This is a genomic window from Actinokineospora spheciospongiae, assembly GCF_000564855.1.
In the GTDB taxonomy this organism is placed as follows: Bacteria; Actinomycetota; Actinomycetes; order Mycobacteriales; family Pseudonocardiaceae; genus Actinokineospora; species Actinokineospora spheciospongiae.
Genome location: NZ_AYXG01000084.1, coordinates 1 through 47678, shown reverse-complemented (window position 1 = coordinate 47678; position 47678 = coordinate 1). Strand labels below are relative to the sequence as shown.

General features: G+C 73.0%; 32 protein-coding genes. 23 read left to right on the top strand and 9 right to left on the bottom strand.

Annotated features, from left to right (window positions below):
* Positions 1-376: 376 nt before the first annotated feature.
* Positions 377-3310: a M28 family peptidase gene (locus tag UO65_RS12100; protein ID WP_035281824.1), complete on the top strand. Its 2934-nt coding sequence runs from the start codon at positions 377-379 to the stop codon at positions 3308-3310.
* 157 nt (positions 3311-3467) lie between these two features.
* Positions 3468-4076 carry a TetR/AcrR family transcriptional regulator gene (locus UO65_RS12095; protein WP_035281822.1) on the top strand — a complete coding sequence of 203 codons (609 nt, stop codon included), beginning with the start codon at positions 3468-3470 and terminating at the stop codon, positions 4074-4076.
* Between the two features lie 149 nt (positions 4077-4225).
* Here the strand turns inward: UO65_RS12095 and UO65_RS12090 are convergent, their stop codons facing one another.
* The gene (locus tag UO65_RS12090) at positions 4226-4507 is read right to left on the bottom strand and encodes an early set domain-containing protein (protein WP_052021076.1); all 282 of its coding nucleotides are present in this window, start codon (positions 4505-4507) and stop codon (positions 4226-4228) included.
* 518 nt (positions 4508-5025) lie between these two features.
* Here UO65_RS12090 and UO65_RS12085 point away from each other — a divergent pair.
* From UO65_RS12085 to UO65_RS12050, 8 genes are all read left to right on the top strand, one after another.
* Positions 5026-6645 carry a CocE/NonD family hydrolase gene (locus UO65_RS12085; protein WP_035281819.1) on the top strand — a complete coding sequence of 540 codons (1620 nt, stop codon included), beginning with the start codon at positions 5026-5028 and terminating at the stop codon, positions 6643-6645.
* A gap of 112 nt (positions 6646-6757) precedes the next feature.
* On the top strand, positions 6758-7654 hold the full coding sequence (locus UO65_RS12080) for a R2-like ligand-binding oxidase (protein ID WP_052021079.1): 897 nt from the start codon (positions 6758-6760) through the stop codon (positions 7652-7654).
* Positions 7655-8005: 351 nt separating this feature from the next.
* Complete coding sequence (locus UO65_RS12075) at positions 8006-9799, top strand: fatty acyl-AMP ligase (protein WP_035281815.1); 1794 nt, start codon at positions 8006-8008, stop codon at positions 9797-9799.
* A complete protein-coding gene (locus UO65_RS12070; protein ID WP_035281813.1) occupies positions 9796-16347 on the top strand; it encodes a type I polyketide synthase in 6552 nt (2183 codons plus the stop codon). Before UO65_RS12075 ends, UO65_RS12070 begins: the two co-directional genes overlap by 4 nt.
* A gap of 60 nt (positions 16348-16407) precedes the next feature.
* Positions 16408-18009: an acyl-CoA carboxylase subunit beta gene (locus UO65_RS12065; RefSeq protein ID WP_052021074.1), complete on the top strand. Its 1602-nt coding sequence runs from the start codon at positions 16408-16410 to the stop codon at positions 18007-18009.
* Positions 18010-18063: 54 nt separating this feature from the next.
* Positions 18064-19140 carry an alpha/beta hydrolase gene (locus UO65_RS12060; protein ID WP_233427544.1) on the top strand — a complete coding sequence of 359 codons (1077 nt, stop codon included), beginning with the start codon at positions 18064-18066 and terminating at the stop codon, positions 19138-19140.
* 319 nt (positions 19141-19459) lie between these two features.
* Complete coding sequence (locus tag UO65_RS12055; RefSeq protein WP_035281811.1) at positions 19460-20464, top strand: TerC family protein; 1005 nt, start codon at positions 19460-19462, stop codon at positions 20462-20464.
* A 257-nt stretch (positions 20465-20721) separates the two neighbouring features.
* A complete protein-coding gene (locus tag UO65_RS12050) occupies positions 20722-21204 on the top strand; it encodes a hypothetical protein (RefSeq protein WP_035281809.1) in 483 nt (160 codons plus the stop codon).
* Between the two features lie 9 nt (positions 21205-21213).
* On the opposite strand, the gene UO65_RS12045 is transcribed toward UO65_RS12050, so the two are convergent.
* Genes UO65_RS12045 through UO65_RS12035 form a run of 3 tightly spaced genes read right to left on the bottom strand, consistent with a single transcriptional unit; the run spans position 21214 to position 23659 of the window.
* On the bottom strand, positions 21214-21990 hold the full coding sequence (locus UO65_RS12045) for an amino acid ABC transporter ATP-binding protein (RefSeq protein ID WP_052021073.1): 777 nt from the start codon (positions 21988-21990) through the stop codon (positions 21214-21216).
* Positions 21987-22817 carry an amino acid ABC transporter permease gene (locus UO65_RS12040; RefSeq protein ID WP_035281807.1) on the bottom strand — a complete coding sequence of 277 codons (831 nt, stop codon included), beginning with the start codon at positions 22815-22817 and terminating at the stop codon, positions 21987-21989. The genes UO65_RS12045 and UO65_RS12040 overlap by 4 nt, the downstream gene beginning before the upstream one ends.
* On the bottom strand, positions 22814-23659 hold the full coding sequence (locus UO65_RS12035; RefSeq protein WP_035281837.1) for an ABC transporter substrate-binding protein: 846 nt from the start codon (positions 23657-23659) through the stop codon (positions 22814-22816). The genes UO65_RS12040 and UO65_RS12035 overlap by 4 nt, the downstream gene beginning before the upstream one ends.
* Before the next feature lie 234 nt (positions 23660-23893).
* Here UO65_RS12035 and UO65_RS12030 point away from each other — a divergent pair, with 234 nt between their 5' ends.
* Both UO65_RS12030 and UO65_RS12025 read left to right on the top strand, forming a co-directional pair.
* Positions 23894-25237, top strand: coding sequence for an acyltransferase (locus UO65_RS12030; RefSeq protein WP_152552070.1), 1344 nt, complete (start codon positions 23894-23896; stop codon positions 25235-25237).
* Positions 25238-25297: 60 nt separating this feature from the next.
* Entirely contained in the window at positions 25298-26524 is a 1227-nt protein-coding gene (locus UO65_RS12025; RefSeq protein WP_084175487.1) for an MFS transporter, read from the top strand.
* 156 nt (positions 26525-26680) lie between these two features.
* Here UO65_RS12025 and UO65_RS12020 read toward each other — a convergent pair whose 3' ends face one another.
* The gene (locus UO65_RS12020; RefSeq protein WP_035281801.1) at positions 26681-26965 is read right to left on the bottom strand and encodes a hypothetical protein; all 285 of its coding nucleotides are present in this window, start codon (positions 26963-26965) and stop codon (positions 26681-26683) included.
* A 214-nt stretch (positions 26966-27179) separates the two neighbouring features.
* Between UO65_RS12020 and UO65_RS12015 the strand changes: the two genes are divergently transcribed.
* The 4 genes from UO65_RS12015 to UO65_RS12000 all read left to right on the top strand — a co-directional run bounded on the left by UO65_RS12015 (position 27180) and on the right by UO65_RS12000 (position 32349).
* Positions 27180-28445, top strand: a complete 1266-nt coding sequence (locus tag UO65_RS12015) for a cytochrome P450 (protein WP_035281835.1) — start codon at positions 27180-27182, stop codon at positions 28443-28445.
* A gap of 74 nt (positions 28446-28519) precedes the next feature.
* On the top strand, positions 28520-29788 hold the full coding sequence (locus UO65_RS12010) for a DUF1800 domain-containing protein (RefSeq protein WP_035281833.1): 1269 nt from the start codon (positions 28520-28522) through the stop codon (positions 29786-29788).
* A gap of 9 nt (positions 29789-29797) precedes the next feature.
* The gene (locus UO65_RS12005) at positions 29798-31045 is read left to right on the top strand and encodes a DUF1501 domain-containing protein (protein WP_035281799.1); all 1248 of its coding nucleotides are present in this window, start codon (positions 29798-29800) and stop codon (positions 31043-31045) included.
* 35 nt (positions 31046-31080) lie between these two features.
* Positions 31081-32349: a sensor histidine kinase gene (locus UO65_RS12000; protein WP_035281797.1), complete on the top strand. Its 1269-nt coding sequence runs from the start codon at positions 31081-31083 to the stop codon at positions 32347-32349.
* Positions 32350-32351: 2 nt separating this feature from the next.
* On the opposite strand, the gene UO65_RS11995 is transcribed toward UO65_RS12000, so the two are convergent.
* The 3 genes from UO65_RS11995 to ligD form a co-directional block, all read right to left on the bottom strand.
* Positions 32352-33017: a response regulator transcription factor gene (locus UO65_RS11995; protein ID WP_035281795.1), complete on the bottom strand. Its 666-nt coding sequence runs from the start codon at positions 33015-33017 to the stop codon at positions 32352-32354.
* Between the two features lie 101 nt (positions 33018-33118).
* Positions 33119-33646, bottom strand: a complete 528-nt coding sequence (locus tag UO65_RS11990) for an EF-hand domain-containing protein (protein WP_035281793.1) — start codon at positions 33644-33646, stop codon at positions 33119-33121.
* An 89-nt stretch (positions 33647-33735) separates the two neighbouring features.
* Positions 33736-34680: a non-homologous end-joining DNA ligase gene (gene ligD, locus UO65_RS11985; protein ID WP_035281791.1), complete on the bottom strand. Its 945-nt coding sequence runs from the start codon at positions 34678-34680 to the stop codon at positions 33736-33738.
* A 185-nt stretch (positions 34681-34865) separates the two neighbouring features.
* Between ligD and UO65_RS11980 the strand changes: the two genes are divergently transcribed.
* The 6 genes from UO65_RS11980 to UO65_RS11955 all read left to right on the top strand — a co-directional run bounded on the left by UO65_RS11980 (position 34866) and on the right by UO65_RS11955 (position 45680).
* Positions 34866-35981 (top strand): PucR family transcriptional regulator, encoded by a 1116-nt coding sequence (locus tag UO65_RS11980; protein WP_052021070.1) that lies wholly within the window; start codon positions 34866-34868, stop codon positions 35979-35981.
* Positions 35982-36014: 33 nt separating this feature from the next.
* A complete protein-coding gene (locus tag UO65_RS11975) occupies positions 36015-38285 on the top strand; it encodes an ATP-binding protein (RefSeq protein ID WP_035281789.1) in 2271 nt (756 codons plus the stop codon).
* Between the two features lie 317 nt (positions 38286-38602).
* Complete coding sequence (locus UO65_RS37370) at positions 38603-39880, top strand: DUF6801 domain-containing protein (RefSeq protein ID WP_052021069.1); 1278 nt, start codon at positions 38603-38605, stop codon at positions 39878-39880.
* A 168-nt stretch (positions 39881-40048) separates the two neighbouring features.
* Complete coding sequence (locus UO65_RS38605; protein ID WP_035281787.1) at positions 40049-42355, top strand: ATP-binding protein; 2307 nt, start codon at positions 40049-40051, stop codon at positions 42353-42355.
* Positions 42356-42634: 279 nt separating this feature from the next.
* Positions 42635-44362 carry a DUF1800 domain-containing protein gene (locus UO65_RS11960; RefSeq protein ID WP_052021068.1) on the top strand — a complete coding sequence of 576 codons (1728 nt, stop codon included), beginning with the start codon at positions 42635-42637 and terminating at the stop codon, positions 44360-44362.
* A 7-nt stretch (positions 44363-44369) separates the two neighbouring features.
* On the top strand, positions 44370-45680 hold the full coding sequence (locus tag UO65_RS11955) for a DUF1501 domain-containing protein (protein ID WP_035281785.1): 1311 nt from the start codon (positions 44370-44372) through the stop codon (positions 45678-45680).
* A gap of 227 nt (positions 45681-45907) precedes the next feature.
* Here UO65_RS11955 and UO65_RS11950 read toward each other — a convergent pair whose 3' ends face one another.
* A complete protein-coding gene (locus tag UO65_RS11950; protein WP_035281783.1) occupies positions 45908-46282 on the bottom strand; it encodes a PH domain-containing protein in 375 nt (124 codons plus the stop codon).
* A 34-nt stretch (positions 46283-46316) separates the two neighbouring features.
* Between UO65_RS11950 and UO65_RS33245 the strand changes: the two genes are divergently transcribed.
* Positions 46317-47588, top strand: coding sequence for a pentapeptide repeat-containing protein (locus tag UO65_RS33245; RefSeq protein WP_161784454.1), 1272 nt, complete (start codon positions 46317-46319; stop codon positions 47586-47588).
* Positions 47589-47678: the final 90 nt, after the last annotated feature.

Sequence of the window (47678 nt, the reverse complement as noted above, 5' to 3'; positions counted from 1 at the left end):
CACATGATCGCCACCCCCGGCCAAACACATCCACCCACCCGGGCGTTTGCTTGGTCGGGCCGCCGGTTTCGGGGGTGGCCGGCTGGCCAATCGCATCCGCCTGCCCGCGCATCCGCCTGCCCGGCGTTTGTGTGGCCGAGTCGCCGGGCCGTCGGTGTGTCGGTGTGTCGGGTGGTCGGCGGCTACGTTGGCGGGTCTCGGTGTCGGATTTGCCGTGTTGACCGGTTTGCGTTGTGCCGTCAGGGGGTTTGACGGTTCTTTGACGGATTCCGCCGCCGTGTTGACCCGTGCTGTGCCGGGTGCGGATGCTCGTGGGGCCCGGTTGGGGCGTGTCCCCGCTCGACCCGGGCGTGCAACCCTGCCACGAGGAGCATCGATGACACGCAGAACGGTGACGGCCGGGCTCGCCCTGGTCGTCCTCGCTGGTTCGGCGGTGGGAACCCCCGCCTCCGCCGCCCCGGTCGTCCCGGACGTCCCGGACGCGCAGACCCGCGCCCTGGGCGCGGCCGACCGGGTCGCGGCGACCGCGCTCGGCGCGGGTCCGGACGAGGTCTACCGGCGGGGCCTGGTCACCCCGTGGGTGGACGGCCTCCACTCCGTCGCCTACGAGCGCACCTACCGCGGCCTGCCGGTCGTCGGCGGTGACGCGACCGTGTTGACCGACGGCAACGGGTCGGTGCGCGCCAGTGCCAAGGCCAGCGGTGTGACGGTGCGGATCGGCACCGCGCCTGCGGTCACCGGTGAGGCCGCCGAGGCCACCGCCAGGCGTGAACTGGCCAGGGTCGACGCGGTCGAGTCCCGCTCGCTGGTGGTGAAGCTGACCGGCGACACCCCGAAGCTGGCCTGGCAGACCGTGCTCGGCGGCGCCACCGCCGAGGGCGAGAGCCACCTGACGGTCTGGGTCGACGCGGTCACCGGCACCGTGCTGGACCGGCACGACGACGTCGAGCACGGCACCGGCACCAGCCAGTGGAACGGCCCCAGCCCGCTGGCCATCACCACCAGCCAGTCCGGTGGCCGGTACCTGCTCAAGGACACCACCCGCCCGGGCCTGCAGTGCGCGGACTACAGCACCGGCCAGGTGTTCAGCAAGACCACCGACACCTGGGGCACCGGCAACGCCACCAGCAAGGAGACCGGCTGCGTCGACGTCATGTGGGCGGCGCAGAAGGAGTTCGACATGCTCAAGAACTGGTTGGGCCGCAACGGCCACACCGGTTCCGGCGGCAGTTGGCCCGCGCGCGTGGGCTACAACACCACCAACGCGTACTGGAACGGCTCCAGCGTCACCATCGGGCGCAACAGCGCGGGCCAGTGGATCGGCGCCATGGACGTCGTCGGCCACGAGTACGGCCACGGCCTCGACCAGTTCACCCCCGGCGGCGCCAACGGCGAGGCCGGGCTCGGAGAGGGCACAGGGGACATCTTCGGCGCGCTGACCGAGGCATACGCCAACGAGCCCGCCCCGTACGACACCCCGGGCGACTACCTCGTCGGCGAGAAGGTCAACCTCACCGGCAACGGGCCGATCCGCAACATGTACAACCCGTCGCTGGTCAACAACCACCCCAACTGCTACTCCGCGTCGATCCCGAGCACCGAGGTGCACGCCGCGGCCGGGCCGCTGAACCACTGGTTCTACCTGCTGGCCGAGGGCTCCAACCCGGGCGGCGGCAAGCCGGTCAGCCCGACCTGCGACAGCAGCTCGGTGACCGGGATCGGCATCCAGGCGGCGGGCAAGGTCTTCTACGGGGGAATGCTGCTCAAGACCAGCGGCATGACCTACAAGAGGTACCGCACCGCCACCCTCACCGCGGCGAAGAACCTCGACGCCACCTGCAACCTCTACAACCGGACCAAGGCCGCGTGGAACGCCGTCAGCGTCCCCGCGCAGACCGCCGACCCGACGTGCACCGCGTTCGCCAGGGGCTCCACTGTGGACTCGATCGGCGCGGTGGACTCGATCGGTGCGGTGGACGTCCTCGGTGGCGCCTCCGCGCAGGCCGCGCCGAACGTGGACGTGGCCAAGGTGCAGGCGCACCTGACCCAGTTCAACGCGCTGGCCACGCAGAACGGCGGCAACCGGCGCGCGGGCTCGGCGGGCTACACCGCCTCCGTCGCCTACCTCAAGGGCAAGCTCCAGGCGGCGGGCTTCACCGTCGCCGAGCAGACCTGCACCAGTTGCAACTACCGTTCCAACAACCTGATCGCCGACTGGCCCGGTGGCGACACCAGCCAGACGGTCATGTTCGGCGCGCACCTCGACAGCGTCTCGGCCGGACCGGGCATCAACGACAACGCCTCCGGGTCCGCGGTGCTGCTGGAGAACGCCCTGCAACTGGCCGCGGCGAACCCGGCGATGGCCAAGCACGTGCGGTTCGCCTGGTGGACCGACGAGGAGTCCGGCCTGCTCGGCTCGCGCTTCTACGTCAACTCGCTCACCTCGGCGCAGCGGACGGCCATTAAGGCGTACTACAACTTCGACATGGTCGGGTCGCGGAACGCGGGCTACTTCATCAACAACATCTCCACCGCCGTCTCCGCCCCGATGAAGGCGTACTGGGACTCCCTGGGCCTGGCGCCCGAGGAGAACGTGGAGGGCGCGGGCCGCTCGGACGACTACTCGTTCAAGAACGCGGGCATCCCCTCCTCCGGCTACGCCACCGGCGCCTCGGCGCGCAAGACCAGCGCCCAGGCCGCCAAGTGGGGCGGCACCGCGGGCGCCGCGTACGACGCCTGCTACCACAGCTCGTGCGACACCACGGCGAACATCAACGCCACCGCCCTGGACCGCACCGCCGACGGCGTGGCGCACACGATCTGGGCGCAGGCGGTCTCCAGCGGCGGCGGCACCACCTGCACCCCGGCGGAGCTGGTCGTCAACGGCGGCTTCGAGTCCGGCACCACGCCGTGGACCCTCAGCACCGGGGTCCGCGACAGCTCCACCTCCCAGGCGCCGCGCACCGGCACCTGGAAGGCGTGGCTGAACGGGAGCGGCAGCGCCAACACCGAGAGCGCCGCGCAGACGGTGACCATCCCCGCCGGGTGCACCGGCGCGGTGCTGACCTACTGGGCGCACGTGGACACCGCCGAGACCGGCACCCGCGTGTACGACCGGCTCACCGTCACCGTGGGCGGCACGTCGGTGGCCACCCTGTCGAACGTGGACGCGGCGGCCGGTTTCACCCAGCGGACCGTCCCCGTCGGCCAGTTCGCCGGGCAGACGGTGGCGCTGAAGTTCACCGGTGTCGAGGACGCGTCCTTGCAGACGAGCTTCGTCCTCGACGATATCTCCCTGCGGTCGGCGTAGCGACCCCACGCGTGCCCCTCCGACCACCGGTCGGAGGGGCACGCGCGTTCCTGGCCACTGTGGTCCACGACACATGGGTCGATCACGTCTTCGATGCCTCGACGCACTCGGTGCCGAGTGGTACCGCGTACCGATTCGTACTCGATACACTCCCGCCATGGACGACCGGCCACCACTGCGCGAGCGCAAGAGGCAGCGGGCCCGGCAGGAGATCGTCGCCGCGGCCTACGCCCTGTTCGCCGAACGCGGCTACGCGGGCGTCACCGTCACCGACATCACCGACCGGGCCGAGGTCGGCCGCACCACGTTCTTCCGGTACTTCGGCGACAAGCAGGAGGTCGTGTTCGCCGGGGAGCAGGAGCTGCTCGACGAGGTGCGCGCCCGCTACGAGCCGGTGCCGGTGCAGCGCGCCCCCGACCTGCGCACCGCCCTGGAGCTGATGCGCGGGCTGGTGCTGTCCATCTGCGCCGAGTCGGTGGTCGACGGCGAGAACTACCGGCTGCGCGAGCAGCTCATCGGCGACAACCCCGAGCTGGCCGACCGCGGTGGGCGCAAGCTGGACCGGCTGGTCGAGCTGGCCCGCGACATCCTGCGCGGGATGCGGGCCGACCAGCGGACCGCGGTGCTGGCTCCGTGGCTGGCCAGGGCCTGCTTCCAGGCGGGCCGGGAGCAGGCCGGGAGCGACCCGGACGCGCTCACCCCGGCGGTGGCGGCCGCCTTCGACGCCCTGCTGGGCGAGATCGGCGGCGGGGTGGGGCACCCGTGACGGTGGTCCCGCCCGGTGCGCCCGACCTGGTCGGGCGGGTGCGCGCCTGCTCGGCGGTGGCGGCCGGGCCCGGTGGGGCCGGGGGCGCGGGCCGCGCCTGCAGCGCCCACACGCCCCGCGACGGCCGTGCGCGCCCGGGTCGCGGGGCGTCAGACGGTGATGACGGCGTTGCCGTCCTCGTCCCGGTCGGCCACGTCCGGGTCGTCACTCCACGTGCCGTCCGCGGCCAGGTAGCGGAACGAGACGGTGGAGCCCGCGGGCACCACGACGGTGGTCGAGCGCAGGCCGCCGGTGCGGTTGCGCAGCCGGTGCGAGCCCGGGGTCCAGTCGTTGAAGCAGCCCACGACGCTGACCGGGCCGGGCGGGTCGTCGCGGTCGAGGGTGAAGGTCACCCGGTACTTGTTGAACGGCAGTGCCTTGGTGCTGATCACTCGTAACCTTTCCGTACGGTCGACGGCAGCCAGGATGCCGGGGATCGGGCCGCCCCGCTCGCTCTGGCCCGGGCGCGTCGCGGTTGCTTACACAGTCGTAACGCCTTTCGTAACGCTGTGATCTTTTATCCGATCTTCTCGGTGAAAATGAGACTGTGCGGTACCCGAACGGACCGCTTGGTACCCCAACCCTGCGCCGCTGGTCTCGGCCGGTGTGTCCGAGGTGACTCCGCGTGGCGACAACCGGTCGGAAGTGAAGACCACTCGGGTTTTTTTCACGTTTTGGGCTGCTTCGATCGTGAGCAGGGTTCGGGAGTTTTTTGTGTGTCAACCGCAAGATCTGTATCGGTCTCTCCTCAGTCTTGACCCAAAATTTTACCGATGCTACCTTTCCATTGTCGGTGTTTTATAAAGGAATGCGGTTTGTTCCTGTGCCTTCTCTGAATGCTTTTGGCCGAATCGTCAATGCCATTCACGGCGGCGTGGGAATTCTTCGTCACATCGGAATGGGTGTTCGGATGTCGCGCAAACGTGCCGCGGTGCTCGCGGCGGTCGCCATGCTCGCCGCACTGGTGGCCTGGGTGCCCGGTGCCTTCGGGGCGCAGGCGAGCGGGTTCGACACCCGCTTCGTGGACCTGCCCGCGCGGGACGGTGTCCTGCTGCGGACGATGGTGATGGAACCGAAGTCGCCCGGTCCGCACCCGCTGGCGATCGTCATCAGCGCCTGGGGCGGTGGGGTCACGCAGAACACCGTCCCCGCGGTGAACCTGGCGAACAAGGGCTACACCGTGCTCGCCTACGGCACCCGCGGTTTCGGCGAGTCCGGCGGCGAAGTGCAGGTCGCGGGCAGGCAGGACCTCACCGACGTCTCCGACGTCATCGACTGGGGCCTGGCCAACACCGAGTCCGACCCGAACCGGATCGGGGTCGCGGGCGTGTCCTACGGCGCGGGCATCGGCGTCCTCGCCTCCGGCACCGACCCGCGGATCAAGGCCGTGGCCTCGATGAGCGGCTGGAGCGACCTGGTGCGGTCGCTGTCGACCGAGAACACCCGGCACAGCCTCACCGCCCTGGTCCTGCACCTGTCCGGCAAGCAGAACGGCAGGCTCAGCTTCGAGTCCGACCAGATGCTCGCGGGCATCTACGACCCGAACCTCACCGACGCGCAGGACGACGCGATCAAGGCGTGGTCGCAGCAGCGGTCGCCGATCAACCGGGTCGCCGAGATCAACCGCAACCAGCCCGCGACGCTGATGATCCAGACCTGGAGCGAGACCGTCTTCGAGCCCGGTCAGATGGCCGACCTGTACACCCAGCTCACCGGTCCCAAGCGCCTGGAGATCCTGCCCGGCGACCACGCCGCCACCGAGTCCGGCGGCCTGCTCGGCCTGCCCAGCGGGGTGTGGAACTCGGTCTACCGCTGGTTCGACGCCCACGTGGCGGGCACCGACACCGCGATCGCCGCCGAGGCCCCGATCCAGGTCGTGCCGCGGCCGGGCACCAACAAGGCCGAGCCCGCGGGCGACTGGGCCGCGGTGCAGGGCCAGCGGCAGCAGAAGCTCTACCTCGGCGCGAAGCCCGCCGGGATGTTCGGCGGCGACGCCCAGCTACTGCCCTCGGCGCCCCCGGCGGCGTGGAAGACCGAGGTCAACGCCAACAAGGACACCCTGGCCAACGGGGGCATCCCGCTGGCGACCTACAGCCTGGAGGCGCTCAGCGGCAACCCGCCCACGGCGATGCTGCAGGTGCTCGACCGCTCCAGCGGCGGCATGTGGAACGGCCCCAAGGCGGCTTCGGCGCAGAAGATCCGCGGCTACATCACCGCCCACCTGGTCGTGAGCCCCCCGAAGGCGCAGGGCACCGTCGTGGCCTACGTCTACGACGTCGACCGGTTCGGCACCGGCAAGCTGATCAACTACACCCCCTACACCTGGCGCGGCGCGACCCCCGGCGCACCGCTGCCGCTCGACCTGCGGTTCACCCCCACGGCGTACAACCTCGCCGCCGGGCACCGGCTCGCGCTGGTGGTCGACTCCAAGGACGCGCTGTTCATCGACAAGAACACCGACGGCGGCAAGCTGGGCTTCCTGTCCTCGCCCGCGGACCCGTCCTGGATCGATGTCCCGTTCGCCGGGTGACCCCGCTCGACCCTCCCCGAGAACACCTGAAGGAGTTAGTCCCGTGACCGACGTCAGCGAGCAGGCCGCCACCGAGCGCCGGACGCAGTTCCACTCACTGAGCAAGGCCGGAATGGACTGGGACTCCCTGCCGCTGCGGTTGTTCGCCAAGGGCAACCGCCGCTTCTGGGACCCCGCCGCCATCGACTTCTCGCAGGACGCCGAGGACTGGGCCAACCTCAACGACGAGCAGCGCTTCATCGCCACCATGCTCTGCGCCCAGTTCGTCGGCGGCGAGGAGGCCGTCACCCAGGACATCCAGCCGTTCATCCAGGCCATGGGCGCCGAGGGCCGCTTCGGCGACGAGATGTACCTGACCCAATTCCTGTTCGAGGAGGCCAAGCACACCCAGGCCTTCCGGCTGTGGCTGGACGCGGTGGGGGTCAAGGAGGACCTGCACTCCCACGTCGAGGAGAACCCCGGCTACCGGGCGATCTTCTACGACGCCCTGCCCAACGCCCTGCACCGGCTCTCCTCCGACCCGAGCCCGGCCAACCAGGTGCGCGCCTCGGTGGTCTACAACCACGTGGTCGAGGGCGTGCTGGCGCTCACCGGCTACCACGTGTGGAACGCGGCCTGCCGCAGCAACGGCATCCTGCCCGGGTTGCAGCAGCTCATCCGCTCGATCGGCAACGACGAGCGCCGCCACATGGCCTGGGGCACCTTCACCTGCCGCAGGCACGTGGCCGCCGACGACGCGAACTGGCAGATCGTGCAGGACGAGATGCAGCGGCTGCTGCCGCACGCGATCACCCAGATCGAGTGGACGACCAAGCAGTTCGACGGCGACCCGTTCGACATGAAGCTCGACGGGGTCATGGAGTACGCGGGCAACCACGCGCTGCGCAGGCTCGGGGCGATCGAGGGCGCGCGCGGCATGTCCGTGGCCGCGATCGACCTGGACTACAGCCCCGAGCAGCTCGAAGAGCAGTTCCACACCGAGGACACCGCCGCGGCGGCCCAGGGGTGATCGGCGGCACCCCGCGGGCGCGCCCGCGGGGTGCGGCGGGGCGCGTGGGTCGTACGAGTGGTCGGGAGGGTGGATGACTTGTCACCGCGTTGACAACGAGGGCGCGAGTTTTCACCTCCGAACGCTAAGAAACATTGTTTTATGCAATTGGGCGTTTGTGGCGTAAACCCGAATGGTTGACACCCCGTGGCACCGGAAAATATGGTGGCGGTGGGTGGTCGAATTCTATTCTCAGATCGACCGGATCTGTCGGACCTCAATTGTCGATTCACATTTGGCCGCAATCTGAATTCCGGTCGAATGTTCAGCGGCGGGCGTTCGAACCCCTGACAACCCCGAGGACGGGACACGATGACTTCTGGTGGTGTGCGGACCGACAGCCCCGTGGCGGGGCCGGTGGTCGGCAACGACTCCCTGGCGACCCTGCTGGCCTGGTGGGCGCAGGAGCACGGCGACGAGGTCGCCATCACCTACCTGGACTACCGCTTCAGCGTCGACGGTGTCGCCACCTCGCTGACCTGGTCGGAGTTCGACACCAAGGTCAGCGCGGTCGCCGCTGAGGTGCAGGCGCACACGGCCGAGGGCGACCGGGTGGTCATCCTGGCCCGGCAGTCCACCGAGTACGTCGTGGCGCTGCTCGCGGCCATGCGCGCGGGCCGGATCGCGGTTCCGCTGTTCCAGCCGGACCTGCCGGGGCACGCCGACCGGCTGGCCGCGGTGCTCGCCGACTGCTCCCCGACCCTGGCGCTCACCCTGGACGACCAGCGCGAACTGCTCGACTCCTACTTCGCCGAGAAGGGCATCGGGGTCGCCCACGTCACCTCCATCGACACCGTGCCCGACTCCAGGGCCGCCGACTACGCGCCGTTCGTGCCCGAGCCCGACGCCGTGTCGTACCTGCAGTACACCTCCGGGTCCACCCGCATCCCGGCGGGCGTGATGATCACCAACCGGAACGTGGTGACCAACGCCCGGCAGAACACCGAGTGCTACATGACCGACGAGGACGACTACGGCACCCTGGTGAGCTGGCTGCCGCTGTTCCACGACATGGGCCTGGTGCTCGCGGTGGCCGTGCCGATGTGGTCGGGCCGCCCGGTCGTGATGATGGACCCGATCGCCTTCCTGGAGCGCCCGATCCGCTGGGTCGCGGCGATGGCCAACGCGGAGGGCGCCACCACCGCCGCGCCGAACTTCGCCTACGCCTACGCCGCGTCGCGGGTCAGCGACCGGGAGAAGGCGTTCCTGGACCTGTCCGACGTGGTGTCGCTGGTGGACGGTTCCGAGCCGATCAGCATGAAGTCGATCAACCGCTTCGCCGACGCGTTCGCCGAGTGCGGCCTGCCGCGCACCGCCCACCGCCCGTCGATGGGCATGGCCGAGGCGGTCGTGCTGATCTCGTCGGGCACCCCGGGCGAGCTGCCCAAGGCGGTCACCTTCGACCGCGAGGCGCTGACCCGCGGCCTGGCCGTGGTCGCCACCGCGCAGACCCCGAGCACCACCGAGCTGGTCTCCTGCGGCCGGGCGTTCGACCAGCAACTGCGGATCGTCGACCCGGAGTCGGGCAAGCTGCTCGACGAGGGCGTGGTCGGCGAGCTGTGGCTCAGCGGCGTCAACATCGCCCAGGGCTACTGGAACCGCCCGGAGCAGACCGCCGAGTCCTTCGGCCAGACCCTGGAGGACGACGGCTTCGACGGCTCCGGCGTCGACGGCCGCGGCTGGTTCCGCACCGGCGACCTCGGCGTGCTGCACGAGGGCGACCTCTACATCACCGGCCGGATGAAGGACCTGATCATCGTCGACGGCCGCAACCACTACCCGCAGGACATCGAGGCGACCGTGGAGCAGGCGCACCCGGCGGTGCGCAAGCACTCGCTGGTGGCGTTCTCGGTGTTCGACGGCCAGTCCGAGCAGGTCATGGTGATGGTGGAGCGCTCCAAGGTCGTCGAGGCCGCCGACCTCGACCGCGACGAGGTCACCAGCGCGGTCAAGGCCGCGGTGTCGCACCACCACGGCCTGTCCCTGCACGACGTGCTCATCGTCGAGCCCGGTGGCGTCCCGCGCACCTCCAGCGGCAAGGTCAGCCGCGCGGTGTGCCGCAAGCGCTGGGCCGAGGGCACCCTCAAGGACGGACGCCCCGCATGACCTCCCAGGAGAACCTGCTCGCCTGGCTGGTGGGTCGGGTCGCCGAACTGCGCAACCTCCCGGTCGGGGAAGTGGACCCGGACCGGCCGCTGACCGAACTGGGGATGTCCTCCCGCGACGCGGTGACGCTCTCGGGTGACCTGGGCAAGCTGCTCGGCAGACCACTCCCGCCGACGCTGGCCTGGGAGAGCCCGACGATCTCCGCGCTGGTGGCCGCGCTCACCGGCGAGGACACCGGCCGCGACCAGCCCCTGGTCGCGGCCGCGGTCGCGCCCGGCGAGCCCGTCGCGGTCGTCGGCCTCGGTGTGCGGCTGGCCGGGGGCGTCGACTCGCCGGAGGCGTTCTGGTCGCTGCTGTCCGCGGGCCAGGACGCCATCTCCGAGGTGCCCGCGGGCCGGTGGGAGGACTTCGCGCCCGCCGCCGACCTCGACGGCCTGCCCCGCCTCGGCGGCTTCCTCGACGACGTCGCCGGGTTCGACGCGGCGTTCTTCGGCATCACCCCGCGCGAGGCCGAGGCGATGGACCCGCAGCAGCGGCTGCTGCTGGAAGTTTCCTGGGCGGCGCTGGAGGACGCGGGCATCGCGCCCGCCTCGCTGCGCGGCAGCCGCACCGGTGTCTTCGTGGGACTGTCCGCGACCGAGTACGGCCACCTGACCATGGTCGACCTGCCCACCATCGACGCGTGGTCGGGCACCGGCGCGGCGGCGAGCATCGCCGCCAACCGGCTGTCGTACCAGTTGGACCTGCGCGGCCCGAGCATGACCGTCGACACCGCGTGCTCGTCGTCGCTGGTCGCCGTGCACCACGGCGTGCAGAGCCTGCAGCGCGGTGAGACCGACCACGCCCTGGTCGGCGGGGTCAACCTGCTGCTCTCGCCCGCGGTGTTCGCCAACTTCACCAGCGCGGGCGTGCTGGCCGCCGACGGCAGGTGCAAGGCGTTCGACGCCGCCGCCGACGGCATCGTGCGCGGCGAGGGCTGCGGCGTGGTCGTGCTCAAGCGGCTGACCGACGCCCGCCGCGACGGCGACCGGGTGCTCGCGGTCATCCGCGCCAGCGCGGTCAACTCCGACGGCCGCTCCAACGGCATGATGGCGCCCAACCCCGACGCGCAGGCCGCGCTGCTGCGCGACGCCTACTCGGTGGCCGAACTGGACCCGTCCGGTGTGGACTACGTCGAGGCGCACGGCACCGGCACCTTCCTCGGCGACCCGATCGAGGCGGGCGCGCTCGGCGCGGTGCTCGGCAGGGACCGCGCCGCCGACCGCCCGCTGCTGCTGGGCTCGGTGAAGTCCAACCTGGGGCACCTGGAGGGCGCCGCGGGCATCGCGGGTCTGATCAAGGTCGTGCTGGCGATGAAGCACGGGCGGCTCCCGGCCAGCCTGCACTACACCGCGCCCAACCCGAACATCGACTTCGACGGCAACGGCCTGCGGGTCATCCCGGAGCCCACCCCGTGGCCGCGCTACTCCGGCCTGGCCCGCGCGGGCGTGTCCGCGTTCGGCTTCGGCGGCACCAACGCCCACGTGGTGCTGGAGGAGTGGCCCGCCAAGCGCAAGCGCGTGCCGCGCGGCGACGACCGGGACACGCACGTGCTGGCGCTGTCGGCCCGCTCGGCGACCGCGCTGGCCCAGCGCGCGACCGACCTGGCCGACTGGCTCGCCGCCGAGGAGAACGCGGGGGTCGCGCTCGGCGCGGTCGCCTCGACCCTGGCCCGCCGCCGCGAGCACCTGGCCGTGCGCGGCGCCGTCGTCGGCACCGGCCGCGAGTCCCTCGTGGACGCCCTGCGCGCGCTCGGCGCCGGGGAGCCCCGCCCGGACGTGCGCACCGGCACAGCCCGGCGCGATGACAGCGACGTGGTGTTCGTCTTCTCCGGCTACGGCTCGCAGTGGGACGGGATGGGCCGCACGCTGCTGGCCACCGAACCCGCCTTCCGCGCCGCCGTGGAGGAGTTGGACCCGGCCTTCGTCGAGGTCACCGGATTCTCGCTGCGCGCGGTGCTGGCCGGGGAGCAGCAGCTTCCCGACCTCGCCGCCACCCAGCCCACCCTGTTCGGCATCCAGGTCGCCCTCGCCGCGCTGTGGCGCGCGCACGGCGTCGAACCCGCCGCCGTGGTCGGGCACTCCATGGGCGAGGTCGCCGCCGCGGTCGTCGCGGGCGCGCTCACCGTCGCCGACGGCCTGCGGGTGATGACCACCCGCGCCCGGCTGCTCTCGGGCATCGACGCCTCCGGGGTCGGCGCCATGGCCGTGGTCGAGCTGTCCCCGGCGGAGCTGGCCGAGCTGGAGGCCCAGTGGCCCAGCATCACCGTGGCCGTCTACGCCTCGCCCACCCAGTGCACCGTCAGCGGCGACGCCGACCAGGTGGGCGCGCTGGTGGCGCACGTGGAGGGCATGGGCCGCCTGGCGCGGCGCCTCAAGGTCGGCGGCGCCGGGCACTCGCCCGCGGTGGACGTGGTGCTCGACGAGTTCCGCGCCGGGCTGGCGGACCTGGAGCCGAGCCGGGCCACCGTGCCCTGCTACACCAGCGTGCTGGACGACCCGAGGGAAGCGCCCGCGTTCGACGTCGAGTACTGGGTGAAGAACCTGCGCCGCCCGGTCCGCTTCGCGCACGCGCTGTCCGCGGCGATCGAGGACCGGCACACCCGGTTCGTCGAGGTCTCCCCGCACCCGATCGCCCTCGCGGCACTGGAGCAGACCGCGGGTGGCGCCCGCAACGTCACCGTGCTGGGGCTGCCCAGCGCGCACCGCAAGGACGACGAGCGCACCACGTTCCTCACCAGCCTCGCCGCCCTGCACACCACCGGGCACCCGACCGCGCTGGCCGCCCGGCACGCCGCGGCCCCGCCGGTCTCGCTGCCCGGCCCGCGCTGGGAGCACCACGCCTTCTGGCCGCGCAAGCGCGCCTCGGCGACCGCCCCGGCCGGGCGGCACCCGCTGCTGGGTGTCCACATCGAACTGCCCGAGGGCGACCGGCACGTCTGGCGCGCGGACGTCGGCACCGACGCCCACCCGTGGCTGAGCGACCACGCCGCGCACGGCGTGGCGATCTTCCCCGGCACCGGCTACCTGGAACTGGCGCTCGCCGCCGCCCGGGAAGCCTTCGGCGGCAAGGTCCTCGTCGAGGTCCGCGACGTCGAACTCACCCAGGTCCTGCCGCTGGCCGCGCACACCGAGATCACCACCTCGCTGACGCTCACCGGCAAGCACGCCGGCGTCGTCACCGTCTCGGCCAAGTCGGCGGCGGGCACCTGGACCCGGCACGCCTCGGCCACCGTGCGCCGCGGCGACGCCGCCGTGACCCCGCTGGGGGAGACCACCGACGGCCGGGCCGTCGACCTCTACCCGGCGCTGGCCGAGATGGGCCAGGCCTACGGCCCCGCCTTCCGCGGCCTGCGGTCGGTGGTGGCGGGCTCCGGCACCGCCTCCGCCGCCATCGCCCTGCCCGAGGAAGCCGGGCGCGCGACCGGTCACGTGCTGCACCCGGCGCTGTCGGACGCGAGCCTGCACGCGCTCGCCGCCGCCGCGTTCGACCGGATCAGCGCGGGCGGCGGCACCTACCTGCCGCTGTCGCTCGGCGCGGTCCGGGTCCTCGGCGACCCGGGCACCGCCGTGCGCGTCGACGCCCGGCTGGACTCCCTCGACGAGGGGCTCGACGGCCTGGTCGGCGCCGTGCAGTTGGTCGACGCGGACGGGGCGGTCGTCGTCGACGTCGCCGGTGTCTACGTGCGCCGGATGCAGCGCTCGTCGGTGCCGCTCCCGTTGTCCGCCAAGGCCTTCGAGGCTTCTTGGGAGCGGGGGGACCTCGACGACACCGCCGCCGACGGGCAGACCTGGGTGGTCGTGGCCGAGGGTGAGCCGGGCGACTGGCTGACCGGGCTGCGCGACCGGCTCCCCGGCGGGGAGGTGCTGTGCCTGCCGCGCGTGGACCAGCTCACCCTGGCCGGGCGCACCCCGGCGGGCGTGGTGTTCGTGGCCGAACCCGGCACCGGGCTCTCCCCCGAGGCGGCGCAGGCGCACGTGCTCGCCGTGTCGAGCCTGGTGGCGCAGCTCACCGACCAGGTCGACCCCGGGTGGCAGCCTCCGCGCCTGTGGATCGTCACCCGCGGCGCCGCCGCGGTCGGCGCCGACGAGGCCGGTTCGCCCGACCTCGCCGCCCTGCGCGGCCTGGCCAGGGTCCTCGCCTTCGAGAACCCCGAACTGCGCGCCACGGCCCTGGACCTGGATGTCGAGGGGGACTGGGTCGCCGAACTGGCCGCCGAGCTGACCGCCGACGACGCCGCCGACGAGGTCGCCTGGCGCGGCGGCGCGCGGCACATCGCCAAGCTCGCCAAGGCCGAGATCGATGAGCAGGTCGACGAGCGCGGCGAGGGGCACACCGTCCGCGACGGCGGCTACGTCGTCACCGGTGGTCTCGGCGGACTGGGCCTGCTCGCGGGCAAGTGGCTCGCGGAGAACGGCGCCACCCGCGTCGTGCTCTCCGGCCGCCGCGGCCTGACCGAGGAGACCGAACCGCTGGTCGCCGAGCTGCGCGGCCTCGGTGCCGAGGTCGAGGTCGTCGCGGGCGACGTCGCCGAGGCCGGGGTGGCCGACCGGCTGGTCGCCGCCGCCACCGCCGGTGGTGTCCCGCTGCGCGGTGTCCTGCACGCCGCCGGTGTCCTCGCCGACGGCGCCACCGCCACCCTGGACGGTGCCGACGTCGCCAAGGTCTGGCACGCCAAGGCCACCGGCGCGCTCGCGCTGCACGAGGCGACCCTGGGCCACGACCTGGACTGGTGGCTCATGTACTCCTCGGCCGCCGCGCTGTTCGGCTCGCCCGGCCAGGGCGCCTACGCCACCGCCAACGCCTGGCTCGACGCGCTGGTGACCTGGCGCCGGTCCCGGGGCCTGACCGCCACCACCGTCAACTGGGGCGCGTGGGCCGAGGTCGGCGGCGCCGTGGGCCGGGACAACCCGGTGCTCGACCCGCTCGGCCCGCAGGAGGGCATGGAGGCGCTGGAGGCGGTGCTGGCCAGCGGCCGGGCCGCGACCGGCATCGCCCGGCTCGACCTGGGCACCACCATGTCGCTGTTCCCGCAACTGGCCACCCGCCCGTTCTTCGAGCTGGTCCGGCCCGCCGAGCAGGCGGCCGAGACCGGCGGCCCCGCCTGGGCGGGCATGTCCGAGCTGCGCGCGCTGGAACCCGCCGCGGCCCGGCAGGCGCTGGAGGACCACCTGGTGGCCATCATCGCCGAGCTGATGGGCTTCGCCGCCGAGCGGATCGACCGGTACGTGCCGCTGACCCAGCTCGGCCTCGACTCGCTGCTGGCCATGCGGGCCCGGGGCGCGGTCGAGCGCGACTTCGGGCTGCCGCTGCCGGTGCCGCTGCTGCTGCGCGGCGCCAGCCTCGCCGAGATCGCCGACCACCTGGCCGAGGCGTCCGGCCTCGGCGAGGCCGACCCGGCCGACCGGGCCGCCCGCAAGCCGGGCAGCGCCCCGGCGAAGGTCGGCCCGCGCGACCCGTCCGAGCGGTGGGTTGCCCGGATCTGGCAGGACGTGCTGGAGAGCGGGGAACCGGGGGTCGACGACAACTTCTTCGCCCTCGGCGACGCCGCCCAGGCCGACGCGGTCTACGCCGCCATCGAACGCGAACTGGACTCGGTGCCCGACTACGGCACGCTGTTCAGCGAGCCCACCGTGGCGGCCATGGCCGACCTGCTGCGCGACCAGGTGGAGGGCAACGGCGGCAAGCCGCTGCGCGTCCTGCGGGCCTGCGAGACCGGCACCCCGGTCTTCCTGTTCCACCCCGCGGGCGGCCCGACGAGCGTCTACCGCTCGCTGGTGCAGCTCATGGGCGAGGGCGTGCCGGTCTACGGGTTCGAGCGGCTCGACGACGTGGACACGCTGGAGGAGAAGGCGCGGCGCTACCTGGAGCTGCTGCGCGAGGTCCAGCCCAGCGGGCCGTACCGGCTCGGCGGCTGGTCCTTCGGCGGGATGCTGTCCTACGAGATCGCCCAGTTGCTCACCGCCGCGGGCGAGCACGTCGAGCTGGTCGCCATGATCGACACGATCCTGCCGCTGGAATCGGCCGAGCCGATCTCGCAGCAGGACCTGATCCTCGACCGGTTCAGCCGCTTCGCCGAGCACATCGAGGAGACCTACGGCGTCAAGCTCGACCTCGGCGCGGACAAGCTCGGCGGCCTCGACGACGAGCAGCAGATCCGCTACATCATCGACACCCTGGCGGCCAACGTCTCCGGCATGGGCGCCGCGGTGCTGCACCACCAGTACACGTCCTACGTGGACGCCCGGGTCGCGGAGAACTACCAGCCGCGCCCCTACGGCGGCCGGGTCGTGCTGTTCCGCGCCAAGGAGCCGCACCCGCTCACCACGCAGCTCGACCCGCGCTACAAGCGCACCGACGACACCCTGGGCTGGGACGAGTTCGCCCCCGCCCTCGAGGTGGTCAAGGTCCCCGGCGACCACCTCAGCATGATCGACCCGCCGAACGTCGCCGTCATCGCGCGGGAGCTGCGCGCCGCACTCGACCACCCGCGCTCACCAGCTCACTAGGAACAACGGAACACCCCACCCGAGTGCCCCTGATGACCTGAGTGAGGAAGGAAGGCTGTGATGTTCGGAGAAGACAAGTTCGACGGACGTTCCTTCGCCCCGACGACCGCCGACCGCATCGCCGACCTGACCGGCAGGCAGGACGAGGTGGTCCGCCTGGCCGAGAAGCGGGCGGCCGACCGGCAGCACGCCAAGGGCAAGCTCACCGCGCGCGAGCGGATCGACCTGCTGGTCGACCCCGGCTCGTTCACCGAGCTGGACATGTTCACCCGGCACCGCACCACCGACTTCGGCATGGACGCCCAGCGCCCCTACGGCGACGGCGTGGTCACCGGTGAGGCCACCATCGACGGCCGCCAGGTGTGCCTGTTCTCCCAGGACTTCACCGTCTTCGGCGGCAGCATGGGCGAGGTGTTCGGCGGCAAGGTCCTCAAGGTGATGGACCTGGCGATGACCCTGGGCTGCCCCATCATCGGCATCAACGACTCCGGCGGCGCGCGCATCCAGGAGGGCGTGGTCTCCCTGGCGTACTACGCCGAGCTGGGCAGGCGCAACGCGCACGCCTCCGGGGTCATCCCGCAGATCTCGATGATCCTCGGCCCGTGCGCGGGCGGGGCGGTGTACTCCCCGGCGATGACCGACTTCACCGTCATGGTCGACGACACCTCGCACATGTTCGTCACCGGCCCCGAGGTGGTCAACGCCGTCACCGGGCAGCGGGTCACCCAGGACCAGCTCGGCGGCGCGGGGGTCAACAGCGAGGTCTCCGGGAACGCCCACTACCGCGCGGTCGACGAGCCCGACGCCATCGAGTGGGTGCAGACGCTGCTGGGCTACCTGCCCGCGAACAACGTCGAGCCCGCCCCGGTCTACGACTTCGACGGCGACCCCGAGGTCACCGCCTCCGACCGGGTGCTCGACCGGATCGTCCCGGACTCGCCAAACCAGGGCTACGACATGTACGAGGTCATCAGCCGGGTCCTCGACGACGGCGAGTTCACCGAGATCCACGCGGGCTTCGCCAGGAACATGATCTGCGCGTTCGGCCGCGTCGAGGGCCGCACGGTCGGCGTGGTGGCGAACCAGCCGCTGCACCAGGCGGGCGTCATCGACATCGACGCCTCGGAGAAGGCAGCTCGCTTTGTTCGCTTCTGCGACGCGTTCGACATCCCCCTCGTGACCTTTGTCGATGTTCCTGGTTACATGCCCGGTATGGACCAGGAGCGCGGCGGGATCATCCGGCGCGGCGCCAAGCTGATCTACAGCTACTCCGAGGCGACCGTGCCGATGGTGACGGTCGTGGTCCGCAAGGCCTACGGCGGGGGGTACGCGGTGATGGGGTCCAAGCACCTCGGCGCCGACGTCAACATCGCCTGGCCCACCGCCGAGATCGCGGTGATGGGCGCGCAGGGCGCGGTGCAGATCCTGCACCGCCGCGAGCTCAACGCCGCACCCGAGCCCGAGCGGGAAGCGCTGCGCCGCAAGCTGACCGACGAGTACCAGCAGTGGCAGACCACCCCGTACGTCGCCGCCGAGCGCGGCTACGTCGACATGGTGATCCCGCCGTCGCGGACCCGCGTCCAGGTCGCCCGCGCGCTGCGCTCGCTCCGCACCAAGAAGCAGACCCTTCCCGCGAAGAAGCACGGGAACATCCCCCTGTAGGGGAATGTGACAAGAACGGAGTGCCAGCCCATGCCACGGACACAAAGAGGTGACGTGTCGCGCCCACGCCGCTTACGCCGCAGCGTGATCGCGGGCGCGGCGGTCGTCCTGACCACTGTGGTGTCGGCGACCCTGGTGCAGAGCCCGGCGAACGCCGCGTGGCCGTGGTGGCCCACCAAGCCCACCCCGACCACCACGACCGCGGCCCCCGCGGCCACCCTCCCCTCCGGCGCCCCCCAGGTCACCGCCGACGACGGCGCCAAGGTCGTCAAGGAGACCCGGATCGACGAGCGCACCCTGGACCTGGAGATCCAGAGCCCGGCGCTGCTCAAGAACGGCATGGTCCGCGTCTACCTCCCCACCGACTGGTCGGCGACGGCCACCCGCACCTGGCCGCAGCTGTGGCTGCTGCACGGCTGCTGCGAAGACCTCGACTACAAGTCGTGGGACTCCATGACCGACGCCAAGGCGTTCACCGCCGACAAGGGCGTCATCACGGTCATGCCCACCGACGGCCCGGCGGGCATGTACTCCGAGTGGTGGAACCTCGGCCTGCGCAAGACGGCGAACTGGGAGGCCTTCCACATGAAGGAGGTCCTCCAGATCATCGAGCGCGGCTACAAGGGCGGCACCAAGCGCGCCGTCGCGGGCGTGTCGATCGGCGGCTACGGCGCCCTGGCCTACGGCTTCCGCTTCCCCGGCACCTTCGCCTCCGTCGCCTCCTACAGCGGCATCCCGAACACCATGTTCGTCGGCACCGCGGGCGTGATCAAGGGCATCCTGGTCCGCGAGGGCTTCTGGAACCCGGCCGACCTGTGGGGTGACGAGATGGTCACCTTCTGGATCTGGCAGGCGCACAACCCGTACAACAACATCGAGAAGTTCCGCGGCACCAACCTCTACATCAGCTCTGGCAACGGCGAGGTGGGCCCGCTGGACCCGCCCGGCAAGGGCGGCGACCCGCTGGACGCGTCCACGCTGCTGACCTCGCGCAGCTTCACCGACCGGCTCAAGCAGCTCGGTATCCCGGCCACTGTGGACTACTACGGCAAGGGCACCCACAGCTGGCCCTACTGGGAGCGCGCACTGCACAACTCCTGGCCGGTCCTGGCCAAGGGCCTCGGCATCTGAGCCCACCCGCTCCACGCGAAGGCCGCTCCCCCTCGGGGAGCGGCCTTCGTCGTTCCCGGCCCACCCGGTGGGTGGGCCGGGACCCGGGAGACTCGCCGGGGAAGTCCGGTGTGGACTCGCGGTCACCACCCCCTCACGGCCCGTGCTCTCCCGCCGCGCCACCACGCCGTTGCCCCCTCACCCGAGTCGATCAAGGGTTTGCCCACCGCCTGCTGCTCAGGGCACCCGAACGGGCCCTGTCAACCCCCGGGCGCGGCGCATTTGTCCGAATTCAACTACCCTCGGCAGCGTCGGTGCAGGTCGGACGCGGAGGTTGTCGGTGCTGGAGGTCAGTGGGCTCGCCTGGGCGGGAACCATCGCGGTGATCGTCGCGTTGTTGGCCCTGGACCTGGCGGTCGCCGCGTGGCGACCGCACCGGGTGGGCTTCAAGGAGGCCGTCGCCTGGTCGGTGTTCTACATCCTGGTGGCCGTCGCCTTCGGGGTGGTCTTCACCGTGGTCGCCGGGGGAGAGTTCGGCACCGAGTACTTCGCGGGCTACATCGTCGAGAAGAGCCTCAGCGTCGACAACCTGTTCGTGTTCGTGATCATCATGTCCACGTTCGCGGTCCCCGAGGAGCACCAGCACAAGGTGCTGACCTTCGGCATCGTCCTCGCGCTGGTCATGCGCGCCATCTTCATCCTGCTCGGCGCGGCCCTGCTCAACCTGTTCTCGTTCATGTTCCTGATCTTCGGCCTCCTGCTCATGTTCACCGCGGTCCAACTCTTCCGCCACCGCGACGAGGAACCCGACATCGAGGACAACGCGGTCGTCAAGATCGCCCGCAAGGCCTTCCCCGTCTCCGACGAGTACGACGGCGGCAAGCTGTTCACCAGGGTCACCGGCAAGCGCGTCGCCACGCCGCTGTTCCTGGTGCTGGTCGCCATCGGCGGCATCGACCTGCTCTTCGCCCTCGACTCCATCCCGGCGGTCTTCGGGGTGACCGAGGAGGCCTACATCGTCTTCACCGCGAACGCCTTCGCCCTGCTCGGCCTGCGCGCCCTCTACTTCCTGGTCAAGGGCCTGCTCGACCGCCTGGTGTACCTCTCGACCGGGCTGGCGATCATCCTGGCGTTCATCGGCGTGAAGCTGGTGCTGCACTGGGCGCACGTGGACATCAACCCGAGCGTCCCGGAGATCTCCACCCCGGTCAGCCTCATGGTGATCATCGGCATCCTGGTCGTGGTGACGGTGGCCAGCCTGGTCAAGACCCGCAACGACCCGGCGGCCAAGGCCAAGCCGGGCTCCCTGCGCGCCTCGAAGCCCCGCGAGGGGGAGCAGGGCTGACTCCGGCACCCGGCTCGTCGCCGCCTGCCGGGCGGCTGCGGCGCGGTCACCGCCGGACAGCACGACGCCGACCGCGCCGCCTGCTTGATCGACAAGGTGCTGTCCTCGGCCGTCCCTTGGATGTCCGGACGCGTCGGTTCCGAACTCGTCGACTTCCACCGCGAATCAGCGGTCCTGGTGAGCAACCCCGCCGTGCGCGGAATCCGCGACGCGATCACCGATCTCGTTCCCATCCACCGCTCTTCCCGAGGAACCTCGTGCGCATAGGAATCACCGGTCACAGCAACCTGACCACCGCCACCACCACCCTCATCGCCGACGCCCTCCGCGACACCCTCCGCGCATACCGGGGTTCGAACCTGGTCGGTGTCACCTGCCTCGCCCGTGGTGCCGACCAGATCTTCGCCCGTGTCGTCCTCGGACTCGGCGGGGTGGTCGAGGTCGTGCTGCCCGCGGCCGACTACCGCGAGCGCAAGGTCAAACCCGACAACGCCGTCGACTTCGACGCCCTCGTCGACGCGGCGCACCTGGTGCACACGATGCCCTTCGACACCTCGGATCGTTCCGCCTACCTGGCGGCGAGCGAACACGTGCTCAGCACCGTCGAGGCGATCGTGGCCGTCTGGGACGGCGCGCCGTCGACGGGGAGCGGCGGCACAGGTGACGTGGTCGAGGCCGCCCACCGACGTGGCACACCCGTCACCGTCGTCTGGCCCGCGGGCGCGGAACGCAGCCACTGACGGCGGCGGTCAGACGCGCCCACCCCGGTCGGGCCGCGGGTCCTGGAGGCGGCCCGCGTCGATCACGCGGCGCAGGAATTCGCGGGTGCGCGGCTGCTCCGGGTTGCCCAGGACCTGGGCGGCGGGGCCGGACTCGACGACCCGCCCGCCGTCGAGGAAGCAGATGCGGTCGGCGACCTGGCGGGCGAAGCCCATCTCGTGGGTGGCCATCAGGATGGTGCGGCCCGCCGCGGCGATCTCCCGGACCAGGGCCAGGACCTCGCCGACCAGTTCCGGGTCGAGGGCGCTGGTGATCTCGTCCAGCAGCAGCAGTTTCGGGTCGTAGGCCAGTGCGCGTGCCAGGGCCACCCGTTGCTGCTGGCCGCCGGAGAGCCGGTCGGGGTAGGCCGTGGCGCGGTCGGCCAGGCCGACCCGGGTCAGGAGGTCCATGGCGGTGGCGGTGGCCTCGGCGGGGGGCACGCCGTGCACCACGCGGGGGGCCAGGGTGATGTTGTCCAGGACCGTCATGTGCGGGAACAGGTTGTACGCCTGGAAGACCACGCCCATGTCGCGGCGGGCGAGGTCGGGGTCGACCCTGGGGTCGGAGACGTCGCGGCCGAGCAGGAAGACCTGCCCGTCGTCGATGTCCTCCAGGAGGTTCACGCAGCGCAGCAGGGTGGACTTGCCGGAGCCGGAGGCGCCGATGAGGGCGACCACCTCGCCCTCGGCGACCTCCAGGTCCACCCCGTCGAGCACCCGTTTGCCGCCGTACTCCTTGACCAGTCCGGTGACGCTCAGCACGTTCACAGCGCCCCCTGCCTGCGCGCCGCCCGGCGCGCGACCCGGTCGGCCAGTCTGCCCGAGGGGACGGCCAGCAGGACGAACAGCAGCCCGGCCACCACGTACGGGGTGAAGTCGTAGGCCAGTGACGACTCGATCTGCGCCGCGCGCACCGCGTCGACCGCGCCCAGCACCGAGATCAGACCGCAGTCCTTCTGCAGCGCCACGAAGTCGTTGAGCAGGGCGGGCAGAACCCGCCGCACCGCCTGCGGGAGGACCACCAGGCGCAGGGTGCGGCGGTGGTCCAGGCCCAGCGACCGCGCCGCCGCCACCTGCGACGGGTGCACCGACTCGATGCCCGCGCGGAACACCTCGGCCACGTAGGCGGAGTACACCAGCACCAAGGCGATCCCGCCGAGCACCACCGGGTCGGTGGGGACGCCGGACAGCCGCAGCCCCGGCAGGCCGAAGCCGACGAGGTACAGGCAGATCAGCAGCGGCAGACCGCGGAACAGGTCCACGTAGGCCGTCGACAGCGCCCGCAGCGGGAACCACACCGGGCCGCGCAGCGTCCGCGCCGCCGCGACGAGCAGGGCCAGCACCAGGACCGCGACCTCGCAGACCACCAGCACCCGGACGTTGAGCCACAGGCCCCCGGCGACCGCGGGCAGGGAGCGCAGCGCGACCCGCCAGTCGAAGAACGAGTCGCGCACCCGCGGCCAGCCCGGTGCGCCGGTCACCCCGAACCAGACGGCGGCGGCGAACACCACCGTGGAGGCCAGCGCGACCAGGGTGGAGCGCCTGGCCCGGGAGCGCCGGTAGGCCAGGCGCTCCCGCTGGAGGTCGCTGGTCACTTCAACTCGGGGGCGTTGCCCGCCGCGGCCAGCCACTCCTGTTCCAGCCGCGCCAGCGTCCCGTCGGCGCGCAGGGCGTCGACGGCGCCGGAGACGCACGCGGTCAGCGGGCTGCCCTTGTCCAGCACGGCGCCGAACCGCTCCGGTTCGCCGCCGCCGCGCGGGAGCTGGCCGACGATCGCGCCGTCGGTCAGCTCGGCGGAGGTCACGTAGAACGCCGTCGGCAGGTCGAGCACGAGGGCGTCGACCTGCCCGTTGCCCAGGGCGGCCTTGGCGTCGTCGTTGGTGTTGTAGACGGCCACTTCCCGCTCCGGGTCGAGCGCGGTCGCCGCGGTGTAGGAGGTGGTGCCGACCTGGGCGCCCAGCTTGACCTCGCGCAGGTCCGCGAGCGACTTCGCCCCCGCGGCGGGGGAGGTCTTGAGCGCCACCACGGCTTGGGCCACGTCGTAGTACGGCGTGGAGAAGTCGACGGCCTGCTTGCGCTCGTCGGTGATGGAGAACTCGGTGAGGTTGGCGTCGAAGGCCTTGGGGCCGGGCTGGATCGCCGCGGTGAAGGTGACCCTGGTCCAGGTCACCTCCTCGCGGGTGTAGCCGAGCCTGCCCGCCACGGCGTAGGCCACCGCGGACTCGAAGCCCTTGCCGGAGGTGGGGTCGTTGTCGACGTACCAGGGTTGGTACACCGGTTCGTCGGTGGCGAAGGTGAACTTCCCCGCCGTGCGGGTCTTGAGCGAGGACTTGGCGCAGTCACCGCCGGAGCGGGCGGTGCCCTCGTCGGTGGGGGCGCAGGCGGCGACCCCGCCCGCCAGGGTGACGGCGGCGAGGAGCAGAGCGGTCGTACGCATGTGGGCCATCATGGCGCACCCGGGGCCGGGTGCCCGCACTCCGGGACGGCGCGTCGGTCGGGCACCCCCGGGTGGGCGCCGAGCCGGTCGGGAGTTTTCGGCGCCGGGGGTCTGGTTCGGGCGGGCCGGGCGGTCTAGGTTCGGCGTACTTCGCGCAGGAGGAGGGCCCGTGGACGTCGGGAACCGTTGTGGCACAGGTGCATCCGTTCGGCTGGCGGCCGTTCGGAGCAGCCGGTGAGCGCCTGGCCGCAGTTGCGCGAGACCCGGGTGGTGCGCTCGGGCAGTCCACTGGGGACAGTGGTGTCGTGCAGCCTCACCGACATGATGCTGTCCGGCCTGCCGGTGTCGGTGGTGTTCTTCTACCGGGTCGCCCCCGACCTCGGGCGCCTCGCGGACGGGCTGGCGGGGGCGCTGCGCCACGTGCCCACCTTCGGCGGGAGGCTGCGCTCGACCGGCGACTCGCTGGAGATCGCCTGCGACGACGCGGGCGTGCCGCTGGCCGTCTACGACCTCGACGACACCCTGCCCGAGGCCATCGCCAGGGCCACGCTGCCCGCCGCGGGCCAGGTCGACCACGTCGACGCGCCCCGGGCCCGCGCGGGCGCCGACCCGCTGCTGACCGTCCGGGTGAGCCTGCTCTCCGACGGCGGCATGGCGCTGGGCTGCTCCTGGCACCACGCCGTCGGCGACATGGCGGCGTTCATGGTCTTCATGCGCGCCTGGTCGGCCTTCACCGAGGGCGGCGAACCCCCGGTGACCGACCTGGTCACCGACCGCGAGACCTACCTCGACACCGTGCTGCCGGAGGGCGGCGCGGACCGCCCCGGCTTCAAGTTGCCCGAGGGCGAGCACGCCGCGGAACTCGATCGGCACCTGGCCGCCGCCACCCGGGCCAACCGCACCACCCAGATCCACTTCCCCCGGCCCGAGGTCGACGCCCTGCGCGCCGCGGTGACCGCCGACGCGGGTCGCGGGCTGTCCACCAACGACGTCGTCTGCGCGCACGTCGCCTGCACCGTCCGCGCCCTGGACGGGGACACCGCCGTGCGCTGGTTCGCCATGCCGGTCAACGTCCGGCGCACCCTCGGCCTGCCCGACGACGTCGTCGGCAACTTCGTCGGCGAGGTCTTCCTCCCCGCCCCGGCCGACCGCACCGCGCACGCGGTGGCCATCCGCACCGAGGTCGACGCCTTCGCCTCCCGGCACCTGAACCTGCGGGCCAACCGCGAGTTCGTCCGCCGGGTCGGCCCGGCCAGGGTGCTGGAGTGCGTGCCGATCGGGTTCGACCCGGGCAACCGCACCCTGTCGATCACCAACTGGAGCCGCTTCGGCGTCTACGGCGTCGTCTTCGACGGCACCGCGCCCGCGTTCTTCAGCCCCACCACCAACCTGGCCCTGCCCTGGGTCGGCTGGCTGGTGGAGGGCTTCGACGACTCCGGCCTGCTGTGCACCCTGACCCTCCCGGCGAAGCTGGCGGCCAGGCTCCGCACCCCCGCCGGGCAGGCCCTCCTGCACGCCCACCGCCCGGCGGGCACCGAGGTCCCCGAGTTGGCCACCCGAATCCGCAGACTGGCCTGACCGGGTCGTTTTCAGGGCCGCTTAAGCCGCACCCGCCGCCCGCGCGGACACGCTGGCCGCATGAGCGAGGATGTGACGACCCGGGGTGGTGTCGTCGTCGACGACCGGCCGCCCGTCTCCCGGGGCTGGACCGCGCGGTACGCGATCGCCAGCACCGGCATGTGGCTGGCGTTCCTGACGCCCGCGCAGGCCCAGTTGGCCCGGCAGGCCGAGTTGTTCGACCCGGTGGGCAAGGCGGCGCTGCTCGGCCTGGCCACCGGTGTCGGTGCCGCGGTCACCGCCGTCGCGGTGCCGGTGTTCGGTGCCCTCAGCGACCGCACCCGCACCCGGTGGGGCCGTCGGCGGCCGTGGGTCGCGGGCGGCATCGCCGTCGCGGCGGCGGGCCTGGTGGCGCTGGCGGGCGCGCAGGGCGCGGTGTCGCTGGTCCTGGGCTGGGTGCTGGCGCAGGTGGGGCTCTCCGCGGTGCAGGCGGGCCTGGTCGCGACCATCCCCGACCGGGTGCCGCGCCCGCAGCTCGGCCTGGTGGCCGGGTGGGCGGGCATGACGCAGATGCTGGGCGCGCTGCTGGGCACGCTGCTGGTCAACCAGGTCGTCAAGGACCTCGCCCCCGGCTACTTGGCCTGCGCGGCGGTGGCCGTCCTGGCGGTCGTGCCGTTCCTGCTCGGGTACCGGGAGCCGCGGGACCTGCCCGCTCCGGTGCGCACGGGGCGGAGGTCGACCATCCAGATCACCCCGGACCTGGCCTGGGCGTGGGCCAGCCGCTTCCTGGTCACCCTCGGTTTCGCCCTGGTCACCCAGTACCTGCTCTACTACCTGACCGACGAGCTGGCCCTCGCCGACCCGCAGCGCGGCGTGCTGGTCATCACCGCCGTCACCGTGCTCGGCGCCATGGTCTCCGCCCTGGTCACCGGCCGCTGGTCCGACCGCCTCGGCAGGCGCAAGGTGTTCGTCGCGGTGGGTGGTGCGCTGATGGGCGCGGGCGCGCTGTTCCTGGCCCTGGTGCCCGCCTGGCCGGTCACCGCGGTCGCGGCGGGCGCGGTCGGCCTCGGCTTCGGCACGTTCCTCGCGGTGGACCTCGCCGTGATCGCCACCGTGCTGCCCTCGGCCGCCGACACCGGCCGCGACCTCGGCGTCTTCGCCATCGCCAACGCCGCCCCGCAGGTGTTGGCCCCGGTGCTGGCGGTGCCGGTGCTCGCGGTGTCCGGCTACCGGGGCCTGTACCTGGTCACGGCGGTGGTGGCGGTGGTCGGCGGGTTGCTGGTGCGGCGGGTCCGCTCGGTCGGCTGACCGGGTTGCCGAACGCGACAACGGTCTCCCCGGGGGGAGGCCGTTGTCGCCTCAGAGCACTGTCCGTCCCGGACACCGCCGCGCGGTGCCGGTCGTGGTCGAAACCCGCGCTTCTGTTCCGTCACAACGCTTCCGCGAGTCGGGAGCGCGTCCCGGTCAGCAGCCCATCTCCCGGTGGTCGCGCCAGAACTGCGCCGCGGTCAGCACCGACAGCCCGTTGCGGCCGAACACCAGGAAGTCCGATGGTCGGACCTCCCCGATCAGCCCGCCGTCGCGCAGCACGCCCACCGCGACGTCCTCCCGCCACTCCACAGAGAACTCCGCGCGCACCTTCCCCTCGGCGCGCAGCGCCGCCACCCACCGCCGCATCTCCCACAGCAGCGAGGGGTCGTCGTAGGCCACGGCCCGCACCGGCGCCGCCCACGGCTGGTAGACCCGCACCGCCCCTTTCGACCCGCCGGGAATCGGATCGCTCGTCCTGTCGCTGGTCCGGCCACTCGATTTGATCATCCCCACCGCACGACACTACCATCGATTCGAACATGCGTTCGAGTGCGGTGGAGCTGTGCGTAGAGTCACCGCGAGGAGGACCTCAACGGGGTCTCAGCGACCACGGGATACGGTGACCCCCGAAACCGGGTGGGGAGTGGCCGACATGGTGACCATGGGCAAAAGCGCGCTGACGTGGGTGCGCAAGACGATGGCGCGCGCGGTGCTGAAGCGCGTGGGCCCGCGGGCGCTGTCCCTGCTGCCCGACAACCTGCTGGTGCCGCTGCGCCGTGACGACCTCGAACCGGTGACCGAACTCGACGAACTGGCCGACCGGGCACCGCTCACCCTGCTGCCCGCCCCGTTCGGGGTGCGGCTGTGGCTGGTCACCGGCTACGACGAGTGCAAGCAGGTGCTGGCCGACAGCACCGGCTTCAGCAACGACTTCTCCCACCTGGGCAAGATCCTGGAGCTGGAGCAGAACCCCGGCGGCCTCGGCTTCGCCGACCCGCCGGTGCACACCCGGCTGCGCAAGGTCCTCACGCCCGAGTTCACCATGCGCAGGCTGTCGCGGCTGGCCCCGCGCATCGACGAGATCATCGCCGACTGCCTCGACGACATGGCCGCCGCCGACGGCCCGGTCGACCTGGTGGAGAAGTTCGCGCTGCCGATCCCGTCGCTGACCATCTGCGAGCTGCTCGGCGTCCCCTACGCCGACCGCGAGGAGTTCCAGCGGCTGGCCGAGGCGCGGTTCGACCTGTTCGGCGGCGCGGGCGCGGGCTTCGGCCACATCTCCGAGTCGCTGGCCTACCTCAAGCGGGTCGTGCGGCAGCAGCGCGAGCAGCCCGGCGACGGCCTGATCGGCATGATCATCCGCGAGCACGGCGACGACGTAGACGACGACGAGCTGGCGGGCCTGGCCGACGGCGTGCTCACCGGCGGCTTCGAGACCACCGCCAGCATGCTCGCCCTCGGCGCCCTGGTGCTGCTGCGCGACGACAAGACCGCCGCCCTGCTGCGCGAGGACGACAGCGCCATCAACCCGTTCGTCGACGAGATGCTGCGCTACCTGACCGTGGTGCAGGTGGCGTTCCTGCGCTTCGCCCGCAAGGACATGGTCATCGGCGGTCAGACCGTCCTGGAGGGCGACGTGGTGGCGTGCTCGCTGAACGCGGCCAACCGCGACGAGTCCGGCCTCGGCGCGGGCATCCGGCAGTTCGACCCGACCAGGGCACCCAGCGCGCACGTGGCCTTCGGCTTCGGCGCGCACCGCTGCATCGGCGCCGAACTGGCCAAGATGGAGCTGCGCGCGGCCTACCCGGCCCTGGTCCGCCGCTTCCCGGACCTGCGCTTCGACCCCACCGCGGGGCCGCTGGCCTTCCGCGAGACGTCGATCGTCTACGGCGTGGAGTCCATCTCCGTCCTCACCTGAGGACCCTGCGGATCACCTGAAGAACCCCCGCCGCACCCTGCGCGGTGGGGGTCGGCCGCGCCATGCTCGGGGGCATGACCGCACTGGAGGACCGCGCCGCGGTGCGCAGGCTGCTCGACCGGTTCGGCTTCGGCCCGCGCCGGGGCGACCTCGACCGGGGGTTCGCCGAAACCCTCGACCGGCTCCTGGCGCCCGCCGCGCCGGTCGCCGCCCCGGACCTGCCCGCGCCGGAGCGGCCTGCCGGGAACCAGGAGGCCAAGAAGCGCGCCAACGCCGCCCGCGCCGACCAGGAGGAGCGGTTCGCGGGGTGGTGGCTCGACCGCATGGTGGCCGAGCCGACCGCCACCGAGCGGCTGACCTGGTTCTGGCACGGCCACTTCGCCACCAGCGAGCAGAAGGTGCGCAGCCCCCGGGCCATGCTCGCGCAGAACCGGACCTTCCGCGCGCACGCCCTCGGTTCCTTCACCGACCTGGCGGGCGCGCTCGTCGTGGACCCGGCCATGCTGCTGTGGCTCGACGGCAACGACAACACCGCGGCCGCGCCGAACGAGAACCTGGCCCGCGAGTTCATGGAGTTGTTCGCCCTGGGCATCGGCCACTACAGCGAGGGCGACGTCCGCGAGGCCGCCAAGGCGCTCACCGGCTGGCGCGCCACCCGCGAGCAGGACGCGGCCCGGTTCACCGACAAGCGGCACGACCGGTCGGCGGTCACGCTGTTCGGCCGGACCGGTCCGCTCGACGCCCCCGGTTTCGTGGCCGCGGTGCTGGCCCACCCGGAGTCGGCCGGGTTCGTGGTGGGGCGGCTGTGGTTCCGGCTGGTGTCGTCGTCCCCGCCCCCGGCCGACGTCCTCGACCGCCTCACCGCCGCCTACGGCCCCGGTCGCGACGTCGCGGCCACCCTGCGCGCCATCGCCGCCGAACCCGCCTTCCGCGACTCGGCCACCACGCTGGTCAAACAGCCGGTGGAGTGGCTGGTCGGGCTGCTGCGGGCGGTCGACGTGCGGCCGTCCGCGCTGCCGGACAAGACCCGTAAGCGCGTCCGGATCGGACTGGCGGGCATGGGGCAGGTCCCGCTGCGCCCGCCCAGCGTCGGCGGCTGGCCCGCCGCGGCGGCGTGGCTGACCACCTCGGCGGGCGCCGCCCGGCTCACCCTGGCCCGGGCCGTCGTCGCCGGAGCCGACCTGACCGCCGTCGGCGGCGACCCGGTCGAGGACGCGCGGGTCCTGCTCGGCGTGGACTCCTGGTCGGACCGGACCAGGTCGGCGCTGGAACAGGTGCGGGGCGACCCGAAGCAGTTGGTGGCGATCGCCGCGTGTGCCCCCGAATACGTCGTGAGCGGATGAGGAGGAACCATGGACTCGGTGACGCGCAGGCGTTTCCTGACCCTGACCGGTGTCGCGGGCGCGGGTGCCCTCGCCGCGGGGGCCACCCGGGTCGACTGGGGCACGCTGATGACGGCGGCCTCCGACACCCCGCTGGACCCGGGCGCGGGCGTGCTCGTCGTGGTCACCCTCTACGGCGGCAACGACGGCCTGAACACGGTCGTCCCGGCGGGGGACGCGGTGTACCAGGACCTGCGGTCGGACCTGGCGTACCGGCCGGAGGAGGTGCTGGACCTGGGGGAGGGGTTGGGCCTCAACCCCGGGATGACGGGCTTCAAGGGCCTGTGGGACCAGCGGCGGCTGGCGGTCGTGCGCGGTGTCGGCTACCCGGAACCGGACCGCAGCCACTTCCGGTCGATGGCCATCTGGCAGACCGCCACCCCGGGGTCCGCGTCCACCACGGGCTGGCTGGGCCGCTGGCTGGACACACTGGACGGTGACCCCCTGCACGCGCTGTCGGTGGAACCCGTTGCCCCGCCCCTGTTCGCGGGCGAGAAGGGCGGTGCGGCCAGTTTTCCGGTCAACGGCCTGACCCTGCCCGGGGGCAACCCGGGCAAGGCCTTCAAGGCGCTCGGCCACGCCCAGGAAGGCGAGGACCCCTGGCGGGCGAGGGCGGCGAAGGCCATCGCCGACCTGCACCGCGGCGTGGACACCTTCGCCGAGCCCGCCGCGGGCGAGGACCGGTCCGCCCCGGAGGACGAGCAGTCGACCAAGGGCGCCTCCGCGGGCGGCGGTTCGGCCCTGGGCAGGCAGCTCGCCATGGTCGCCAACCTCATCGAGGCGGGTGTCCCGACCCGGGCCTACTCGGTCTCCCTGGGCGGCTTCGACACCCACGCCGACGAGCGGGGGACCCAGCAGCGCCTGCTGACCGAACTCGACGGCGCACTCACCCCGTTCGCCGACCGGATGCGCGGGACCGACCGGGGGCGCAACGTGGTGGTCCTGGTGTACTCCGAGTTCGGCAGGCGGGTCCGCGCCAACGCGGGCCAGGGGACCGACCACGGCACCGCGGGCCCGGTCTTCCTGCTGGGCGAACCCGTCGCGGGCGGCTTCCACGGCGAACAGCCCGGCCTGGCGGACCTGGACGGGGACGACCTCAAGGCCACCACGGACTTCCGGGACGTGTACGCGACCCTCTTGGGCAGGGTTCTCGCCGCCGACCCCGCGCGCGTCCTCGACGGCCACCGGGGGAACGTCGACCACCTGATCCGCGCCTGACCGGGCAGCGGCGAGTCGGCGGAGGGCGGTGGGGCGTGGGCGGGTTGCGGACCGCGTCGTTGCGGTGGCGGGTGACGGTCACGGCCTGCGCGGTGGTCGGCGTCGTGCTGATCGCGCTCGGGGTCGTGGTGCGGACGGTGTTCGTGGGGCAGGTGGAGCGCGGGCTGGACGGGCTGGTGGCGAACCGGGCGCAGCTCGGGCGCCAGTTGGCGCGGGAGGGCGTCGGCCCCGCCGCGCTGGTCCGCCGGGTGGACGCCCACGGGGTGCGGGTGGGGCTGACGCTGGCCTCGGGGGAGAGCTTCGGGGAGGTCGGGGGTCCGCCGGAACCCGGTGTCCGCAGGGTGCGGATCTCCCTGGCCGAGCCGGGCAGGCTCGACGGTGCCGTGCTGGTGCTCAGCGTGGACACGGCCCTGGTGGACGGTGCGACGTCCGCGTTGGACCGGGTGCTGCTGATCGGCGGGGCGGCGGCGCTGCTCGCGGCGGTGTCGGCGCTGCTGTGGGGGATGCGGGCGGCGCTCGCGCCGCTGGACGCGATGACCCGGCTGGCGCGCGCCACCGCCGCGGGTGGGCGGGGGGCGCGGTTGGCGCCCACCCACCCGGACACCGAACTCGGCCGAACGGCCCGCGCCTTCAACGAGATGCTCGACAGCCTGGAGGGCGCCGAGGACCGCCTCCGCCGGTTCGTCTCCGACGCCGCGCACGAGCTGCGCACCCCCGTCGCCGGGGTGCAGGCCGCGGTGGAGGCGGTCCTCGACCCGGACGTGGACCCGGAGACCCGCGACCGGCTGCACCTGCACCTGATCCGCGAGTCCCGCCGGGCCGCCCGGCTGGTCGACGACCTGCTGCACCTGGCCCGCCTGGACGCGGGCATCGACCTCGACCCGTCCCCGGTGGACCTGCTCGACCTGGCCCACGCGCACGCCGACCGGGTGCGCCTGGTCGCCCCCGAGGTGCGGGTCGTCGTCTCCGGCACGCCCACGACGGTGGTGGCCGACGCCGAACGCCTGACCCAGGTCCTCACCAACCTCACCGACAACGCGCGCAAAGCCATGGGCGGCAGGGGAACCCTGACCCTGGCCGTCACCGCGGCCGACGGGCACGCGCTGCTCGACGTGCGCGACACCGGTCCCGGGATCGCCCAGGAGAACCGGGAACGCGTCTTCGACCGGCTGGTGCGCTTCTCCGGCGGCGCGGGCGCGGGTCTCGGCCTCCCGATCGCCCGCGGCCTGGCCAGGGCCCACGGCGGCGAACTCTTCTGCCTGCCCGCGGAGGGCGGCGCGTTCCGCCTGGTGCTGCCGGGGTAGGCCTACTCGCGCAGGGTGTAGCCGTGGCCCCGGATGGTGTGGATCAGGCGGGGGCCGTGGGCTTCGAGCTTGCGGCGCAGGGCGCTGATGTTGACCTCGACCAGGTTCGCCGCGTAGTCCTCGTAACCCCAGACCGCGCCCAGGATCTGGGTCTTGGTCGCCACCCGGTCCTTGCGGGCGGCGAGGAAGGCCAGCAGCCGCAGCTCCGTCGCGGTCAGCTCGACCGGGGTGCCCGCCCGGGTGACCACCCCGGACTCCACGTCCACCAGCAGGTCCGCCACCTCCACGACCGGGACGGCGCGGCCGGAGCGGCGCAGCACCGCCGCGACCCTGGCGAGGAGTTCGGCCAGCACGAACGGTTTGACCACGTAGTCGTCCGCCCCGGCGCGCAGGCCGCGCAGGCGGTCGTCGACGCCGTCGCGGGCGGTGACGACGATGACGCCCGCCGGGACGGTGCGGCGGACCACGTCGAGCAGGGTGAAGCCGTCGCGGCCGGGCAGCAGCACGTCCAGGATCACCAGGTCGGGGCGGAACCCCGCCAGCGCGGACTCCAGCGCCGCGCCGTCGGGCAGGGCCAGCACCCGGTGGCCCGCGGCGACCAGCGCCGACTCCACCGACTCCCGGATCGCCGGGGAGTCCTCGACCACCAGCACCCGCGCCGCGTCCACCGCGGCATTGTCGCACCACCGGAGGGGGCCGGTGGCGCGACGGGCGCGGGTCACGCCCGCGCGGGTGCCGGTGCGGTCGGGGTGTCGGCGGCGGTGCGGGGTCAGTACTTGCCGAACGCCCAGTTGCCCGGCGAGGCCTCGTCGTCGCTGCGGAAGAACTGCTCCACGCCCCGGACGTACTCCGGCTTGCTGACGTACCCGTCGCCGTCGACGTCGAGCGCCTTGAAGCCCTGCTCGCTGTCGGCGCGCGGGATGCCCAGCTTGGCGTCCAGGGTGACCCACTCGCCCAGGCTGATCAGGCCGTCGCGGTCGATGTCGGTGATGTCGCGGATGACCACGCCGAGCTTGATCGCCCCGTCGGTGACCGCGTCGGCGTCGGCGGCGGCGACGAACTCGGCCCGGCTGACCCGCTGGTCGCCGTCGGAGTCGAGGGTCTGCTGCAGCGCCCGCCACAGCGACGACGCCTCCCGCTGCACGATCCTGGCCTCCAGGGAACCGCCCGCCCCGGCCGCGGCGATCGCCTTGGCGGCGAAGTCCTCCAGGTCGCTCTCCTCGACGAAACCACTGCCGTCGCTGTCGAGCAGCTCGAAGAGCCGGGACAGCTTGCGTTCCTGAATCTGTGCGGGCACAGGCCCATCCTTTCCCCACGCACGGACGAATCGGGCATGATCTTCCCCAGGTCCGCGCACGGGTGCACCCGCCAATCGGGTACGGGGCGCTACTCGGACGGGTGGTCCACCCCGTCACGGTCAGCCCACTCCAGCAGGGGCGCCAGGGAGAACGGGTGCTCGTCGATCCCCGCGTGCGGGTCGCCGAGCTCGGCGAACCGGGCGGGCACGGTCGCGATCGTCAGCTCCCCCGGCTCGACCGAGTCCACCTCGGCCCAGGTGATCGGTGTGGACACCGTCGCCTCCGGCACGCCGCGCACCGAGTAGGCGCAGGCGACGGTGTGGTCGCGGGCGTTCTGGTTGAAGTCGACGAACACCGCGCGCGGGTCGCGGTCCTTGCGCCACCACACCGTGGTCGCCTCCCGCGTGCGCCGCTCGACCTCGCGGGCGAACGCCAGCGCCGCCCGCCGCACCTCGCCGAACTCCCATTCCGGCGGGATGCGGACGTAGACGTGCAGCCCGCCGCCGCCGGAGGTCTTGGGGAAGCCCACCGCGCCCAGTTCGTCCAGGACCTCGCGCGCCACGCCCGCGACCCGGCGCACGGTGGCGAAGTCGCACTCGGGCATGGGGTCGAGGTCGATGCGCCACTCGTCCGGGCGCTCGGTGTCGGCCCGCCGCGAGTTCCACGGGTGGAACTCCACTGTCGACATCTGCACGGCCCACACCACGTCCGCGAGCCGGGTGACGCACAGCTCGTCGGCGTGCCGGTCGTACCGGGGGAAGTGCACGCGCACCGTCCGCACCCACGGCGGCGCACCGTGCGGCAGCCGCTTCTGGTGCACCTTCTCCCCGCCCACCCCGGCTGGGAAGCGGTGCAGCATGCACGGCCGGTCCCGCAGCGCCCGCACGATCCCGTCGCCCACGGCGAGGTAGTAGCGGGCCAGGTCGAGCTTGGTCTCACCGCGCGCGGGGAAGTACACCCGGTCCGGGTTCGAGATCCGCACGGTGTGCCCGCCGACCTCGAGTTCGACGGCGGGGCTCCCCTTGGCTGCCATGTCGCCACGGTAATCGGCGGCCGGTGCCCGCGCCGGGAAACACCATCCTGACCGGACCGTCTAGGCCGGTGGTCCCACGTATTCCACCCACGTAGGTATGCGGCTCGGTAGTACTACCGATGTGCCGGTTAGTCCGTTTGCAGCAAGTTGTTCAGGACCTGTTTCCCCACCGGACGGAGCTGAGCATGACCGCAGCGCACGTGGACGAGCGGCACGCCGTCCTCCGGCGGGAGGTGGTCGGGGCCCTCCGGCGCGAGGAGGGGGTCGACGGGCTGCCGCAGGCGCTGCTGGACCCGCTGGTGGAGACCATCCGGACCGCCGTCACCGGGTGCCTGCAGGTCATGGAGCACCCCGACGACTACGACCCCGACGAGTGGGCGGCGCTGTTCCGGGCCCGGCGCGGGGCGCTGCCGGAGGGGCTGCACCGCGAGCGGGCGGCCCGGGCCTACCGGGTCGGCGCGCGGGTCGCGTGGGAGATCGCCGTGGTGCACGCCCGGCGGCTGGGCGTCCCGGCCGACCGGGTGGCGCGCGGCGCGGAGGTCGTCTTCGCCTACCTGGGCGCGATGGCCGACTCGGGGCCGCCGCCGGTGTCGCGCGCCCTGGCCAGGGTGCGGCTGGTGGGGCTGCTGCTGCAGGACCCGCCGCCCGGGCGCCCGCAGCTCGCCGAGGTGGCGGGCGAGGCGGAGTGGCCGCTGCCCGGCACGGTCCGCGTGGTCGCCCTGCGCCACCGCCCGGGGCGCGACCCCCGGCTGTTCGCCGACCTCGGCCCGGACGTCCTGCTCGACCTGGACGGTCCCGAGCCGTGCGTCATCGCCCCCGCGGGCAGGCTGGACCCGGAGGCGGTGGCGAACGCCCTGCCCGGCTGGCGGGCCGCGCTCGGCCCGGCCACCCCGGTCGGGACCATCCGCTCCGCCCTGGAGGTCGCCACCCGGGCGCTGGACCTGGTGGAGAAGGGCCGCATCCCCGACGCCCCGGTCGTCGACTGCGACGAGCACCTGCTGAGCCTGGCGCTGTTCACCGACGACTTCCTCATCGACACCCTCGCCGACCGCCAGTTGGCCCCGCTCGAACCGCTGCGCAACTACCAGCGGGTGCGGCTGCTGGCCACCCTCGACCAGTGGTTCGCCACCCGGGGCCGGGTGGTGGACATGGCCGAACACCTCGGGGTGCACCAGCAGACGATCCGCTACCGGGTGAACCGGCTGACCGAGCTGTTCGGCGACCAGCTCGCCGACCCGCGCAAGCGCTTCGACCTGGAGCTGGCGGTCCGCGCGAAGGTGCGCCACGAGCGCGCGAGCTGATCACCGGTTCCCGGGTGCGGCCATAATCGACGCGTGGTCGAATCCGTGCCCGCCGGGGTCACCAGCCACGTCGGCCGCGCGGGCGAGACCCGCGCGCTGACCGCGCTGCTCGGGTCCGCGGCGCTGGTCACGGTCACCGGGCCCGGCGGTGTCGGCAAGACCAGGCTGGCCTCGACGGTCGCCGCGCGGGCCCGCTTCACCGACGGCGTGGCCTTCGTCGAGCTGGGGGAGCTGCGCGAGGCCGAACTGCTCGCCCCCACCGTGGCCGAGCGGCTGGGCCTGGGCAGCCAGACCACCCGCCCGCCGGTGGAGGTGCTGACCCACCACCTGCGCACCCGCCGCCTGCTGCTGGTGCTCGACAACTGCGAGCACCTGGTCGACGCGTGCGCGCACCTGGTCGAGGCGCTGCTGCGCGCCTGCCCCCGGCTGGCCGTGCTGGCCACCAGCCGCCAGTCGCTGGGGGTGGCCGGGGAGCGGCTGTTCCCGGTCAGCCCGCTGGCGGTGCCCGAACCGGGGGAGTCCGCGGCCGCCCTGGGCCAGTACGACGCGGTGCGGCTGCTGGTCGACCGGGCCACCGCCGTCGTCCCCGGGTTCGCCGTCACCGCGGACAACGCCGAGGACGTGATCCGGCTCTGCGCGGCGCTCGACGGGTTGCCGCTGGCCATCGAGCTGGCCGCGATCCGGCTGCGGTCGCTGTCGGTGGCCCAGGTCGCCGACCGCCTCGCCGACCGGTTCACCCTGCTCGACCGGGTCCGCCCGTGGGGGCCGGGGCGGCACTCCGGCGTCCGCGCGCTCATCGACTGGAGCCACGAGCTGTGCGACGACGGCGAGCGGCTGCTGTGGGCGCGGGCCTCGGTGTTCTCCGGCCCGTTCGACCTCGACGCCGCCGAGGAGGTCTGCGCCGACGCCGATGTCCCCGCCGGGGGCGGTGGCCTGCCCCGGGCCGCGGTCCTCGACGCGCTGGCCGGGCTGGTCGACAAGTCGGTGCTGCTGCGCACCGAGCGCCGCGGCCGGGTGCGGCACCGGATGCCGGAGATGGTCCGCAGGCACGGCGAGCAGCGGCTGCGCGAGCTGGGCGGCGAGGCCGCGACCCGCCGCCGCCACCGCGACCGGCTGGCCGCGCTCACCGAGGGCTTCGCCGCGCACTGGTTCGGCCCGGACCAGGTCGACTGGATTCGCCGGGTGCGCCACCAGCACGCCGACCTGCGCCGGGCGCTGGACTTCTGCGCCCACGACCCGGCCGAGGCGGTGGTGGGCCTGCGGATGGTCACCGCGGCCAAGGAGTACTGGATGGCGCACGGCCTGACCACCGAGGGCCGGATGTGGCTGGGCAGGCTGCTCGACGCCGCCCCGCCGGACGCCCCCGGCCGCGCGCACGCGCTGTGGCTGGCCGCGTTCCTCGCCCTGGTCCAGGGCGACCGCGCGGGCTACGCGACCGCCCTGGACCAGATCCCCGACACCGCAGACGGGCACGCCCGCGCCTACACCAGCCACGTGCGCGGGTACGCGGCCCTGATGGACGGCGACGGCGCCGCCGCGGCCGGGCTGTTCGGCGCCGCCGCCGACACCCTGGGCGCGCTCGGCGACCGCGGCGGGCAGGTGTGGGCGACCTACAACCTGGGCCTGGCGCTGTGCCACGCCGGGAACCTGCCGCGCGGCCGGGAGGTGCTGGCCGCGGCGGTCGCCACCTGCACCGAGGTCGGCGAGGTGTGCTGGCTGGCCTGGGCGCTGTGGTCGCGCAGCGCAGCGGAGTACCTGTTCGGCGACCGGGCCGAGGCCGAGGCCGCCGGGCTGGAGGTGATGCGGTTGCAGCGGCGCGTCGACGCCCGCACGGTGGTCACCTTCACCCTGGCCACGCTGGCGGGCTGCGCCGCGCACCGGGGGGCGCCGCGGCGGTCCGCGCGGCTGCTCGGCGCCGCCGCCGCGGCCGCCCGCACGCTGGGCGCCTCGCTGGCCAACTACGCCGCGTTCGGGTCACCGGTCAGCCGCGACAGCTCCCTCGTCGTCGACGCGATCGGCGCCGCCGCCGCGGCCGAGGAGTTCCGCGCGGGCCTGGCCATGGACACCGACGCCGCGGTGGCCTACGCGCTGGGCGAGGAGCGGGCGCCCGCCGACCCCGGGCTCACCGCCCGCGAGGCGGAGGTGGCCGCGCTGGTGGCCGAGGGGCTGACCGACCGGGAGATCGCCGAGCGGCTGGGCATCGCCCCGCGCACCGCCGAGACGCACGTGGCGCACGTCCGGGCCAAGCTCGGGGTGCGCGGCCGGGCGCAGATCGCGGCCTGGGTCGCCGGACGGGTGAAATAGCTTTCATTTTTGCCGACCTGTTGTTTTTCGCAACAGCCCTTCACGTACGTTGTTTCAAGGCCCGAAGTCCCGATATCGACCGGTCCGGGCAAGTCGTTGGACCGGTCGAGATCGGTTCACGGCGGCATGTGGTGAGATGACAAATTCGGAAAAGCCCAGGTCTTGGTGTTGTGTGGGTCGCTTTTTCGGAGCTAATCTGAGCCCCGATGGCTTTTGCGGCGGAATTGGCCGCACGCCACCGACACCCTTTCGTTGATTTCCCCGGACGGGGTTCTCCCTGTCCACGTATCACTGTTGATACCTGAGGAAGGAAGACCGTGAGTCCTCGCAAGGTCTCGAAGAAGCTGGTCGCGGGCATCACCGTGACCTCGGCCGCCGGGCTCGTCGCGGCAGGCCTGCTGGTCGGTGGCGGCAGCAGCTCCGCGGAGCCGGTCTCGCTGACGCTGAACTACACCTGCCCGTTCCCGCTGATCGGCAACCAGAACATCAAGGCGGTCATCAAGACCGACCTGCCGACCAAGATCGGAATCGGCGAGCCGAGCGGCGAAATCAAGATCACCGCCGTCACCACGGTCCCCGAGACCGCCACCCAGGGCCTGACCCTGGTCGGCGCGACCACCGTCGAGGGCTCCGCGCAGGCGGCCTCGACCGTCGCCGCCCCCGGCATCACCCTTCCGGTGAACGTGCCGATCACGGTGCCGAAGACGAACGTGCCCGCCTCGGGTGCCTTCGACGTGACCGCCACCGGGTCCGCCCCGTCGCTGTCGTTCCAGCAGGCGGGCGAGGCCAAGATCACCGTCGGTGACCTGAAGCTGACCCTGACCCCGAAGAAGGCCGACGGCACCGAGACCGGCCTGGGCACCTTCGACTCGGCCTGCACCCAGGTGCCGGGCCAGAACAACCTGCTGCACACCTTCACCATCGGTGGCGGCGGTGGCACCACGCCTCCGACCACCCCGCCGACGACGCCGCCGACGACGCCCCCCACGACGCCGCCGACCACGCCGCCGACGACCCCGCCCACCACGCCGCCGACGACCCCGCCGACGACGCCCCCCACCACCCCGCCGACCACGCCCCCGAACAACGGCGTGAAGGTGAACTACGACATCACCGGCAGCTCGACGCTCAAGTCGCTGAACGGCACCGTCAAGCTCGGCGGCGAGTTCAACGCCACGGCCGACCTGGCCGCGGGCAAGTACACCGGTGACCTCAAGCTGAACCCGACCAGCGGTCAGTTCAAGATCCTCGGCTTCCTGCCCGCCGAGTCCAGCATCGCCTTCAAGCCGGTCGGCACCGCCAGCGGCACCGTCACCACCGGCGCGATCACCTTCAACGGCAAGCTCGACGTCGTGCTGACCCAGGTCTCCCTGTTCGGCATCCCGATCTACATGGGCGACACCTGCAAGTCGCCGAACCCCACCGACATCTCGCTGAAGTCGGTCGGCAACTTCGACGTCCTCAAGGGCGGCAAGATCACCGGCACCTACAACCTGGCGCAGACCACGAACTGCGGTCCGCTCAGCGACTTCATCGGCCCGTTCGTGACCAGCTCGGGCAACACCATCGACATCGACCTGGCGATCAAGAAGTAGTCAGCTCCTGTCACGGCCTGCCCCCTCCCCACCCGGGAGGGGGCAGGCTTTTTTTCCGCCAGGTGGACGCGTGGTTGGTGACCGACCGGAGCAACCGATACGGTCACCCGGCCGTGCCCGACCGGGCCCGGCGGACGGGAGCGGTGTCGCGGGCGATGGGTGTGCGCAGTGGACGGTGACCCGCTCCCGCCGGACCCGGCGGGCTTCCCCGACCCCGCCGAGCGGTGGGGGCTGAGCAGCCACGTCGGCCGCACCGCGGAGATCGCCGAGGGCGCCCGGCTGCTGGGCGCGCGCAGGCTGGTCACGCTGACCGGGCCGGGCGGGGTGGGCAAGTCCCGGCTCGCCGACCGGGTCGCCGCGCACGCCGCCGACCGGTTCCCCGACGGCCGCGCGGTCGTCGAGCTGGCCGGGCTGCGCGAACCGGCGATGGTGGCCGAGGTCGTCGCCCACCAGCTCATCCAGCACGACCGCTCGCCGCGGCCCGCGCTGGAGGTCGTGGTGGACCACCTGCGCGACAGGGCCCTGCTGCTGGTCCTGGACAACTGCGAGCACCTGGTCGGCGCGTGCGCGGACCTGGTGCGGGCGCTGGCGCGGGGCTGCCCCCGGGTGGCGGTGCTGGCCGCCAGCCGCCAGTCGCTGGGCGTCGACGGCGAACGGGTGCTGCCGGTGCCGCCGCTGGCCGTGCCGGGGGAGGGGCCGCTGCCGGTCGCCGCGCTGGTCGAGGTGGACGCGGTGCGGCTGTTCGTCGACCGGGCGCAGGCGGTGGTCCCGGCGTTCGCGGTCACCGGGGACAACGCCGCCGACGTCGCCGAGGTCTGCCGCAGGCTGGAGGGCCTGCCGCTGGCCATCGAACTGGCCGCGGTGCGCATCCGGGCGCTGTCGGCGGGCCAGCTCGCCGAGCGCCTGACCCGCAGCCTGCCCACGCTGACCGCCGGTTCGCGCACCGCCCCGCAGCGCCAGCACACCCTGCGCGCCACCCTCGACTGGAGCTCCGGCCTGTGCTCCCCGTCCGAGCGCCGCGTGTGGGCCCGCGCCTCGGTCTTCTCCGGCACCTTCGACCTCGACGCCGCCGAGCACGTGTGCGCGGGCCCCGACGGCGGCGGCGGCCCCGACGACGTCCTCGCCGCCATCGACGGTCTGCTGGACAAGTCCGTCCTCACCCGTGAGGAGCACGACGGCGTCGCCCGCTACCGGATGTCCGGCGCGGTCCGCGAGTACGGCGCCGAGCGGCTGGAGTCGGCCGGGGAGCGCGCCGCGGTGGCCCGGCTGCACCGGGACTGGTTCGCCGTGGTGGCCGACCGGTTCGCCGCCGCCTGGCTGGGCCCCGACCAGCTCACCTGGGTGCGCAGGCTGTGGCGCGACCAGCCCAACTTCCGCGTCGCCACCGAGTACTGCGTCAGCACCCCCGGCGAGGCGGTCGTCGCCGTCCGCATGGGCCTGGCGATGATGCACCACTGGACGCTGCACGGGCTGCTCAGCGAGGCCCGGATGTGGATGGACCGCGCACTGCCCGGCATCCCCGACGACGCCCCCGAGCGCGGCACCGCACTGTGGCTGGCGGGCCTGTCCGCCCTGGGCCAGACCGACGTCCCGGCCGCCGCCGCCCACCTCACCGCCGCGGGCGCGGTCGCCAAGCAGCACGGCGACCGCGCCCTGCGCGCCCGCGTCGCCAGCACCTGGGGCATCGCCTCGGTCTACGGCGGCGAACTGGCGGCGGCGCGAACCCTGCTGGACAAGGCGCTCACGGTCTTCCGCACCCGCGACGACCTGGTGCCGGACCGCCTGTTCGCCCTGGTCTTCGCCGCCCAGGCCCTCGGCCTCTCCGGTGACACCGAAGGAGCCAAGGCCCTGTTGACCGAGGGCACGGCCCTCAGCCGCGCCTGCGGCGAGCACTACTTCCGCGGCTGGCTGCTCTACGCCAGAGCCCGGGTCAGCCTGGCCGAGGGCGACTGGGCCGAGGCGGAGTCCACCGGCCGCCAGGCCCTGCGGGCCCAGTGGGACCTCGGCAACCGCTTCACCGCCGCCTTCACCACCGAACTCCTCGCCACCGCGGCGGCCAAAGCGGGCTCGGCGGAACAGGCGGCGTTCCTGTTCGGCGTCGCGGGCGGCATCTGGGCCCTGATGGGCTCCAGCCCCGACGCCTACCCCGCCATCGGCACCACCCACACCACCGAGGTCGACGCGGTCCGCGCCGAACTGGGCCGCACCCGCTACGACCAGGCCTACGCCCGAGGCCTGCGCACCTCCCCCACAGCGGCCCTGCAGCCCACCCCGGCCGCGACACCGCGCGGCACCCTGACGAAGCGCGAACTGGAGATAGCCGCCCTGGTCGCCGAGGGCCTGACCAACCGCGACATCGCCGAACGCCTGGTCATCGCCCGCCGCACAGCGGAAAGCCACGTCGACCACATCCTGCGCAAGCTCAACCTGACCAACCGCTCCCAGATCGCCGCCTGGATCAGCACCCGCCCCTGACCCTGCCCCCAAGGCCGCCCGACAACTCCTGCGCAGGTGGAGAGGGTGTCGTCCAGCCACCCGATGACGTCGACGAGTTCGCCCTTGACCTTCGGATGACGCCCACCGGTCGCCCGCGCAACCGGGGTGTTGTCTCGACTTGATAACGCCCCGGTCACGGCGTTGATATACTTGCGCCGTTCGGGGGTATCCGCGTGGTGCCCCGGTGGCTACCGTTCCCGGCATCCGAACGGTCGCTGCCCACCCGAGTGGTTGCGGCGCAAGGGAAGTCGGGGTCTTGTGGACGGTTCGCCGGACGATGAGCCAGGTGGTCAGGGTCAGGGCGCGGGCAGCAGGCGCAAGCTCCTCGCCGCGCTGATCGGCGGCGGCCTCGGTGCGGCGGCCTGCGTCCCGGTCATCGGCAGCGGCCTGTTCGCCCCCGACGACGAGGAACCCCAGCCGCCCCGGTCGCGCGCCGACGGCACCCCGCGCAAGGCGGCCACCACACCCGCCGACGGCGGCACCTACCTCGACCGCGACGACAGCTACACCGCGGGCGCGGGCGGGCAGGCGGGCTCGGCCACCCCGGACCCGGCGGAGCTGTTCTCCGGCCCGGCCGCCGCCGCGGCCGCCACGGAGGTCACCGTGTCCACCATCCTCGACACCTCCGCCCCCGAACTGCACCTGTTGCGCCGCTTCACCTTCGGGCCGAACCCGCGGACCGTGGCCGAGGTCCGCCAGGTCGGCATCGACCGCTGGCTGGCCGCGCAGTTGGCCCCGGACACCGTGCCCGACGCCGAGGGCGACGCCGCGTGGCGGGTGTTCCCGCTCGCGGCGATGTCACCGGCCCAGGTGCGCGGCGCGGTGCGCGAGTACGGCTGGGACGCCATGCTCGCGCACGCCCAGGCCACCCTCGCCAGGCAGTTGTGGTCGCGGCGGCAGGTCCACGAGGTCGTGGTCGACTTCTGGGCGAACCACCTCAACGTCACCCTGCCCAGCGACGGCGCCTGGGACGTCGGCCCGTCGTACCACAACACGGTGATCCGGGCGCACGCGCTGGGTTCCTTCCGCGCCATGCTCACCGCGGCCATGCGCCACCCCGCGATGCTGCGCTACCTGTCGAACGACGAGTCGCGCCGGGAGTCGGTCAACGAGAACCTGGGCCGCGAGCTGCTCGAACTGCACACCGTGGGCGTCGGCGCGGGCTACACCGAGGACGACGTGCGCAACAGCGCCTTCCTGCTCACCGGCCGCACGACCACCAAGGAGGGCGAGTTCAAGTACGACCCGAAGTGGCACTGGACCGGCCCGGTCACCGTCCTGGGCTTCGGCGACGCCAACGCCTCCGGCCCCGGCGGCCTCGCCCTGGGCGACCGCTACCTCGCCTACCTGGCCACCCACCCGGCGACGGCGCGGCAGATCGCCCGCAAGCTCGCCGTCCGGTTCGTCGCCGACGACCCGCCGAAGGCGCTCGTCGACCGGCTCGCCGCCGTGTACCTGGAGTCCGACACCGAGATCGTGCCGGTGCTCAAGGCGCTGCTGTCGTCGCGGGAGTTCTGGGCGTCGGTCGGGCAGAAGACGCGGCGCCCGCTGGAGAACGTCGTCGCCTCGGCCCGCGCGCTGGACGTGCGGCCGGGGTCGGACACCGCCAAGTCCGTCGCCGACCTGTACTGGAGCCTCGACGAGGTCGGCCAGCGCCCGCTGGGCTGGGCGCCGCCCAACGGCTACCCGGACGTGGCGGGCGCGTGGGCGTCGGCCGGGTCGATGCTGCAGGTGTGGAACCGCCACCGCGGCCTCGTGCAGGGCTGGTGGAAGGGCCTGACCTACACCAAACCGGAAGACCTGGTCCCCACCAAGGGTTCAGCCGCGTCCTATGTGGACGCGCTGTGCGAACGCCTGCTGTTGCAGCGGATGAGCCCGGCGCACCGCCAGGCCCTCGTCGCGTTCTTCGACGGCGCCACCGCCGCGCAGGCCGCCCCGCACCTGGTCCCCGTCGTGCTCGACTCCCCCTACTTCGCCCTGCGCTGAGGTCGCCGTGACTGATCACCTGCACCCCGACTGCCCGGACACCGCCCGCCTCGGCCCCAACCGGGAGGAATCCCTGCTGCGCGCCCGAGCGGCCCGCGTCGAGCACGACAACGGCACCCGGGACCGCCTGTGGAGCGGTGGCTTCACCCGCAGGCGGGTGCTGGCGGGCGCGGGCATGGCGGGGGTCGCGGCGCTGGGCGCCCAACTGGTCACCACCCGGGTGTCCTTCGGCGCCCCCGGCCCCGGCGCCCTGGTCGTGGTGTTCCTCCGCGGCGGCATGGACGGCCTGTCGGTCCTGGTCCCCGCCGACGACCCGGTCCTGCGCGCCGCCCGCCCGAGGACGGCGGTGTCCGGCTCGCTGCCCCTGGCCCGCGGCTTCGGCCTGCACCCGGCCCTGGAACCGCTCAAGAAGCACTGGGACGCGGGCAGGTTCACCGCCGTCCCCGCCCTGTCGACACCGGACGTCTCCCGCAGCCACTTCCAGGCCCAGGACGTGCTGGAGCGCGGCGGCGCCGCCAGCTCCGGGTGGCTCGACCGGGTCCTGGCGGAGATGGGACCGGGCACCACCTTCCGCGCGGTCGGCGAGGCCAGCACCCTGCCCAGGTCCCTGGTCGGCACCTCGGGCGCGGTGGCCCTGCGCGGGATCGACGGGTTCCGGCTCGCGGGCTGGGAGGGCGCCCACGAGCGCACCACCGCCGCCCTCACCACCCTCTACACCGGCCTGGACCACCCCCTGGCCGCCCAGGCGGCGACCACCCTGGGGGCGCTGCGGACGGCGGGCACCATCGCCACCACGGCCTACCAGTCCGCCGCCCAGTACCCCGACGGCGCCTTCGGCAAGTCCCTCGCCGACGTGGCCCGCCTGATCAAGTCCGGCGCGGGCCTGCGCGTGGCCTGCGTCGACCTCGGCGGCTGGGACATGCACACCGACCTGGCCACCGACATGACCCGCAACCTCACCGAGCTGGGCAAGACCCTCGACGCCTTCGCCACCGACCTCGGCCCGGCCCTGGACACCACCACCCTGCTCACCATGACCGAGTTCGGCCGCCGCATCGCCGAGAACGGCAGCGCCGGAACCGACCACGGCCACGGCTCGGTGGCCCTGCTGCTCGGCGGCGGCCTGCGCCCCCGCACGATCGCAGGAGCCTGGGACGGCCTGGCCGAGAACGTGCAGGACCACGGCGACGTCCCCGGCAGCAACGACCACCGCGACCTCCTCGGCGAACTCGTCACCCGCCGCCTGGGCCTCACCGAGGCCAACCTCGCCAAGGTCTTCCCCGGCCACGACTACCGCCGCCTGGGCGCCCTGACCTGACCCGGTGGACGCCTCCCGCCAGGGCTCCGCCCCGAGCCTCGTGGACGCCTCCCGCCCGTGGCCCGCCCCCTGTGGACAACCTCCGCCCGCGCCCGGTTCCTGTCACCACCCCCTGGTTGGATCGATTCGGGGGCTTCGCCGCTCAGCCTGTGGACAACCCCTGCCGACCACCCCGGCACTGTCGGTCCCCGGTGGTTGGATTGATTCGGGGGCTGCTCAGCACCGCCTCACAGCGAGCCCATGGCGATCAGCTGCCCCAGCGCCCGGATGTCGGCCTTGCCCCGGAACTCCAGCCGCACCTTGCCCAGCCCGCTGAACCACAGCTCCAGCTCCGCGTCCAGGTCGAAGTGGCCCGCCGTCTCGATCGAGAAGGCCTGCACCTTGCTGTACGGGAGGGACGTGTAGTCGCGCTTCTTGCCGGTCATGCCCTGGATGTTGACCGTGATGAGCCGCTTGTCGGTGAAGGCGACGAAGTCGCGGACGCCCTTGAACGCGGCGACGAGTCGTTCGCCGGGGATGAGAACGGGGGCCAGATCCTGTCCGATGTCGCGCGTGTCGATGGGGGAGAGCTTGAAGACGGAGGCTTTCTCAAAGTCGATCATGGTGAACGAGCTTAGACCTGGGATCATCGCCAGCGTGACCGATGCGCGTTCCGTTTCCCGACCGCCCACCCCGCCCGCGGGTCGGGCGGTGGTGCTGGTGGTGTCGCTCCTGGTCGTCGGCGTCGCGGCGGGGGCGGTCACGCTGTGGTGGACCGGCGGGTGGGGGGTGAGCGGCGACGCGGCGGCGGGCGCGCGGGCGAACGCGGTGTGGACCGGGCTGGCGGCCGCGGTCGCCGTGGGCGGGCTGGTCGGGCTGCTGCTGTTCTGGCGGGCCCAGCGCACCGCGGTCGCCGACCTCGACCACCGCGAGCGCGACCTGGCCCTGCGCCGCGAGGCCGCCGCCGACACCCAGGCCCACCGCCGCCGGATGGCCGCGGTCGCGCAGGCGGAGGCGGTGGAGCAGCGCATCACCGCCGCGGTGGACCAGCTCGGCGCGGACCGCGACCCGGTGCGCCTCGGCGGCCTGCACACCCTGGAGCGCATCGCCGCCGCCGACCCGGGCCGCAGGCAGGCCGTGGTCGACGTGCTCTGCGCGTGCCTGCGGGCGCCGTACGACACCGGGGAGATCGCGGTGCGGCTGGCGGTGCAGCGGGTGCTGACCCGGCACCTGCGCCCCGGCGACGACCCCGCCACCCCGGCCCCGGACTTCTGGCCGGACCTCGACCTGGACCTGACCGGCGCGCACCTGGTCGACCTCGACCTGACCGGCTGCCGCCTCCGCGCGGTCACCCTCGACCAGGCCGTGTTCGAGGGGCGCACCAGCTTCCGCCGCACCCGCTTCGGCGGCCGGGCCCGCTTCCGCGGCGCCCGCTTCCGCGACGGCCTCGCCGCCCGCGGCGCCCGCTTCCACAGCGCCGCCGACTTCCGCGACGTGCGGTTCGACGCCCCCGACGACTGGGCGGACGCCGGTTTCCGCGCCGCGGACTTCCACGGCGACACCACCTTCGCCCGCGCCGCGTTCGCCGCCGAAGCCCAGTTCCGCGACGCCCGCTTCCACGCCGACGTGTCCTACGGCCGGGTCGCGTTCGACGCGGGCGCCGGGTTCGCCGGGGCGGAGTTCCAGGGGAGCGCGTGGTTCGGCAATGCCGTCGTCACCGGGTCGGCCGACCTGGCGGGCGCCAGGTTCCGCAGGCACGCCCGGTTCTGCGACACGGTGTTCGACGGTCCGGCTGACTTCACCGGCGCCCATTTCGACGGATTCGCCGACTTCGAGGCCGTGGACTTCCGGGCTTCGGCGGCTTTCGCCGAAGCCGAGTTCACTGCTGATCCGCCTGCCGAGGTCGTTCCGTTCCTCACTGCCGACTGACCGGGTGCCTGCGGCGTGGTTCCGCTTGCCGTTTCAAGAGCCCGGTCGTTTTCGGGGCGTGCCCGGGTGGGTGGATCTGCTTGGGCGGGG

Bases quoted from the DNA above. Each gene is read 5' to 3' on its own strand.
- UO65_RS12100 (WP_035281824.1), top strand. From the start codon at position 377: ATGACACGCAGAACGGTGACGGCCGGGCTCGCCCTGGTCGTCCTCGCT.
- UO65_RS12095 (WP_035281822.1), top strand. From the start codon at position 3,468: ATGGACGACCGGCCACCACTGCGCGAGCGCAAGAGGCAGCGGGCCCGG.
- UO65_RS12085 (WP_035281819.1), top strand. From the start codon at position 5,026: ATGTCGCGCAAACGTGCCGCGGTGCTCGCGGCGGTCGCCATGCTCGCC.
- UO65_RS12080 (WP_052021079.1), top strand. From the start codon at position 6,758: ATGGACTGGGACTCCCTGCCGCTGCGGTTGTTCGCCAAGGGCAACCGC.
- UO65_RS12075 (WP_035281815.1), top strand. From the start codon at position 8,006: ATGACTTCTGGTGGTGTGCGGACCGACAGCCCCGTGGCGGGGCCGGTG.
- UO65_RS12070 (WP_035281813.1), top strand. From the start codon at position 9,796: ATGACCTCCCAGGAGAACCTGCTCGCCTGGCTGGTGGGTCGGGTCGCC.
- UO65_RS12065 (WP_052021074.1), top strand. From the start codon at position 16,408: ATGTTCGGAGAAGACAAGTTCGACGGACGTTCCTTCGCCCCGACGACC.
- UO65_RS12035 (WP_035281837.1), bottom strand. From the start codon at position 23,659: ATGCGTACGACCGCTCTGCTCCTCGCCGCCGTCACCCTGGCGGGCGGG.
- UO65_RS12025 (WP_084175487.1), top strand. From the start codon at position 25,298: ATGAGCGAGGATGTGACGACCCGGGGTGGTGTCGTCGTCGACGACCGG.
- UO65_RS12015 (WP_035281835.1), top strand. From the start codon at position 27,180: ATGGTGACCATGGGCAAAAGCGCGCTGACGTGGGTGCGCAAGACGATG.
- UO65_RS12010 (WP_035281833.1), top strand. From the start codon at position 28,520: ATGACCGCACTGGAGGACCGCGCCGCGGTGCGCAGGCTGCTCGACCGG.
- UO65_RS12005 (WP_035281799.1), top strand. From the start codon at position 29,798: ATGGACTCGGTGACGCGCAGGCGTTTCCTGACCCTGACCGGTGTCGCG.
- ligD (WP_035281791.1), bottom strand. From the start codon at position 34,680: ATGGCAGCCAAGGGGAGCCCCGCCGTCGAACTCGAGGTCGGCGGGCAC.
- UO65_RS11980 (WP_052021070.1), top strand. From the start codon at position 34,866: ATGACCGCAGCGCACGTGGACGAGCGGCACGCCGTCCTCCGGCGGGAG.
- UO65_RS11950 (WP_035281783.1), bottom strand. From the start codon at position 46,282: ATGATCGACTTTGAGAAAGCCTCCGTCTTCAAGCTCTCCCCCATCGAC.